The organism is Ruegeria sp. HKCCA5491 (genome assembly GCF_013034565.1).
GTDB lineage: Bacteria > Pseudomonadota > Alphaproteobacteria > Rhodobacterales > Rhodobacteraceae > Ruegeria.
In genome coordinates this window covers 57,672-112,141 of sequence record NZ_WQGG01000005.1, presented here as the reverse complement: position 1 = coordinate 112,141, position 54,470 = coordinate 57,672, and the positions used below count along the sequence as shown (strand labels likewise).

Annotated in this window: 62 protein-coding genes (2 of these 62 cut by a window edge); 24 read left to right on the top strand and 38 right to left on the bottom strand. The window is 58.4% G+C overall.

The window, feature by feature from the left end; all coding sequences use genetic code 11:
• Both GOV88_RS08805 and GOV88_RS08800 read right to left on the bottom strand, forming a co-directional pair.
• On the bottom strand, positions 1-482 hold the 5' portion of the coding sequence (locus GOV88_RS08805; RefSeq protein ID WP_171240176.1) for an enoyl-CoA hydratase/isomerase family protein. It extends 127 nt beyond the left edge of the window; only the first 482 of its 609 coding nucleotides appear in the window; its start codon is at positions 480-482; its stop codon lies off the left edge, out of view.
• A complete protein-coding gene (locus GOV88_RS08800; RefSeq protein ID WP_171240175.1) occupies positions 479-1,210 on the bottom strand; it encodes an SDR family oxidoreductase in 732 nt (243 codons plus the stop codon). Before GOV88_RS08800 ends, GOV88_RS08805 begins: the two co-directional genes overlap by 4 nt.
• 139 nt (positions 1,211-1,349) lie before the next feature.
• Here GOV88_RS08800 and GOV88_RS08795 point away from each other — a divergent pair, with 139 nt between their 5' ends.
• The 5 genes from GOV88_RS08795 (at position 1,350) to lpxK (ending at position 7,499) form a co-directional block, all read left to right on the top strand.
• The gene (locus GOV88_RS08795; protein ID WP_171240174.1) at positions 1,350-2,873 is read left to right on the top strand and encodes a DUF2125 domain-containing protein; all 1,524 of its coding nucleotides are present in this window, start codon (positions 1,350-1,352) and stop codon (positions 2,871-2,873) included.
• A gap of 275 nt (positions 2,874-3,148) precedes the next feature.
• The gene (locus tag GOV88_RS08790; RefSeq protein WP_171240173.1) at positions 3,149-4,495 is read left to right on the top strand and encodes a TldD/PmbA family protein; all 1,347 of its coding nucleotides are present in this window, start codon (positions 3,149-3,151) and stop codon (positions 4,493-4,495) included.
• Positions 4,482-5,282: a 3'(2'),5'-bisphosphate nucleotidase CysQ gene (locus GOV88_RS08785; protein ID WP_171240172.1), complete on the top strand. Its 801-nt coding sequence runs from the start codon at positions 4,482-4,484 to the stop codon at positions 5,280-5,282. Before GOV88_RS08790 ends, GOV88_RS08785 begins: the two co-directional genes overlap by 14 nt.
• Entirely contained in the window at positions 5,279-6,496 is a 1,218-nt protein-coding gene (locus tag GOV88_RS08780) for a 3-deoxy-D-manno-octulosonic acid transferase (protein WP_171240171.1), read from the top strand. The genes GOV88_RS08785 and GOV88_RS08780 overlap by 4 nt, the downstream gene beginning before the upstream one ends.
• Before the next feature lie 4 nt (positions 6,497-6,500).
• A complete protein-coding gene (gene lpxK / locus GOV88_RS08775; RefSeq protein WP_171240170.1) occupies positions 6,501-7,499 on the top strand; it encodes a tetraacyldisaccharide 4'-kinase in 999 nt (332 codons plus the stop codon).
• 35 nt (positions 7,500-7,534) lie between these two features.
• On the opposite strand, the gene GOV88_RS08770 is transcribed toward lpxK, so the two are convergent.
• Complete coding sequence (locus GOV88_RS08770; protein ID WP_171124488.1) at positions 7,535-8,197, bottom strand: DsbA family protein; 663 nt, start codon at positions 8,195-8,197, stop codon at positions 7,535-7,537.
• A gap of 14 nt (positions 8,198-8,211) precedes the next feature.
• Complete coding sequence (locus GOV88_RS08765; protein ID WP_171124490.1) at positions 8,212-8,718, bottom strand: DUF721 domain-containing protein; 507 nt, start codon at positions 8,716-8,718, stop codon at positions 8,212-8,214.
• An 81-nt stretch (positions 8,719-8,799) separates the two neighbouring features.
• On the opposite strand from GOV88_RS08765, the gene mutY reads away from it, so the two are divergent.
• On the top strand, positions 8,800-9,855 hold the full coding sequence (gene mutY / locus GOV88_RS08760; RefSeq protein ID WP_171124492.1) for an A/G-specific adenine glycosylase: 1,056 nt from the start codon (positions 8,800-8,802) through the stop codon (positions 9,853-9,855).
• Positions 9,856-9,914: 59 nt separating this feature from the next.
• Positions 9,915-11,051 carry an alkane 1-monooxygenase gene (locus tag GOV88_RS08755; RefSeq protein WP_171124494.1) on the top strand — a complete coding sequence of 379 codons (1,137 nt, stop codon included), beginning with the start codon at positions 9,915-9,917 and terminating at the stop codon, positions 11,049-11,051.
• An 82-nt stretch (positions 11,052-11,133) separates the two neighbouring features.
• Here GOV88_RS08755 and GOV88_RS08750 read toward each other — a convergent pair whose 3' ends face one another.
• The 4 genes from GOV88_RS08750 to GOV88_RS08735 form a co-directional block, all read right to left on the bottom strand.
• Entirely contained in the window at positions 11,134-12,516 is a 1,383-nt protein-coding gene (locus GOV88_RS08750; RefSeq protein WP_171240169.1) for an adenylate/guanylate cyclase domain-containing protein, read from the bottom strand.
• Positions 12,517-12,659: 143 nt separating this feature from the next.
• Positions 12,660-13,763, bottom strand: a complete 1,104-nt coding sequence (locus GOV88_RS08745) for a site-specific DNA-methyltransferase (protein ID WP_171124496.1) — start codon at positions 13,761-13,763, stop codon at positions 12,660-12,662.
• Between the two features lie 107 nt (positions 13,764-13,870).
• A complete protein-coding gene (locus GOV88_RS08740; RefSeq protein WP_171240168.1) occupies positions 13,871-14,488 on the bottom strand; it encodes a ribonuclease HII in 618 nt (205 codons plus the stop codon).
• A gap of 110 nt (positions 14,489-14,598) precedes the next feature.
• Positions 14,599-15,066 carry a hypothetical protein gene (locus GOV88_RS08735; protein WP_171126379.1) on the bottom strand — a complete coding sequence of 156 codons (468 nt, stop codon included), beginning with the start codon at positions 15,064-15,066 and terminating at the stop codon, positions 14,599-14,601.
• Positions 15,067-15,243: 177 nt separating this feature from the next.
• Between GOV88_RS08735 and GOV88_RS08730 the strand changes: the two genes are divergently transcribed.
• From GOV88_RS08730 to GOV88_RS08720, 3 genes are all read left to right on the top strand, one after another.
• Positions 15,244-15,531 (top strand): hypothetical protein, encoded by a 288-nt coding sequence (locus GOV88_RS08730; protein WP_171126380.1) that lies wholly within the window; start codon positions 15,244-15,246, stop codon positions 15,529-15,531.
• Positions 15,503-16,204, top strand: coding sequence for a helix-turn-helix domain-containing protein (locus GOV88_RS08725; RefSeq protein WP_171126381.1), 702 nt, complete (start codon positions 15,503-15,505; stop codon positions 16,202-16,204). The genes GOV88_RS08730 and GOV88_RS08725 overlap by 29 nt, the downstream gene beginning before the upstream one ends.
• A 105-nt stretch (positions 16,205-16,309) precedes the next feature.
• Positions 16,310-17,881, top strand: a complete 1,572-nt coding sequence (locus GOV88_RS08720) for a DUF427 domain-containing protein (RefSeq protein ID WP_171240167.1) — start codon at positions 16,310-16,312, stop codon at positions 17,879-17,881.
• An 88-nt stretch (positions 17,882-17,969) separates the two neighbouring features.
• On the opposite strand, the gene GOV88_RS08715 is transcribed toward GOV88_RS08720, so the two are convergent.
• The 6 genes from GOV88_RS08715 to GOV88_RS08690 form a co-directional block, all read right to left on the bottom strand.
• Entirely contained in the window at positions 17,970-18,761 is a 792-nt protein-coding gene (locus tag GOV88_RS08715; RefSeq protein ID WP_171240166.1) for a DUF1217 domain-containing protein, read from the bottom strand.
• Positions 18,758-19,159, bottom strand: coding sequence for a flagellar biosynthesis repressor FlbT (gene flbT, locus GOV88_RS08710; RefSeq protein ID WP_171240165.1), 402 nt, complete (start codon positions 19,157-19,159; stop codon positions 18,758-18,760). The genes GOV88_RS08715 and flbT overlap by 4 nt, the downstream gene beginning before the upstream one ends.
• Positions 19,159-19,533 carry a flagellar biosynthesis regulator FlaF gene (gene flaF / locus GOV88_RS08705; RefSeq protein WP_171240164.1) on the bottom strand — a complete coding sequence of 125 codons (375 nt, stop codon included), beginning with the start codon at positions 19,531-19,533 and terminating at the stop codon, positions 19,159-19,161. The genes flbT and flaF overlap by 1 nt, the downstream gene beginning before the upstream one ends.
• Positions 19,534-19,611: 78 nt before the next feature.
• Positions 19,612-20,820 carry a flagellin gene (locus tag GOV88_RS08700; protein ID WP_254449197.1) on the bottom strand — a complete coding sequence of 403 codons (1,209 nt, stop codon included), beginning with the start codon at positions 20,818-20,820 and terminating at the stop codon, positions 19,612-19,614.
• Positions 20,821-21,029: 209 nt separating this feature from the next.
• Positions 21,030-21,389 carry a flagellar export chaperone FlgN gene (locus GOV88_RS08695; RefSeq protein ID WP_171240162.1) on the bottom strand — a complete coding sequence of 120 codons (360 nt, stop codon included), beginning with the start codon at positions 21,387-21,389 and terminating at the stop codon, positions 21,030-21,032.
• Positions 21,379-21,654 carry a rod-binding protein gene (locus GOV88_RS08690; RefSeq protein WP_171240161.1) on the bottom strand — a complete coding sequence of 92 codons (276 nt, stop codon included), beginning with the start codon at positions 21,652-21,654 and terminating at the stop codon, positions 21,379-21,381. The genes GOV88_RS08695 and GOV88_RS08690 overlap by 11 nt, the downstream gene beginning before the upstream one ends.
• A gap of 111 nt (positions 21,655-21,765) precedes the next feature.
• Between GOV88_RS08690 and GOV88_RS08685 the strand changes: the two genes are divergently transcribed.
• The 3 genes from GOV88_RS08685 to GOV88_RS08675 are packed head-to-tail and all read left to right on the top strand — an operon-like array spanning position 21,766 to position 24,560.
• On the top strand, positions 21,766-22,971 hold the full coding sequence (locus GOV88_RS08685) for a flagellar hook-length control protein FliK (protein ID WP_171240160.1): 1,206 nt from the start codon (positions 21,766-21,768) through the stop codon (positions 22,969-22,971).
• 1 nt (position 22,972) lies between these two features.
• A complete protein-coding gene (locus GOV88_RS08680; protein WP_171240159.1) occupies positions 22,973-23,635 on the top strand; it encodes a flagellar hook capping FlgD N-terminal domain-containing protein in 663 nt (220 codons plus the stop codon).
• 55 nt (positions 23,636-23,690) lie between these two features.
• Positions 23,691-24,560 carry a phosphotransferase family protein gene (locus GOV88_RS08675; RefSeq protein WP_371808225.1) on the top strand — a complete coding sequence of 290 codons (870 nt, stop codon included), beginning with the start codon at positions 23,691-23,693 and terminating at the stop codon, positions 24,558-24,560.
• 2 nt (positions 24,561-24,562) lie between these two features.
• Here the strand turns inward: GOV88_RS08675 and GOV88_RS08670 are convergent, their stop codons facing one another.
• The 5 genes from GOV88_RS08670 to GOV88_RS08650 form a co-directional block, all read right to left on the bottom strand.
• Positions 24,563-25,864 (bottom strand): FAD-binding oxidoreductase, encoded by a 1,302-nt coding sequence (locus GOV88_RS08670; protein WP_171240158.1) that lies wholly within the window; start codon positions 25,862-25,864, stop codon positions 24,563-24,565.
• Positions 25,861-26,679 (bottom strand): ABC transporter permease, encoded by an 819-nt coding sequence (locus GOV88_RS08665; RefSeq protein WP_171124520.1) that lies wholly within the window; start codon positions 26,677-26,679, stop codon positions 25,861-25,863. The genes GOV88_RS08670 and GOV88_RS08665 overlap by 4 nt, the downstream gene beginning before the upstream one ends.
• On the bottom strand, positions 26,676-27,566 hold the full coding sequence (locus GOV88_RS08660; protein WP_171124522.1) for an ABC transporter permease subunit: 891 nt from the start codon (positions 27,564-27,566) through the stop codon (positions 26,676-26,678). The genes GOV88_RS08665 and GOV88_RS08660 overlap by 4 nt, the downstream gene beginning before the upstream one ends.
• The gene (locus tag GOV88_RS08655) at positions 27,566-28,693 is read right to left on the bottom strand and encodes an ABC transporter ATP-binding protein (RefSeq protein ID WP_171240157.1); all 1,128 of its coding nucleotides are present in this window, start codon (positions 28,691-28,693) and stop codon (positions 27,566-27,568) included. The genes GOV88_RS08660 and GOV88_RS08655 overlap by 1 nt, the downstream gene beginning before the upstream one ends.
• Before the next feature lie 68 nt (positions 28,694-28,761).
• Entirely contained in the window at positions 28,762-29,847 is a 1,086-nt protein-coding gene (locus GOV88_RS08650) for a polyamine ABC transporter substrate-binding protein (protein ID WP_171124526.1), read from the bottom strand.
• A gap of 140 nt (positions 29,848-29,987) precedes the next feature.
• On the opposite strand from GOV88_RS08650, the gene GOV88_RS08645 reads away from it, so the two are divergent.
• Both GOV88_RS08645 and GOV88_RS08640 read left to right on the top strand, forming a co-directional pair.
• Complete coding sequence (locus GOV88_RS08645) at positions 29,988-30,671, top strand: GntR family transcriptional regulator (protein ID WP_171124528.1); 684 nt, start codon at positions 29,988-29,990, stop codon at positions 30,669-30,671.
• Positions 30,672-30,746: 75 nt separating this feature from the next.
• Complete coding sequence (locus GOV88_RS08640) at positions 30,747-32,144, top strand: aspartate aminotransferase family protein (RefSeq protein WP_171240156.1); 1,398 nt, start codon at positions 30,747-30,749, stop codon at positions 32,142-32,144.
• A 57-nt stretch (positions 32,145-32,201) separates the two neighbouring features.
• On the opposite strand, the gene GOV88_RS08635 is transcribed toward GOV88_RS08640, so the two are convergent.
• Together GOV88_RS08635 and GOV88_RS08630 are read right to left on the bottom strand one after the other, a co-directional pair.
• A complete protein-coding gene (locus GOV88_RS08635; protein ID WP_254449196.1) occupies positions 32,202-33,476 on the bottom strand; it encodes a lytic murein transglycosylase in 1,275 nt (424 codons plus the stop codon).
• A gap of 87 nt (positions 33,477-33,563) precedes the next feature.
• Positions 33,564-34,277 (bottom strand): YafY family protein, encoded by a 714-nt coding sequence (locus GOV88_RS08630; RefSeq protein ID WP_171240154.1) that lies wholly within the window; start codon positions 34,275-34,277, stop codon positions 33,564-33,566.
• An 82-nt stretch (positions 34,278-34,359) separates the two neighbouring features.
• Here GOV88_RS08630 and GOV88_RS08625 point away from each other — a divergent pair, with 82 nt between their 5' ends.
• Together GOV88_RS08625 and GOV88_RS08620 are read left to right on the top strand one after the other, a co-directional pair.
• Positions 34,360-35,055: a glutathione S-transferase family protein gene (locus GOV88_RS08625; protein WP_171240153.1), complete on the top strand. Its 696-nt coding sequence runs from the start codon at positions 34,360-34,362 to the stop codon at positions 35,053-35,055.
• Positions 35,052-35,453, top strand: a complete 402-nt coding sequence (locus GOV88_RS08620) for a DUF1801 domain-containing protein (protein ID WP_171240152.1) — start codon at positions 35,052-35,054, stop codon at positions 35,451-35,453. Before GOV88_RS08625 ends, GOV88_RS08620 begins: the two co-directional genes overlap by 4 nt.
• A 77-nt stretch (positions 35,454-35,530) precedes the next feature.
• Here GOV88_RS08620 and rnr read toward each other — a convergent pair whose 3' ends face one another.
• From rnr to dapE, 3 genes are read right to left on the bottom strand one after another with little or no spacing between them, the layout of a single operon-like run.
• Positions 35,531-37,789, bottom strand: coding sequence for a ribonuclease R (rnr, locus tag GOV88_RS08615; protein ID WP_171240151.1), 2,259 nt, complete (start codon positions 37,787-37,789; stop codon positions 35,531-35,533).
• 48 nt (positions 37,790-37,837) lie between these two features.
• Positions 37,838-38,413, bottom strand: coding sequence for a DUF2064 domain-containing protein (locus GOV88_RS08610; protein WP_171240150.1), 576 nt, complete (start codon positions 38,411-38,413; stop codon positions 37,838-37,840).
• A gap of 1 nt (position 38,414) precedes the next feature.
• Positions 38,415-39,554, bottom strand: a complete 1,140-nt coding sequence (dapE, locus tag GOV88_RS08605) for a succinyl-diaminopimelate desuccinylase (RefSeq protein ID WP_171240149.1) — start codon at positions 39,552-39,554, stop codon at positions 38,415-38,417.
• A gap of 208 nt (positions 39,555-39,762) precedes the next feature.
• Here dapE and GOV88_RS08600 point away from each other — a divergent pair, with 208 nt between their 5' ends.
• Positions 39,763-40,821 (top strand): transporter substrate-binding domain-containing protein, encoded by a 1,059-nt coding sequence (locus GOV88_RS08600; protein WP_171124546.1) that lies wholly within the window; start codon positions 39,763-39,765, stop codon positions 40,819-40,821.
• A gap of 6 nt (positions 40,822-40,827) precedes the next feature.
• Here the strand turns inward: GOV88_RS08600 and GOV88_RS08595 are convergent, their stop codons facing one another.
• Complete coding sequence (locus GOV88_RS08595; protein WP_170388822.1) at positions 40,828-41,172, bottom strand: hypothetical protein; 345 nt, start codon at positions 41,170-41,172, stop codon at positions 40,828-40,830.
• A 97-nt stretch (positions 41,173-41,269) separates the two neighbouring features.
• On the opposite strand from GOV88_RS08595, the gene GOV88_RS08590 reads away from it, so the two are divergent.
• Entirely contained in the window at positions 41,270-41,605 is a 336-nt protein-coding gene (locus GOV88_RS08590; protein ID WP_171124548.1) for a cupin domain-containing protein, read from the top strand.
• Between the two features lie 50 nt (positions 41,606-41,655).
• Here the strand turns inward: GOV88_RS08590 and dapD are convergent, their stop codons facing one another.
• Both dapD and GOV88_RS08580 read right to left on the bottom strand, forming a co-directional pair.
• Entirely contained in the window at positions 41,656-42,483 is an 828-nt protein-coding gene (dapD, locus tag GOV88_RS08585) for a 2,3,4,5-tetrahydropyridine-2,6-dicarboxylate N-succinyltransferase (protein WP_171240148.1), read from the bottom strand.
• Between the two features lie 107 nt (positions 42,484-42,590).
• Positions 42,591-43,508: a threonine/serine dehydratase gene (locus tag GOV88_RS08580; protein WP_171240147.1), complete on the bottom strand. Its 918-nt coding sequence runs from the start codon at positions 43,506-43,508 to the stop codon at positions 42,591-42,593.
• Positions 43,509-43,587: 79 nt separating this feature from the next.
• On the opposite strand from GOV88_RS08580, the gene GOV88_RS08575 reads away from it, so the two are divergent.
• Together GOV88_RS08575 and GOV88_RS08570 are read left to right on the top strand one after the other, a co-directional pair.
• Positions 43,588-44,430, top strand: a complete 843-nt coding sequence (locus GOV88_RS08575; protein WP_171240146.1) for a TIGR00730 family Rossman fold protein — start codon at positions 43,588-43,590, stop codon at positions 44,428-44,430.
• Positions 44,431-45,531, top strand: a complete 1,101-nt coding sequence (locus GOV88_RS08570; protein ID WP_171124556.1) for a cystathionine gamma-lyase — start codon at positions 44,431-44,433, stop codon at positions 45,529-45,531. It abuts the gene before it with no gap.
• On the opposite strand, the gene GOV88_RS08565 is transcribed toward GOV88_RS08570, so the two are convergent.
• On the bottom strand, positions 45,532-45,918 hold the full coding sequence (locus GOV88_RS08565; RefSeq protein WP_171124558.1) for a hypothetical protein: 387 nt from the start codon (positions 45,916-45,918) through the stop codon (positions 45,532-45,534).
• Positions 45,919-46,072: 154 nt separating this feature from the next.
• Here GOV88_RS08565 and GOV88_RS08560 point away from each other — a divergent pair, with 154 nt between their 5' ends.
• Positions 46,073-46,990 (top strand): DnaJ C-terminal domain-containing protein, encoded by a 918-nt coding sequence (locus GOV88_RS08560; RefSeq protein ID WP_171240145.1) that lies wholly within the window; start codon positions 46,073-46,075, stop codon positions 46,988-46,990.
• A complete protein-coding gene (locus tag GOV88_RS08555) occupies positions 46,987-47,331 on the top strand; it encodes a hypothetical protein (protein ID WP_171126403.1) in 345 nt (114 codons plus the stop codon). The genes GOV88_RS08560 and GOV88_RS08555 overlap by 4 nt, the downstream gene beginning before the upstream one ends.
• A 4-nt stretch (positions 47,332-47,335) precedes the next feature.
• On the opposite strand, the gene GOV88_RS08550 is transcribed toward GOV88_RS08555, so the two are convergent.
• From GOV88_RS08550 to GOV88_RS08530, 5 genes are all read right to left on the bottom strand, one after another.
• Positions 47,336-47,962: a cytochrome P460 family protein gene (locus GOV88_RS08550; RefSeq protein WP_171240144.1), complete on the bottom strand. Its 627-nt coding sequence runs from the start codon at positions 47,960-47,962 to the stop codon at positions 47,336-47,338.
• Between the two features lie 228 nt (positions 47,963-48,190).
• On the bottom strand, positions 48,191-49,381 hold the full coding sequence (gene rlmN, locus GOV88_RS08545) for a 23S rRNA (adenine(2503)-C(2))-methyltransferase RlmN (protein ID WP_171126405.1): 1,191 nt from the start codon (positions 49,379-49,381) through the stop codon (positions 48,191-48,193).
• Between the two features lie 78 nt (positions 49,382-49,459).
• On the bottom strand, positions 49,460-49,837 hold the full coding sequence (locus GOV88_RS08540) for a lysozyme inhibitor LprI family protein (protein ID WP_171126406.1): 378 nt from the start codon (positions 49,835-49,837) through the stop codon (positions 49,460-49,462).
• 148 nt (positions 49,838-49,985) lie between these two features.
• On the bottom strand, positions 49,986-50,153 hold the full coding sequence (locus GOV88_RS08535) for a hypothetical protein (RefSeq protein ID WP_171124569.1): 168 nt from the start codon (positions 50,151-50,153) through the stop codon (positions 49,986-49,988).
• A gap of 135 nt (positions 50,154-50,288) precedes the next feature.
• Positions 50,289-50,825 (bottom strand): invasion associated locus B family protein, encoded by a 537-nt coding sequence (locus tag GOV88_RS08530; protein WP_171124571.1) that lies wholly within the window; start codon positions 50,823-50,825, stop codon positions 50,289-50,291.
• A gap of 178 nt (positions 50,826-51,003) precedes the next feature.
• Here GOV88_RS08530 and GOV88_RS08525 point away from each other — a divergent pair, with 178 nt between their 5' ends.
• Positions 51,004-52,002 carry an asparaginase gene (locus GOV88_RS08525; protein WP_171240143.1) on the top strand — a complete coding sequence of 333 codons (999 nt, stop codon included), beginning with the start codon at positions 51,004-51,006 and terminating at the stop codon, positions 52,000-52,002.
• Positions 52,003-52,005: 3 nt separating this feature from the next.
• Here the strand turns inward: GOV88_RS08525 and GOV88_RS08520 are convergent, their stop codons facing one another.
• The 5 genes from GOV88_RS08520 to hutU all read right to left on the bottom strand — a co-directional run.
• The gene (locus GOV88_RS08520) at positions 52,006-52,326 is read right to left on the bottom strand and encodes a YciI family protein (RefSeq protein ID WP_170388837.1); all 321 of its coding nucleotides are present in this window, start codon (positions 52,324-52,326) and stop codon (positions 52,006-52,008) included.
• A 20-nt stretch (positions 52,327-52,346) separates the two neighbouring features.
• Positions 52,347-52,775, bottom strand: coding sequence for an SRPBCC domain-containing protein (locus GOV88_RS08515; protein ID WP_171124575.1), 429 nt, complete (start codon positions 52,773-52,775; stop codon positions 52,347-52,349).
• Complete coding sequence (locus GOV88_RS08510; protein WP_171240142.1) at positions 52,763-53,092, bottom strand: helix-turn-helix transcriptional regulator; 330 nt, start codon at positions 53,090-53,092, stop codon at positions 52,763-52,765. Before GOV88_RS08510 ends, GOV88_RS08515 begins: the two co-directional genes overlap by 13 nt.
• Before the next feature lie 44 nt (positions 53,093-53,136).
• Positions 53,137-54,015 (bottom strand): phosphoserine phosphatase SerB, encoded by an 879-nt coding sequence (gene serB / locus GOV88_RS08505; protein ID WP_171240141.1) that lies wholly within the window; start codon positions 54,013-54,015, stop codon positions 53,137-53,139.
• 72 nt (positions 54,016-54,087) lie between these two features.
• A protein-coding gene (hutU, locus tag GOV88_RS08500) for a urocanate hydratase (protein ID WP_171240140.1) crosses the window boundary here: on the bottom strand, positions 54,088-54,470 show its 3' end. Its footprint extends 1,300 nt past the window's final position; only the last 383 of its 1,683 coding nucleotides appear in the window; its start codon lies off the right edge, out of view; it ends in the stop codon at positions 54,088-54,090.

Below are 54,470 nucleotides of genomic sequence, written 5' to 3'. Positions count from 1 at the left end.
TACGCCTCATCCGCAGTTATCTTTTGTCCCGCCATCAAAATCATCTTGGTGCGTGCCGGGCCGATCAATGCTGCCATACGCTTTGGGTCCGAAGGTTGTGGCAGAAAACCAAGCTTCATCACCGGGTAAAAGAACTGGGCCGATGGCACCGCAATGCGCAGATCGCAAGCCAGAACCATACCATTGGCACCACCGGCCAAAGTGCCGTTCAGCGCAGCGACCGTCAGGCATGGCAAGGCGGCGATGGCACCTGACAAACGCTCCCACAGGTCCGAGGTCGCAAGGCCCGCGCGGGCTTCGTCCAGATCGGCACCGGCGCTGAAAACCTTTCCTGCACCGGTCAGGATCAGGGCGCGAGCCTCAGTCGCATTTTCTGCGATTTCACACAGTTCGGCTAGCATCGCCCCGGTCAATGCATTGGCCTTGCCCGGGTTGTTCAGAGTGACGGTCCACAACCCGTCAGTCTTGGTCAGTTGGATCACGTCAGCCCCACCCTTTGCCGAATGTCTTCGCGCCTAAGCGAAATTTCAGTGCCCAGAAACTCATCCGCATCCTCGGAACACATCCAAAGCAACGCACGGGCAGGCCAATCAGCCGGGATATGATCGCTCCAATCAAGTTGGCTTACCGCGTTGATGCCGCTGGCCTTGATGACGCGCTGCATATCGGTGGCGACGGTTCCGGGCGACAACCCCATCGCGCGGATGCCGTGAATAGCTTCTTCAAGATGCAAGCACTCAGTCAGCATCTTCGCCCCCGCTTTCGAGGCGCAATAATGGCTCCACGCCTCGATAGGGTTTGATGCCGCGCCTGAGGATACGGTCAGCACAGTGCCGCCACCGGCCGCACGCATCACGGGCAGTGCCGCGCGCATTCCGTAAAAGACCCCCTTCAGGTTGATGTCGATCGCACTGCTCCACGCCGCGACATCGGCGCTGGACATGTGAAAGATCGGGTCAATAACACCTGCATTCCCGATTAAAACGTCCAATCCACCAAACCTGTCCACGCAATCGGCAACGGCTTGTTCCACCTGAGCAAAATCGCTCACGTCGCATTGCAGTGCCAGTGCGTTTTCGGCCAGGGTTGCAATTTGTTCGCGGCTGCGCGCGACCAGAGCGACGTTTGCCCCGGCTGCGGCAAAAACACGCCCAGCCTCGGCCCCGATGCCGCGGCTTGCCCCTGTGATCAGTACGGTTTTTCCTTGCATATGAACCCTGTACCTCCGTTGTTTTTAAATTGTGTGAACCTCTACCGTGCGAAGGGGGAAAGGGTCCACCCCTTGCCCCTTGACGCCCGCCGCCACAGACACGACGATGCGCGCAAGATTTATCAAGAAGGGTTCTGTAATGTCCGTTTTTCTTCGCCGTAGCTGCGGCGCAGTATTTGCCTATGCCATTGTGACTCAGGGCGCGCTGGCCGATTTGACCGCGCAGGATGTCTGGAACGACTGGCAGTCCTATCTTACCCAGATGGGATATACCGTGTCCCGCGAACAATCCGTAGACGGAAACGTGACGAGCGTCAGCGACATGAGCATCGCAATGGCTCTGCCAGAGGAAGACGCCACATTCCAGATGCTGGTTCCGCAGATGACCCTTACCGAAAACGGGGACGGGACTGTCAGCATCGGTTTCCCCGAAAGCTTCCCCATGACCGTTTCAGGCGAGGGTGAGGGCGAGACTTTCTCGGCCAATATTCTCTACACCCATAACAGTCTTGAATTGGTTGTATCCGGGGCGCCCGAAGATATGACCTATGACTATTCCGCAGCCTCGCTTGGCATCAAGCTGGATGGTGTAGAGGTCAACGGTGAAGAAATGCCCGGCGATATCCTTGGCGCCAATATGGAAATGAACGACCTGACCGGCAGTTCGCGGATGAAGGTTGGCGAAAACCGCAGTGTTGATCAGACGTTCAAGGCCGCTGGACTGACCTATGGTCTGGTATTCGAAGATCCCGAAAGCGACGAAACCGCAAAGATCGACGGCAACCTCAGCCAGCTTGATTTTGAAGGCACCAGCGTGATCCCGTCCGATTTTGACACGTCGGACCCGCAAGCCTTTTACGAAGCCGGGTTCGAGTTTTCGGGCCTGTTCACATACGGCTCTGGCACGACCGTGATGGCGGGCACCAGCGATGGCGAGGCGTTCTCGATGGGCAGCGAGTCCGAGGGCGGCCGCTTTGCCGCCAGCTTTGACGCACAGCGGCTGGCCTATGACGTAGAGCAAAACAGCGCAAAACTGGCTGTGACAACCGCCGATCTTCCTTTCCCGATCGAAATAGCAATGGCCAATGCCGGGCTGAAGTTCGAGTTTCCCATTCAGCAGTCCGAAGAAATCCAGCCCTTTGGATTTGCCATCAACATGACCGATTTCACCATGTCCGACGTCCTGTGGAGCATGTTTGATCCGGCGGGCGCACTTCCGCGCGATCCGGCCACAATTTCGATTGATACTTCGGGCACAGCCAAGGTCCTGACCAACTTCTTCGATCCCGAAGCCGTAGAATCGCTGGAATTTGCCGAAGACGCGCCGGGCGAACTGCACTCTCTCAAGATCAACGAATTGCTGATCTCGCTTGTCGGGGCAAAGTTGACGGGTACCGGTGACTTTACCTTCGACAACAGCAACACCGAGGAACTAGGCGGATTGCCTAACCCGACAGGGGCTGCAAACCTGACGCTGACTGGCGCGAATACACTGATCGACAAACTGATCGGCATGGGCCTGATTTCGGACAGCGACGCACTGGGCGCGAGGATGATGATGGGTTTGATGGCTGTTCCCGGCGAAGAACCCGATACGCTGAACTCGAAAATCGAGTTTACCGAAGACGGGCATATCGTGGCCAACGGTCAACGCCTCAAGTAACCATTTGCGAGAGAAGGCCAACCGGCCTTCTCTCGACGCTGCTGCCAGGCTGTCAGATCAGATTGACGGACGAAGGCACAGGCCCGATCCGGCAAGCTGATTTCCATAGTTTCAGGCAATGTGCCGTGATCAGCGACCCTTGGAGCTGCGTCGAAAACCTCACCAGGGTCCAATTTGCACCATAGTTTGAATTCCGGATTCGCCCTTGCCCGGCTTCAGGTCTTGCGAGCGGCGCGGTGCAACGCTAGGTCCAATATATACAGACCGGAGACCTCATGACCCGAACACCTGAAGACATCAGCCAAGTCCTGTTGGAAACGGCCATAAAAGCCGGAGCCGAAGCAGCAGATACCATCGTGCTTGACGGATCATCGGTCTCGGTCGAGGTCCGTGGCGGGGCGCTGGAACATGCGGAACGGTCGGAAGGTACCGATTTGGGGCTGCGCGTTTTTCTCGGGAAACGCCAAGCTATTGTTTCCAGCTCGGACAGCCGCCCGGAAACCCTGAAGGCTATGGCCGAACGCGCTGTTGCCATGGCGCGTGAAGCACCCGAAGACCCCTATACAGGCCTTGCCCAATCTGACCAGCTTGCAACGGATTGGGACATTGAGGCACTGGAACTCTTTGACCCTACAGCTGAACCTTCTGCCGAAGATCTGATGCAGGACGCGCTGGCGGCCGAGGCAGCGGCGCTTTCCGTTCAGGGCGTTACTCAAGTTTCTGACGCGGCCGCCTCATACGGGACGCATCGCGTCCATCTGGCCGCCACGAACGGGTTTTCCGGCGGCTATGTGCGCAGCAGCCGATCCACATCCTGCGTTGCGATCTCGGGTGAAGGCACCGGGATGGAGCGTGATTACGACGGCGACAGCCGCACGTTCCAGTCAGACCTGCGCAGCCCGGCTGATATCGGCCAAAGTGCCGGAGAACGCGCCGTGCAACAGGTCGGCGCCCGCCAACCCGCAACAGGGACGTATCCGGTTCTGTTTGATGAGCGCATTTCGTCATCGCTGATTGGTCATCTTCTGGGGGCCAGCAACGGCGCGGCCATCGCGCGTGGCGCATCCTGGCTGTCCGATCGTCTGGGTGAACAGGTTCTGCCTGACCACCTGTCGCTGATCGAAGACCCGCACCGCCCGCGTATTTCGGGTTCGCGCCCCTTCGATGCCGAAGGTCTGCCCACCCGACGCAGGGCCATCGTTGAAGGCGGCACCCTGACCGGCTGGACCCTTGACCTGTCCAGTGCGCGCAAGCTTGATATGGCATCAACCGGGAACGCCGCGCGGGGCGTGTCCGGCCCACCATCGCCCAGCAACTGGAACCTGAGCCTGACACAAGGGGATCAAAGCCGAGCGGAATTGCTGCGCGACATGGGCACAGGGTTGCTTGTAACTTCAATGATCGGATCGACGATCAACCCGAACACGGGCGACTATTCGCGCGGTGCATCCGGTTTCTGGGTCGAAAACGGCGAGATTGCCTATCCGGTCAACGAATGCACCATCGCAGGCAACTTACGCGATATGCTCGAACGGATCATTCCGGCAAACGACGCGCGGACATACCTGTCCCGTGTGGTTCCGTCCTTGCTGATCGAAGGAATGACACTTGCCGGCAACTGACCTGCCTCTGCTGATTGATGCCGCACTGGAGGCCGGAAAGATCGCCACGCGCTACACGGGCAGTTCTGCGCGGCGCTGGGACAAACCGGATGGCGCAGGACCGGTCACCGAGGCTGATCTGGCCGTCAACGCGATGCTTGAACGGGATCTTCCTGCCGCCCGGCCCGGTTACGGTTGGCTCAGCGAAGAGACCGAGGATTCGCAGGACCGGTTGAGCAAATCCCGCGTGTTCATCATCGACCCGATTGATGGCACACGCAGTTTTGCCGAAGGGTCGCGCACATGGGCGCATTCTCTGGCCATTGCCGAAGATGGCGAGGTGACGGCGGCGGTGATCTACCTGCCGCGTCGCGATTTGCTGTATGCGGCCGCCAAGGGACAAGGCGCGACGCTGAACAGCGCGCCGATCCGGGTATCTGGCGTCACTGATTTGAAGTCCGCCGAAATACTGGCTGCAAAACCCAATCTGGACGCACGCCATTGGCTGCACGGTCACCCGCCCGAGTTCCTTCGCAATTATCGACCTTCGCTGGCCTATCGTCTGGCGCTTGTGGCTCAGGGCCGGTTCGACGGAATGCTGACGCTTCGCCCCAGTTGGGAATGGGATATCGCCGCCGGGGACCTGATCATTCGTGAGGCGGGTGGGGTATGCTCGGACCGTGCTGGACAGCCGTTGCGGTTCAACAACCCCCATCCCCGACTGACCGGAGTTATTGCGGCTGGCACTGCCGTTCACGATCTGCTTTTCGAACAGCTTGACCCGCGGGGCTCGGGGATTATCCCATGAGCAAGCCGCGCTCACTCAGCCTTGCAGCGTATCGCATCCTGTCCTGGGGCGTGCCCAACGCGACAGACGATCCCTATATTCCCAGACCTGATGGTGAGGTGATCTGGATCCACGTCGGAGCACAGGACCGGCAACGCGCGGCCGTCGACTTTTGCCAGCGGTTGCGGCAATCCCGCCCTACACTTTCGATCATCATGTCTGCACCGCCCGAGGCGGATCTTTCCAGATGGGATGCCTGCCCGCATCCGTTGGTTAATCTGCCTGCGGAACAAACCGGTGCGGCCCGCGCTTTTCTGGACCATTGGCGCCCGGATATCGGGCTTTGGATCGGCGGCGGGCTTATGCCCAACCTGATCACCCGCGCATCCGAGCGGGATATTCCCCTGATCCTGATCGAGGCTAAAGTCGACATCAAAGTCGCACGCGGTGGGCGCTGGCTGCCGGACATTACCCGATATACGTTTGACTGTTTCCACACGATCCTTGCGACCACGCCGGACGTCGTGCGCCATATTCGCCGGTTGGGTGTCTCCTCGTCCAAGGCCGAGGTCTCTCCGCCCCTGCATGTCAGCCCCAACCCACGCCCCTGGCCGGAAGACGAGTTGATCGAGATGACGCATGCCTTTTCGGGCCGACCGGTCTGGCTGGCGGCATGGGTTCAGGACAAAGAGTTCATCTCGGTCCTCAGCGCGCATCGTCAGGCCATGCGGATGCTGCCCCGACTGGCGCTTATCCTTCACGTCGCCGACATTTCCGAAGCCGGTCCGTTGCACAGACGCCTGGAATCCATGGACCTGCGCTGTATTAACTGGGACGATGGCGGAACCATCGAAGACAACACTCAGGTCATCCTGTCGGCAGAGCCTGAAGATCTGGGTCTTTGGCAACGTGTCTCACCTGTGACCTTCATGGCCAGTTCTCTGGAACGCGGCGCGGGCGGACAGGAACCGCTGATCGCGACCGCGCTTGGCTCTGCGGTCATTCACGGCCCATTTGTGCATCGCCATCAGCAACTGTACGATCAATTGGACCGGGCAAATGCGGCACGAACCGTAAAATCCGCGACTGAGCTTGGTGATGCCGTTGTCTCTCTTCTGGCCCCGGATTGCGCAGCGGACATGGCCTTGGCCGGATGGCAGATCGTGACCGAGGGCGCACCCCAGGCAGATCACCTGATCGACATCGTGCAGGATTGTCTGGATCAGCGGAGTTGAGTTGATGCGAGCACCTGACTTCTGGAACACCACTCCCGACAGATTGACCCTGCAAGCGCGGGTTCTGTCACCGCTGGGGCGTATTTACGCAGCCGCCACCGCGCGCCGGGTAGCCTCGGGGCCGGGTCTGAACCCCGGTGTGCCCGTCATTTGCGTCGGTAACCTGAACGCGGGTGGAACGGGCAAAACCCCAACCGTGATCTGGATCATCGAACAATTGCGCGACGCATGGCACACAACGCATGTGGTTACTCGTGGACATGGGGGGTCGCTGGAAGGCCCTGTTCGGGTTGATCCCGCCAAACATTCCGCCGCCGAAGTTGGTGACGAACCGCTGCTCCTTGCAGCATTTGCAGATGTTTGGGTCGCCAAGGACCGCGCGGCAGGTGCGCGCGCTGCCGCAGCCGAAGGCGCCACGGTCATCGTCCTTGATGACGGGTTTCAAAACCCGTCTGTTGCCAAAGATTTCTCGATCATCGTTGTGGACGCGGAGCGGGGTTTTGGAAACGGCCAGTGTCTTCCTGCTGGCCCCCTTCGGGAACCCGTCGACATTGGCCTGAAACGCGCCGATCTTGTGCTTTCGTTGGGACAGCAAAACGCGCAGAACCAGTTCGCGGATACTTGGGGAAACGCCCTGACCGTACCCCATGCGACCGGCGCGGTTGCCCCTTTGCAAACAGGAATGGACTGGGCCGATACGCCTGTGCTGGCCTTTGCTGGTATTGGCCATCCCGAGAAATTCTTTGCAACCCTTCGCCAGCAGGGTGCCACCCTTTTGCGTGCCGAAGCGTTGGATGATCACCAGCCCTTGACGCCAGCACTAATGACGCGGCTCGAGACTGAGGCGCGCGCGCTTGGGGCGCAGATGGTTACGACAGAGAAGGATGCCGTGCGCCTGCCTGTCGCGTTTCGCAGCAAAGTCATAACCCTGCCGGTGCGCCTGAACGTGAACGAGGGCGACAAAGTCAAGCAATTGCTTCTGCAAGCCGCCCCTTCACCTTGATCTGTGGCCGGTCCAAAGACCGGCCATCCCAAGACTTAGCTTCCCAGCTCGTCTTCGATCAGCTTTTTGAAGTCATCGTAAGACTGGTTGTCGACCTTCTTGCCATTCACAAGGAACGACGGGGTTGCCTGGATGCCATCGCGTTCGGCATTTTCCTGATACCAGGCCACCAGCGTCTGCGCGCGTGTTCCGTCCTGAAGGCAGGCTTCCAACTGGTCATTGTCTATACCGGCCAGACGACCGATCTTGCGCAGCTCATCCACGATTTCAGCCGGGCCGCCAGCGCGGGTCCATTCGGGCTGGCCATCATAAATCAGATCGGAAATAGCAAAGAACTTCTCGGGCCCGCCGCAGCGCGCCACCATTGAAGCCCAAAGGCCGTAGCGGTCAAAATACACTTCGCGATAGATGAACTTGACCTTACCGGTGTCGATAAAGTCTTTCTTCAGTTGCTTGTACGGCCCAGCATGAAAATTTGCACAATGCGGGCAGGTATAGGATGCGTATTCTATGATCTCTACCGGGGCATCCTCGGCGCCCAGTGTCATTTCCACGATGGTCGATGTGTCCAGATCAGCCTCTTGCGCTTCGGCGCTGCTGATCAGCGGATAGGCAGAGTTTGAATTGGACAGCGACAGCCAATAGCCGCCAGCGGCTATGGCGACAGCCGCGCAGATTCCGGTTGCAATACGGCTCATGTCATGGCCCTTTCTCAGCGTTTTTGTTTGGTTAATACGTTACGGCCCAGACGTTCAAGGGCTGCGCGCAGATCACCGTCGTGAACATCCCGCGCGGCGCGGTCCGCCTCGGCCGCAATCTCTGGTTCGATCTTGGGTTTTGGCGCTTTCGGCTTGTGGTCGAAACTGGCCTGCCCCTCGGCAAATCCGGTCGGAGCTGTCTGCGTGATACGTACCCGACTGATCGCGTTATAGCCGTAGACAGCGTTCACTTTACCGCGCAATTGTTCCTTTTGCATTTCCAGCATCGGAGCCTGCGGCCCGGTGGTCAGCACAGTCAGCGTGGCCCCCATCCCGCCTTTTCCATAGCCAACCTTCACAGGTCGCGCGATCGCGGCCATGTCCTGACCCACAATTTCGGCCCAATGAGTCAAAAGGCGTGTTACGGCGAACCCCCGGCTTTCACCGGCGTGCCTGATCTGGTCGTTCAGCAATGTCGCGGTGCGTTTGAACCCGCGGGTCGAAGAACGTCTGCGCTGCATCTGGTTTCCAACTCCTGCGCCGCTATTGTAAAGGGCAGGACACTGGGCGCCAGCGAAACCCGACACGGAGATACATAAAACTTGCGTGACTCTGCCGATTTGAACGTAAGCAAGGAATTGCTGGCCTGGTATGACCGCCATGCGCGGGAAATGCCGTGGCGGGTCGGGCCTGCGGACAGGGCTGCGGGGGTGCAGCCCGATCCCTATCGCGTCTGGCTGTCCGAAGTGATGTTGCAGCAAACCACGGTTGCTGCCGTGCGGGACTATTTCCTGCGCTTCACGACCCGCTGGCCATCCGTTCAGGCTCTGGCATCAGCGCCCGACGATCAAGTCATGGCAGAGTGGGCCGGGCTGGGCTATTACGCCCGCGCCCGCAATCTGTTGAAATGCGCGCGCGTGGTGACAGATGATTACGGTGGAACGTTCCCCGACACCTATGACGCCCTGCTGAAACTGCCCGGTATCGGCCCATATACGGCTGCCGCAATCTCGGCGATTGCGTTTGACCGGCCCGAAACTGTGCTCGACGGGAATGTCGAACGCGTCATGTCCCGCCTTTACGATATTCACGATCCCCTGCCGGGTTCAAAACCGGTATTGAAGGAACATGCCACCGTGTTGACGCCCGACAGCAGACCCGGCGACTATGCGCAGGCGGTGATGGATCTGGGGGCAACAATCTGCACGCCAAAGTCCCCGGCTTGCGGCATCTGCCCTTTGCGCGACCCCTGCCAGGCGCGCAGCGCCGGAACTCAGGCTGACCTGCCTCGGAAAATCCCCAAGAAACCGAAACCAACGCGATTCGGGCATATCTATATTGCTCAGGCCGAAAATGGCGACATGCTGATGGAACGGCGTCCGGACAAAGGCCTGTTAGGTGGCATGTTGGGCTGGCCGGGCTCGGACTGGTCCGACGCGCCCGAGAATTCCCCTCCGTTTCCAGCAGAATGGCAGCGGCTTTCGGGTGAGGTGCGCCACACGTTCACCCATTTCCACCTGATCCTGCAAATTTGGACCACCCAGCTTCCCCGAGGTTTGCGTCCCGAAGACCTGATTGTCGTGGAAAAACATAGGTTTCAACCCAGCGATCTGCCGACCGTCATGCGCAAAGCGCATGACCTTTGGCGCGCACGGTAACCCATTGTGCGGAATACCAGACTAGGACTAATCTTGGCGCAATCGTTCGGAGCCACTCGATGATCGCAGCAGAAACCCTCAGTCGCTGGCAATCTGCCCTCCCGTTCTGGGTATCTTTCCTGCTGATCCCGCTGATTTGGATCACCGCATTTGCGGGCGGATGGTGGGTCTTGCTGGTGCCGCTGTCGACCTGGTGGGCCTTTGCACTATTGGACCGGCTGACGGGGCTTGAGCTGGGGAACGCAGATCCCGACACCTCTGACGCAACCTTGCGATGGTATATCCTGTTGACCAAAGCGTGGGTTCCGGCGCAGTTTCTGACTCTCTATGGCCTGATCTGGTACGCATCGCATACGGATCACCTGTCATCACTGTCGAAAATCGGCCTGTTTTTTGGAATGGGTGTTCTTTCAGGCACGATCGGCATCAACTACAGCCACGAATTGATGCACCAAAAGGGCCGATTGGAACGCTGGCTGAGCGACATCCTTTTGGCGATGGTCCTGTATTCTCATTTCCGGTCCGAACACCTGCTGGTCCATCACCGTTATGTCGGCACCCCGCGGGACCCCGTAACCGCGCGCTATAACGAGGGGTTTCACCGGTTCTACCCCCGCGTTTTGTGGCAATGCCTGATGTCGGCGTTTCGCGCCGAAAAGGACAAGCTGGCGCGCAAGAACCGCCCCTGGACCGACCTCGCCAACCCCTTCTGGCGGTATTGGGCATTACAGGGTGGGATGCTGTTGCTGGCATTTCTGATTGGTGGCTGGTCGGGCTTGGCCCTATTCCTGCTTCAGGCAGGCGTCGCTATCTGGCAGCTTGAGCTGGTCAACTATGTCGAACACTATGGCTTGACGCGCAAACACCTGGGTGATGGAAAATACGAACACGTTCTACCGCGCCATTCTTGGAACGCATCGCAAAAGGCGTCCAACTGGCTGCTGATCAACCTGCAAAGGCACTCGGATCACCATTACAAACCCAACCGCCGGTTTCCGCTGTTGCAACATCACTCGGAAGACACCGCGCCGCAACTTCCATTTGGCTATCCGGTGATGACGGTCGCCGCGATGGTCCCACCACTTTGGCGCCGGGTCATGAACCCGCGTGTTCGGGCCTGGCGACGGCAATATTATCCAGAAATCACCGATTGGGCGCCCTACAACGCGTCGCGAAATCCTTTGCCAAGGGCCTGACCGCAGCGCGCATCAGCGCGCTGCCCGGCCCAACGAATTTGTTCGCACCTTTAATGTACATGAAATCGGCGGGAGACCGCCCCTATAGCACCCAGACGTCCATCCGCTCCTCGACACCGCGTACTGTCTGGTTTTCGTACTTGGCAAAACCTTCCATCACTTCCGGTAGGTTTTGGCCTTCTTGTTGCAATTGCACGTTTATTGCATCACTCAGAACGGCACGCGCGCCGAAATCGCGGGTCAATGCTTCCAGCTTGGCCGCAACGTTGACCGCATCGCCAATGACGGCGAACTCCAGCCTGTTTGCCCCGATGTCACCCAGTACGACCGAACCATAGTGGACACCAATGCCCACTTGAATTTCGGGCTCACCCTGACGTTTTCGTTCGACGTTCCAACGGTCGACTACACGCACCATGTCGCGGGCGCAGGCCACAGCGTTCGTGGCATCCAGCGGGGTTGGGACCGGAGTTCCAAACGTGGCCATCAACCCGTCGCCCAGATACTTGTCCAATGTCCCATGATGCCGAAAGACCTCGGTCTCCATGCGGGCGTGAAAACCGCGTAGAACCTCGATCACCTCATAAGGGTCGCGCCCGGCGGCGTATTTGGTAAATCCGACAATATCAATGAACAGAACCGCAATATTTTCCTTACGCACCTGTTTGAGGGGTTCGTCATTCTGGCTTAACTGATCGACGACATTTGGCGAGAAATACCGGGACAGGTTTGCACGCTCACGCTCCAGCCCGGCATTGGTCAACAGCAGTTGATTGAGACGCCGCATCGAGATGCCAAGCGTTACAGCAACCATCATAAACACGATCACCTGCTGAACCCGCTGCGACGGCATAAAGCTGTTGGGGTCAAGCAGTTCAGCCACATCCGGGTAACCTGACAAAGCCTGCGCGACACGTTCACTAATGCCCGGTATCGGGGTCGAGACCCACCACGCAATCAGCCAGCCCGCTGTCCACATCAACGCAGTCCACGAACCGATTGCAACAACCGTGCGCCATGAATAGGCCAGCGTACCTGCGGCCAAAATAATGAAGAAATACTGAAAGTTGTCGAACCGGTACTGCATGGCCAATGGCCGCACGTCATCGCTGAACGGGTTGGGCACGATCATGCCCAAGGTCATGATCACTAGGTCCACGAAGATCAGCAGAAGTTCGGTGCGCGATTGCCCAACCTGACCAGCCCTGCGGATCAACCAGCCGTTTGCGCAAATCAATAGCAGAATGAAATGATACCACATCACTTCCCAATGCGGGTTCAGGAAGATCAACAATATTCCCGTCAGACCCATGGCGATCCAACGCGCCCTGACCGCCAGCTCCAGCCCTTCGCGCTTGTGCCGTTCTAACGCGGCTTCGGTATATTTGTTATCCAGATCGTACTGATCCGGGCGCGTCACAAAAAATCGACTGAACCGAGTTTCGTTTGCTGCGGTGTCCGACATGACTGAAGCTCCTTCGGTGCATTGCACATCCTAGAAGTCTCACATCGAAAGGGGAATGCGAAAAACAAAAGACCCCGCCGAGATCGGCGGGGCAAGGCTTAGTGCCTTGTGTCAGGCCACAGGCACCGGCGGTGTTCGTGAAATCAGTTATGCATCTCTGATCGGATCTGCTGACGCAGCACGTCGATCGGTACGGTCTTTCCGTCGCGCTTGAAGCACCAATAGGTCCAGCCGTTGCAGGACGGCGCGTTTTCCAGATGCGCCCCAACCTGATGGATCGAGCCTTTGACGTTGTCGCCCACCAACGTGCCATCGGCGCGGACCTTGGCCTTGTGGCGCTGGTTCATAGAGTACAATTCCTCACCCGGGCGTAGCATCCCGCGCTCGACCAACTGGCCGAACGGTACGCGCGGCTCGGCGCGTTTGCTGGTGCTGACCTCCAACGCCTCGCGGTCAAATTTACGGACCTTGGCGATGCGTTTCTCGGCCACCTTGCGATAGCTTTCCTCGCGTTCGATGCCGATAAACTCACGGCCCAACATCTTGGCGACGGCACCCGTTGTCCCCGTGCCGAAGAACGGATCCAGCACCACATCACCGGGATTGGTCGAGCCAATCAGTACCCGATGCAACAGCGATTCCGGCTTTTGCGTCGGATGTGCCTTGTCGCCGTTTTCATCTTTCAGACGTTCATGCCCTGTGCAGATCGGCAGCACCCAGTCGCTGCGCATCTGCACACCTTCGTTCAGGGCCTTCAGCGCCTCATAATTGAACGTGTATTTCGCGCCCTCGCGCTTGGACGCCCAGATCATCGTCTCATGCGCGTTGGTGAACCGCTTGCCACGGAAATTCGGCATCGGGTTCGACTTGCGCCACACCACGTCGTTCAAAATCCAGTATCCCGCGTCCTGCAGGGCCGAGCCCACACGGAAGATGTTGTGATACGAGCCGATCACCCAGATTGCGCCGTTAGGCTTTAGCAGCCGATGCGCTGCCTTCAGCCAATCGCGTGTGAATTGGTCATAGACCGCAAAGCTGGAAAACTGATCCCAGTGGTCATCAACCGCATCCACCTGACTGTTATCAGGCCGGTGTAACTGACCTTTCAACTGCAAATTATAGGGTGGGTCCGCAAAGATCAGGTCAACCGATGCCTCGGGCAGACTGTTCATCACGTCGATGCAGTCACCGGATAGAATCGTGTTTAAAGGGAGCGCTTTTGCGCCCTTTTTGGTGGTTGTCGTCATTATACTGCCTCAAGTATCCACGGCGCTTTTGCGCTCATTTGGTTGATACAAGGATGAGTCAAAGACGATTCGCCGTCAATTTCTTTTTTGAATCAGCGACTTACGATTTACTCTTGATACAAGATATTGTGTACAGGTTTAAACGAACGTCTATGGTGTGGGGTCACACCAAGATTTTGCAGCGCCTCCCTGTGTTGTTTTGACGGGTAACCGGCGTTTGTCTCCCATCCATAGCCGGGATGCTGTTGCGCCAAATCCACCATCACCTGATCGCGCCAGTTTTTTGCAATGATAGATGCGGCTGCAATCGACACCGAGTGCGCATCGCCTTTAACCACGGCCTGAGAAGGGATCGTCAGCCCGTGCGGAATCAGGTTTCCATCAATCAAAAGATAGTCTGGCGGCGGGTCCAGCGCGGCCACAGCCCGTTCCATCGCAAGATGCGAGGCACGCAAGATGTTGTGTTCGTCGATCTCAGCAACACTTGCTTCGGCTATTGCGAACTCAGCCCGCGCGCGTATTTCGGCATCCAGACCGGCACGGCGCTTGGCAGTCAGCTTCTTTGAATCGTTCAGCCCCTCGGGGATGTCATCGGCGTTCAGGATCACCGCCGCAGCAACCACCGGGCCTGCCAACGGACCACGGCCAACCTCATCCACACCCGCGATCCGTTTATAGCCCTGCGCAATGGCGGCTTTTTCCAATTCATAATCAGGTTTCGTCATGCCTTGGAAAGACCGTGTTTCAAGACCGATCGCAAGCAAAAAGGAGGGGGCAGACTGCGCTGCCCCCTTCCCCGCGGCGCTTCTGTGACGCCGCTCCTGCTCGAACGCGATTACTGGTAAACCACGCGGTATCCTTTTTGGCGTAGGCAGGTAGGCTCATAAGCGCGCTTGACTTTTTTGCCGTTCCAGAAACCGACCTTGCACTCTGGCGGCAGGCTTTTGACATGCTTGTAATGCTTCTTCAGACACCCAGGCCCCAGCAGCGGACGCTTTGCCGAATATCTATCGAATGTGCGCAGGCATTTTTGTGGCAAGTCGTATTTGGCAACACGGCCCGGTAGCGGACGCACAGGATAATAAGAGGGGTCGGGCTTGGCCTTGTAGACAGGTGCCCGGTTTCGGCTGGCGCGCTCTTTGTCTTTCTCTTTGTTGTAGTAGTGGACACCAGCGCCGATCAGCGCGATGGCGGCCAACCCTCCGAGTATATCCCTGGCATCTGCGGCCCGCGCCTGAGACACAGAAACGCCGGTGATGGCAATTGCCGTGGCCACGATCAGAGCAATGAATTTCCGGTGCATGGTATTTGTCCTTTTCCAAGTGCTAGGGCGATCCGGCGCGGTGGCCGTTTTCCTTACCTCAACACTGGTCGCAGCCCTGAAAGACACGCAATAACGGGCGGGTGTTATCAAATATCAGCGCCGCGAAACCCCTTGAGTTATTGAATATCGCGCCGAGCCATGCGCAGGATGCAGCCTATGAAACAGATCTTCTCTTCTCTGGCTGTCTGCGCCCTGATATCGGTCGGTACTGCCGCATCCGCGGCGGGATGCTATGCCGATTACAAGGCCAAACAGGACAATCCTTTGCGCCTGCACTACGGCGTCATGCAGGTATCCGCCTGCGACAAGGGCAAGGCAAAAAAAGAGATCTCGCAACGCCTGCGCGGCTCAGGATGGACCTTGCTGAACGTGATGTCGGTGTTTGGGCCGGATGGGTTGGACAAAAGGAAGGCCAATGCCGGAAAATTCTATCTCCGTTACTGAAGCGCGGCGATCCGGGACACGGCTGGTCGGCGTCGGCATTGCGGCGATCGTTCTGATTCTGATAACCGCCGCCATTTTTCTGTTCTGGACCTTGCCCGACGCCAACGCCTTTAACGCGCGCGTTGAGCGGCTGTTTGTCGAAAGCGACCTGACCTCGCCGGCCGAGATCCGCCTGCTGGAAATTCTCGCACAATCGGGAACAGCCTTTGCGGATACTCTGTCCAGCTACAGGATGGTCATTTTTGTTCTTTTGGTCTTCGCCAGCACCATGCTCGTCACGGCGCTGGTGTTTCTGGTGATGCTCGTGCTGCTGAACCGACGGATGGCGCAGATCGAAAGGACGGGCATTCAGGTGACCTCGTTGCTGATCAGCCGCGAAGAAAACACGGTTTATCTGAACAATATGGACTTCAAACTGACACCTGCCGCGATGGAAACGCTGGCGGTTCTGGCCGAGTCCAGACTGGACGACGAAATGCTGTCCGGCGCCCAGATTGAGGCCGTCATTTCCGGCAAAGACGCCTCGGATTGCGAAGAAGCCGCTGGTGCGACGCGGATCAAGCGGCTGCGTGATGCCTTAGGAAACCAGATGGTCAGTGAGTTGCTGGTCAAGAATATCGCTAAGAAAGGCTATATGTTGTCGATCGACAAAGATGTAATTCAGATGGTCTGACCAAACGGTTCCGCACACTGGTTATCCGGGAAACCGTCATCTCTGCCCCTTGGAAATTCGGGAAAAATGCCCATCATTAGGGAACCCGCGCCTCGGAGGTTGATCATGAACGTCCACGCCACACCGCAATCCACAGGGTATCGAATTTCGGTCGAATCGTTGAACGGATCGGTCGCGATCTACCGCGGCGATGTGCTTTTGGCCAAAAGCGATAATGCCAAGGTCATGTATGAAACCCGGCTGTCCCCAACAATCTACATCCCCCGCGAGGACGTATGTGCGGATCTTGGCGAAGAGACCGAGTTGCAGACCTTTTGCCCATTCAAAGGAACCGCGACCTATCACGACGTCGTTTTGAACGGTCAACGCCTGCAAAACAGTGTCTGGGCCTATGAAGAAGCTTTGCCGGAAAGCAAAGCGATTCAGGGTCATATCGGTTTCCTGTCGTCAGCCTATGACCGGATCGACCTAGGCGAAAATCGGCTTCGGGAACCCGATGATGGCAGTATCAGCGGTCCTTTGATTGACTGGCTGATGCGCGGCGCGTCCGAGCTTACGACCTCTGAAGACTTCACCAAGGCGCTGGCCGAGAAGATGCTGGAACACGGGATAGCGATTCAGCGCCTCAGCATTCTGGTCTGGTCGCTACACCCCCTGATCGCAGGTAAACACTATATCTGGGAAAAGGGTGAGGCCGAAATCTCGACCAACGTACCGACATACGAAATTCACGATCACCCGGCCTATATCAACAGCCCGCTTCGGCATGTGTCGAACGGGCTGGGTGGTGTGCGCCAAAGGCTGAATGACGACAACCCTCACAATAGCTTTCCAATCATGGAGGATTTGCGCGCCAAGGGGGCAACCGACTATGTCGCAATGCCGCTTCCCTTTTCGGACGGCCGCACCAATGTACTGACGTTGACCTGCGATCATCCCGATGGCTTCACCACGGAAAATCTGGGGTTGGTGTTTGAATGCTCATCGGTCATTGCACGGTTCTACGAAGTCTTCATGCAGCGTGAAAACGCGCAGGTTCTGCTAGAGACCTATGTTGGCAAGCGATCGGGCGCACGCGTTCTGGGGGGCGAAATCCGGCGTGGCGATGGTGACGAAATCGACGCGGCCATCATGTTTTGTGATCTTCGCAACTCGACCATCCTGGAAGAGCGGCTTGGGCGAACGGACTATATTGTCCTGCTGAATGACTTTTTCGACACTGTGTCGGATATTGTGCACGACAATGGCGGCGAGGTTCTGAAATTCATCGGCGACGCGGTTTTGGCCGTTTTTCCGGAAGGTGACGATGCGATGACCGCCCGCAGCAACGCGCAGCGTACGGCCGTTGAAATCGTCGAGAAGCTGGGCGATCTGCGTCAGGCGGGCTCTGACCTGCATTGTGACTGTTCTATTGGCGTTGCTTACGGACGTGTGACATACGGCAATGTCGGCTCACGCGAACGGCTGGACTTTACCGTTATTGGGCAGGCCGCAAACATCGCGGCGCGGTTAGGTGAATACGGCAAGACGGTGGATCACCGGATCGTCGTGTCGGCTGACATAGCACCCGCCTGCGCCGACGCCGTGCCATTGGGGGACGTTAAGCTTCACAATGTTTCACGGCCTGTGTCGTCCTTCGCGCTCAGAACTTCGGCGGATGCTGTGCTGAATTCCTGAGCCAGTCGCAGTCCTGCAGCATGGTGGTGTCTGGCCAAAGCGAAAACAACTGAACGGCCCGGCCCTTAAGACGAGCGCGTTGATGAATTCAGCCCCCAAGAAGAATTAACGCAGTTTGTGCGGGTGATATCGTGCTTTGGAGCTGTGCGACCTGGCTTCGCGCCAGAAATTGGTCCGTCAGCCGATTGATCGCCGCCTTATCCGAAAACTGCGCCAGATCATCTGAACCAGTGAGACCTTTTAACCTGTCCTTGAACTCAACAAGCTGTTTGTCGATATCCAACTGAGCAAAGCTTGAAGGAAGGCCAAGCGCTGTTTCCATCATGTTGCGCAATGGCGGCAGGCCCATCAAGTCGAACCATTTGGTGTCAGCCCCACTTTCCTGAACTGCCAATTCCGCCAGAGCATGTTGCGCATACAGTGATATGCGCATTGTCTCATCACGCTCACCCACGGCAGCCTCAAACCGTGAGACCAAGTTGTCCTGCGCGATATCTTCCATAAAACTCTGAAGACCGGTTCGGCGAATTTCACCCGGACCCAGGCCGAAAGCCTCGGAAAACTCGCGATACCTTTTGTCCGACAACCGATTGGGCAGCGCGTCATCGGCAAAAGTGCCGTCGGACAGCACTTTTTGAATGAAATAACGGTTATTCAGATCACCTTCCAATCCGAATGCCCCTAGCGCAACCTGCAGTAAACGGCGATCCGACACCAAATCTTCGGCTGTCTGAACCTTGCCGATGTTTTCCAGAAAGTACCGGGTTTCTCGTTCGTTAACCGCCGACGAAGAAAAGCTTTCTAGCTGAGTGTCGTAGCTACGTTGAAGAAAGCGCCACCCCACGATGCCCCCGACCGGTACAACAGGTTGAAACGTCATTGCCGGTAAGCCATCAACCGCTCTTCCCTCGGCAGCAGCGCGCGAAGAGCCTTGAGACACTTGTAGTATTGCTCAGCTAGCAGCGCATCAGTGGCTTCCGCGAGGACCTTGCGACTGTCAGCATCCGTGAACACCTGGCTTAGCTCTTCAACGCGGCGCAGCAATTGCTGCCTTGCGTCTTCAGGCTCCATGTCTCCTGACAAAACTAGCTGCGCGGCATAGCACACGCGGCGCACAGGCGTATTGACCTCGTCCGGGTGATTAGCATCGCGCAGGCGCAAGACATTCGCTTGCGGCGTCATAATCGAAAACCGACTGCGCCGATCCCCGTTTTCCAAGACGACTCCGTTGATCAACACCCGCTCTTTTGGGGCGAGTTTCAAAACCAGCCCGCCCATTAAGTTGCCCTCATCTGTCGCAAACCGCGCAGGACGGCCATGTTGATTTCAAGCAACGGATCGACACTTGCCTTCTTTCCCAACACCTGACTGCTGTGCTGCTCGGTGAACTCGGCCAGATAGAAAATCCGCGCGCGCAGTTCGTTTGGAAGAGCATTTTCTGAATCCGCAACGCCGCTAGCCAGAACTGACCACAAACGACGATTTTCATGCAATGCCTGAACAAATCCGCCAAAGTCGGATTTCTGTCGGGCGGCAGCGGCTTTGAGGCGATGTGTGATTTTCGAAATGGCCTCGTATTCGGTATCCCGTGGCGTACGTGTCGGAGCCGCGGTTTGGGCATAGGCGCGGTGTGCCATGTTTTGCGGTGTCACTTGAAATCCTTCCAATAGTCCGTCTTTTGGCAATCAGAGTCGGGGCGCCTTTCTAACGCCCCGACCAGGGTTTTAAGATTAACGGAACAACGACAGGACCGACTGCGGAGCCTGGTTCGCGATCGACAGAGACTGCGTGGCCAACTGCTGTTGAACCTGCAAGGCCTGTAGACGGGCCGAGGTCTCTTCCATGTCGGCGTCCACCAGCGAGCCGATACCGGACTTAAATGAATCTGCCAGATTCGAGATGAACTCTTTCTGGGTTTCAATCCGGCCCTGCGACGAGCCAAAGGCCGCCGAGGCGTCAATAGCGGTGTCGATCAGACCTTCGATGGTGCCCAGAGCAGCGGTTGCGCCCGCTGCGGTGGATACATCGATGCCAGCCAGCGCACCCAGACCGCCGGAACCGGCATTGGCAAACTGGCCACTGACAGTCAGGTCATTGCCACCAGCGTTAGTGAAATCAAGGGTGCCCGGCGTGCCGCTGTCATAGTCCACGGTCAAACCGGTGATGCCCAGATCATCAATCTTGCCTTTCAGGGCAACGGCAACGATATCAGCCGTGGTTGTTGCCGCCGCATCGTCTGCAGTCACGGTGTAAGACACAGTCTGATCGCCAACGGTCAGGCTGACACTGTCCCCGGCAGCAAAAGCCGTGGCGTTTTCTGCAATTTCAATCTGCTCGTTGCCGCCACCATTATCCAGCGCGATAGCTACGGTATCACCGTTTGCAGACGCCCCCGCCGAACTGCCCGAGAAGATGTCATTGGCTGTGTAACCACCAACCGACAGATCCTGTCCAGCTACGGTGATCGACGAGGCGGTCACGGCACCAGTCGAATCGCGGTCCAGCGAGGACAAGATCGAGGCCGAGGCCGCCGATCCGTTGACAAGGTTGAGCCCGTTGAACTGGGCTGCCCCAACAACGGCAGTGATCTGATCGCGCAGGGCGGTCACGTCCGCATTGATTTTGCCGCGATCCACGTTGTCTTCCTGCGCCGCGACGATCTTGCCCTTCATCTGGTTCAGAAGGTCGGTCACAGTTTCCGAGGCATTCCGCGCCACCGCAACGGTCGATTCACCCAGCGCCAGACTGTCCTTGATCGCGTTAAAACCCTTCACATCGGATTCCATGACTTTCGAGATGGCCCAGACTGCCGAATTGTCCTTGGCCGTCGCCACATCTTTACCGGTCGAAATCGCATTCTGGGTCGTGGCCAGGTTCTTGTTGACCGATTTCAGGGTTTGCAGCGCAACCATAGCGCCGTTGTTGGTCAGAATGGACATAACGTCTTCCTTTTTTCGTATGGGCCCTTTGTGCCCGTGCCAACCCCGCACCATCTGCGGGCTTTAACGTCTTTCTGATCACTGCGATCGGCCGTCCGGCTGTTCGCGCCACCTGCCGTTTCAGGTGCGTCGCCACCATTGCCGCCGATCCCCTAACGGAGTGCTAAGACCCGCAATCCGGAAAATTCGGATTTGAATCAAACCCGACGCTAGGCGCGTTTCTCCAACGTGGCGTTGCTGCGAACCGCAAAACCCTTGCGTTGCCCGTCGGCGCTGTAGGTGCTGAGCTCGTTTCGAACGCGGCGAAGTTCGGCCATACGATCGGCAACGGCCCGAATCCCGTCGGCCGCACTGTTAAGAAGCGCCTGATTCCTTTCGACCTTCCTCTGAAGCCGAACAAGTTCATCGCTTTCCCGAACCCGAAACTGGTTGAGCGCGCCAATCAACTTTTCCTTTTCGGGCATCATTTGACCCAACCGATCCAGATCGCCCTGCACAAGCGCGTTCCGCTCAAGATCCAGAACCTCTTCAAGTGAGGTGATCACGTCAGACTCGGATTTACTCGGCATGGGCCTTCTCCATCAGGGACTGGAACAAAACGTCTTGCAGGCCGACCCCACCGGCCTTGGCCAACTGATGCGCCTGCTGCTGAACCAATAAAGTCGAAAACTGGTCCTCACCGGCCCCACCGCCAAAAGACTGGCGACCCTCGCCCAGCCCCGCGGATTTCAGCATCTCGGTCAGAAAAGTTGCCTCAAGCTCAACCGCTGCGGTTTTTAGTCTTTCGACCGAGGACGGGGGCATTGGTTGGGAAACGGGGACAGATACTTTCATCACTTTCTCCGAAATTTGCATCGAACTTTGTCGAACAAAGATGAAAGCGGTTAAAATAAACGTAACTTCCTGCGGTCAGATTTCGGTTCACACAACCGGAGTCGGAGCAAAATGCCCAACCCTCTTTTGACAGCGATCGCCCCGTCCAACGCCAATGCCAAATCCGGCGGATCGTCCACTGATATGCCTGAGCAAAAGGCGGAAAGATCGTTTGAAGCCGTTCTGGAAGAACAGATCATACAACAGGCTGAAGACGCCCATCCTACTGAAGATCCGGTTCCGGAAACCGGGGGGGACCCGTCGGAAACGGTCGAAAACGGCGAGCCGATGGACGCAACACCTAACATCGTGGCCATTCCAGATGTCGCGTCGCGACAGGTTTCATTGTCCGAACCAAAGGGCGAGGTTCAGGGCAAAAGCCTTGCCGTTTGGGCAGCCGACGACCATTCAAACGATTCTGTTTCGGACCAGAAAAACGGGGTGGAAATTCCGTCAGGTGGCCTTTCCAAAGACAGCCCTAAAGTTTCTGCAGATGATCCTGTGACAGAGGTTCAGCCTGTCCGAACGGAAAGCCTAGCGCGTAACGCTCCAACGTCTGCTGAGGGTAGACTCTTGCACAGCGCAAGGTTTGGTATCCCGCCCACCCCGGACCAAGCCGGGTCCGCACCCGCTGAACTGTCGAAAACGGATGCTGTTCCCAGCCGCGAGACCGCAGATGGTACACCGCAGATAAAGGCCCCTTCCGCGCCGGACAAGGCGCAGCAATTCGTCCAAATGCAATTGATGGCAAAGCAGGACACCCAAGCTGAGGTTGAGGTTCCGGACATGGAGGCACCTCAACAGCTAAGGGACAATTCCCCTTTGCAGACTACCCGGGAACCCACCTCAGCCGTGCATGCACTTGGGGCAAACGTTCGCGCTGAAGTGGCGCGCGCCATTGCCGGGCAGATGGCCGCCGTCATACATACGCGACCTCAGGCCGGGGCGATAGAAATAGCATTGAACCCCGAAGAGCTGGGGCGCGTTTCTATCGTACTGAATGGCCGCGACGATGGCGTCCACCTGACAATCGCGGCCGAGCGCCCGGAAACACTGGACATCATGCGCCGCCATATTTCCGTTCTTGAGGCAGAGTTCAGGGCCCTTGGTTTCAGCGATCTGTCTTTCGACTTGGGATATTCATCTGATGCCCAACAGAATGGTCAGGACGACTTGGCCCAATCGCCATTTGAACCAGAGCGGGAGGCCCCCTCCCCTTCAAATACACAGGTCCCATCGCGCGTTGGTGCGTCTGGGCGCATCGACATAAGGCTTTGACATGATCAATCCGACCACCTCCACCATACAAACCGGCGCTCAGACACCGGCCTCTCAGCCTCAGACAACGGGGTTAAAATCAGATTTTGAGACATTCCTTTTGATGCTGACCGCTCAGGCGAAAAACCAGGACCCACTGGAGCCTTTGGATTCATCAGAATACGCGTCGCAACTGGCTCAATTTTCAATGGTCGAGCAGCAGGCACAAACCAACGCGTTGCTGTCCGGCCTGTCCGTGTCGATGGGCAATGTCGGGTTGGAACAACTTGCGGGCTGGGTTGGAATGGATGTGCGATCGGCCTCGGCCTTTCAATTTGACGGTGCGCCGGTCAAACTGTTCGCGCAACCCGACGTCGCCGCAAGCTCAGCATCTATCGTGGTTCGGGACGCCAATGGAACGGTCGTCGACCGCGTCCCGGCATCCCCCAGCAATTCCGAGTTCGTGTGGACCGGGACAGACAGCGCTGACAATTCAGTTCCTGCAGGGACCTATTCCGCCACGTTGGAAAGCTATGATGGAGAGGATCTGCTGTCCGACCAGACAGCATCAGCGTATAACCGCGTCGTCGAAGCACAGGCCGTGGATGACGCGCTGTTGCTAACGCTGGAAAGCGGGCAAGTTATACCCGTCAGCATGGTAAGTGCCGTACGATCTGGAACTTGATCTGACGGCCAAGGCAGGCCAAAGCTTTGCCTGATTCGACTCGCTTACAGAACTGGTGAACCTTCTGCCCGACCAAACCGCCCCACCACGTGATCTTGTTGACCACCTCCGCAGCACGGGCATTGTCGACGCCAGTGCCCGGTTTCAGACATTGTATGGGGGCCGCACCAATCAGGTCTGGAAGGTTCTGGGCGGTGACGGGGACAAAGTGCTGAAACTCTATCGGTCCAAGCTGCGCAACCCGCTGTTTCGCAACGACGCCGAACTGGAAGCCCGATGCCTGAATGCGCTGGAACCGATGGGCTTTGCGCCACGCCTGCGGGCAACGGGCAAACACGACAACGGCCTTTGGGTGTTTTATGATCACGCGCCCGGGTCACCATGGCAGTCAGAAACAACCTGCGTTGCCGCTTTGCTGCGCAAACTGCACATGCTGAACATCTCGATAGACGTGCCCTCAGGGCGCAACGGCAGCGCCGATCTTGCGCATCAGACGCAACAAATTCTGGACATGTGCCGTTCGGATCAAAAGGCACAACTTGCGCGATTGCGCCCTGTCAGCCCGGTGCCTGCAACAAACCACACCTGTTTGGTTCACGGTGACCCGGTTGCCGGAAACATACTGGTGGATGCAACGGGGCTGACGCTCATTGATTGGCAGTGTCCGGCCCGTGGCGATCCCTGCGAGGATATCGCACTGTTCCTGTCGCCCGGGATGCAACAGCTTTATCGCGGTGCCCCGTTGCGCGCAGCCGAAGAGGCGCAGTTCCTGTCTGCCTATGACCAACCTGAGATAACGCACAGATACCGCGAACTACAAAAGTGGTTTGCGTGGCGGATGGCGGCATATTGTCTGTGGCGCATAGAAAATGGTGCGACCGATTACTCAGCCGCATTGGATTTGGAAATCGCAGCCCTTGGGTAATATCAAAGATCGGCAAGCGACATCATTGCATATGCCGGTGGAAGCAAAGCACGCCGCCAGAACCCAAGAGGGAAACGGCCGGGAATTTGGCCAATCACCTCTGGCAGCCCCGCATCCTGCCCCAAGACCAGTCGGGACAGGGCACGCCCGCAATAGGTGCCCATCGCGACACCATTTCCGTGATACGCAAACCCGGCAAATAACCCTGATTGCCCCGGCACCGCCCCGGCAAACGGAGTCAGATCGCGGGACAAACACACCATGCCGGACCACATATGCGTGACGTCGACATGCGCCCATTCGGGGAACATCTTCCGAAAGTCCGATTGAACCTTTTGACGAATTGCAGCTTCGGCCCTGGCCGATGACCGCAAACCACCGCGCATACCGAACAGGAACCTCCGGTCCGGCATAAGACGGAAGTAATGCAACAGGTTGCGCGTATCGTATGACATCTGATCCGTGGTCCAGCCCTGAGCTTGCAACTCACCCTCGGACATTGGGCGCGTCACAAGAACCGTTGACTGGGTGGGCATGTAGCGGCCTGCCATCCAGTTTGGGATATCTTCGCTTGAATATCCGTTGGTGCAGATCAGAACATTTTCAGCGCGCACCCGGCCTGCCGCTGTACGAAGGTCAAAACCGCGCGCGGATTTCTGTAGGGCGTGCACACCAGTTTTCTGAAACAGCTTCGCACCGGACTTAGCTGCCGCTTTCGCAAGTCCGAACAGGTATTTTCTGGGGTTCAGGCCGAAACCGACCGGATTGGTGTATCCGCCATAAAACGCCCCCCCGATGCCAAGCCCGGGAAGGTCCTGAGCCTCGTGCAGCACTCCGGATGCGTCTGCGTTTCGGCGAAGTTTTTCCATTGCACGCGCGGTGTGGGCCAGTTGGGTTTCCCCTTTTGAATGGGTTTCCGCGTTGATCCCGTGGGCGTCCAACAACTCGGCAACAAGGTGAACCGCCTCTGCTTCTGCCGCGTCATAGCGTTCAGCAGCCGGGGCTCCGTAAATCCGCGCCATCGCTTTGTGGCTGAGTTTCGAGCCACCGAGACAGCAAAACCCACCATTCCGGCCTGACGCGCCCCAACCGGGTGTTTCAGCCTCGAGCACGGCAACAGAAACCCCGGCGTTAGCCAGATGCAGGGCCGCAGACAGACCCGTGAACCCTGCCCCGACGATGGCTATGTCAACACTCAGATCGCCCTGCAGGTCCGGCCAATCCGGGGCGGCGATTGTCTCGTCCCACCAACAGCCCTCACGCGGGCCGGAGCCATAGGTGTAATCCGGGAACAGCCGTTTCATTCGGTACGGGCCGCCGCCATCTCATCCTGTTTCTGCCGCATCATGGCGCGTTTTGTGACCAAAGACGCGGTGATGACGCCCACGGTCACAACAGCAATCATCAACGTCGACAGCGCGTTGATCTCGGGGCTGACCCCCAGACGCACGGCCGAGAATATCTTGATCGGCAAGGTTGTCGCCGACGGCCCCGAGGTGAAGGACGCAATCACCAGATCGTCCAGCGACAGGGTAAAGGCCAGCAACCAGCCCGAGATCACGGCAGGCGCAATGATCGGCAACGTCACCAGGCGAAACGCTTGCGCGGGCGAACAACCAAGGTCCAGAGCGGCCTCTTCAAGCGACTGATCGAACGTCACCAAACGCGACGAGACAACGACCGAGACGAAACACATCGAAAATGTCGTATGCGCCAGCACGATGGTCAGGATACCGCGATCCAGTCCGATGCCGATGAACAACAGCAACAGCGATAGGCCCGTGATCACCTCGGGCATGACCAGCGGGGCGTAAATCATGCCGGAAAACAGCGTGCGCCCAAAGAACCGCCCGCCGCGCACCAACACATAGGCCGCGGCGGTACCCAAAACAGTCGCCAGCGTTGACGAAAAGACGGCCACCCGGATCGTGACCCAGGCGGCATCCAGAAATGCCTCGTTCTGGACCAGCTCACCATACCATTTGGTCGAGAATCCGGCCCAGACGGTGACCAGTTTGCTTTCGTTGAAGGAAAAGATGATCAGGATGATCATCGGGATGTAGAGGAACGCAAATCCCAGCGTCAGCGAGACCGCGTTGAACCAGCTTAGCCTGTTCATTGCTCGGCCTCCGTCTGTTTCTGCTGGTTGCGCTGGAACAGCACGATCGGGATCACGAGGATCAGCAACAGCACAACGGCCACGGCGCTGGCAACGGGCCAGTCGCGGTTCGAGAAGAACTCCTCCCACAGCACCTTACCGATCATCAGCGTACCCGAACCGCCCAGAAGCGAGGGGATCACGAACTCACCGATCACCGGGATCATGACCAGGAAACAGCCCGCGATGATACCGGGGCGCGACAGTGGGATCGTCACCAGCCAGAATGCCTGCACGCGCGAACAGCCCAAATCTTCAGCGGCCTCGATCAGAGATTCATCCATCCGCTCCAGCGCCGAATAGATCGGCAGGATCATAAACGGCAGATAGGTGTAGACGATCCCGATATAGACCGCAGTCTGCGTGTTCAAAATGGTCAGCGGGGTCGAAATGATGCCCGTCCAAAGCAGAAGCTGGTTCAAGTAACCTTCATTCGACAGGATGCCCATCCACGCGTAAACGCGGATCAGGAATGAGGTCCAGAAGGGCAGGATCACCAGCATCATCAGCGTCGGTCGCCATTCGACCGGCGCGCGGGCCATGCCATAGGCGATGGGATAGCCCACCAGCAGCGTGAAAAACGTGGAAATCACAGCGATCTTGACGCTGGACAGGTACGCCTTCCAATACAGGTCGTCCTCGGTCAGCCAGATGAAGTTCTCAAAGTCCAACTGGCTGAAGAAATCCTTTATCCCCGCCCAGCCCTGCGAAAAGTCCAGAGTCGGTGTATAAGGCGGAATCGCCAACGCGATATCCGACAGCGAGATTTTCAGGACGATGAAGAACGGCACCAGAAACAGCGCTAGCAGCCAGACATAAGGAATGGCGATCAGGAACGCGCGGCGCATCAGTCGGCCAGCAGAACCGCAGCCGTTGCTGTCCAAGACAGCCAGACCGGGTCTTCCCAAGTGAATGAACGGCGTGAGATGCGGCGGGTATTGGCCGTCTGCGCCTTGATGATCGTGCCGTTGGGCAGCTCAACGTGATAGGTGGACAGGTTGCCCAGATAGGCGATGTCATGCACCTTGCCCTGCACAGCGTTGATCGCATCTGCCGGACGGTCGGCGGAAATCGTTACCTTTTCGGGTCGGATCGCCAGATGGCAAGCCTGCCCCTGCAAAAGCCCGTTGGCCGAGGTCGCTGTCAGCGGGGCCTGCCCTTCGGCCCAGTCGATCTGATAGGTATCCTCGCCATTGGCGGAGGCACGGCCCTCGATGATATTCACGTCTCCGATAAAGTCGGCGACATAGACCGAGTTCGGGTTCTCATAAATCCGATCCGGGGTAGCGACCTGCATCAGTTTGCCCTGATCCATAACGGCCACGCGGCTGGCCACGGTCATGGCCTCTTCCTGGTCGTGGGTCACGATGACAAAGGTGGTGCCGGTCTTTTCCTGAATATCCATCAGTTCAAACTGCGTGTCCTGCCGCAGTTTCTTATCCAACGCACCCAGCGGTTCGTCCAACAGCAGCAGCTTGGGCGCCTTGGCCAGAGACCGGGCCAGCGCCACCCGCTGCCGCTGCCCGCCCGAGATCTGGTGCGGTTTGCGGCGCGCAAATTGCGTTAGCCGGGTCAGGCGCAGCATTTCCTCGACCCGATCTTCAAGATCGTGCTTGGGCATGTTGTCCCGGCGCAGGCCGAAAGCGATGTTTTCCCAGATGCTGAGGTGTGGAAACAGCGCATAGGACTGGAACATCATGTTCACCGCCCGTTTGTTCGGCGGGATCGGGTCGATATCCTGACCACCCAGCATGATGTGGCCTTCGGTGGGCGTTTCGAACCCCGCCAGCATCCGCATCATCGTGGTCTTGCCGCAGCCTGATGGCCCCAGCAGAGCGAAGAATTCTTTCTCGAAAATATCCAGAGACAGGTTGTCGATCGCCGTAAAGTCGCCAAATCGTTTGGTGACATTCTGGAACTGGATCAAGGGTTTCGCCTGCGGGTCCTCCCACGGCGCAAATACTTCAGAGTTCACTACGGCCCCCGTTCGGCAATCTGGAAAAAGGGCAAGGCGGACATGCCGCCCTGCCTTGGTAAATCGGATCAGGTGCCCGATTTGATCTTGGTCCACAGACGGGTCACGACCCGCTGCGTTTTCGCCGGATAAGGCGTGGTGATGTAGAGGTTCTGCATCGTCGCATCATCCGGATAGATCGCCGGATCACCGATCACGTCTTCCTCAAGGAACTCTTGCGACGCCTGGTTGCCGTTGGCGTAGTACACATAGTTCGACGCGGCAGCCATGTTGTTGGCATCCAGAATAAAGTTCAGGAACTTGTGTGCGCCCTCAGGGTTCGGAGCATCCGCCGGAATCGCCATCTGGTCGAACCACATCAGCGAGCCTTCGGCAAACGGGTGGTATTCGATCTCGACCCCGTTATCGGCCTCGGCCGCACGGTCACGCGCCTGCAGAATGTCACCAGACCAACCCACGGCCACGCAGATATCGCCATTCGCCAACGCATTGATGTATTCCGAGCTGTGGAACTTTTGGATATGCGGGCGGACACTGGTCAGAACTTCTTCGACCTTTTTGATGACGTCCGGATCATGGCTGTCCGGGTCTTCACCCAGATACTGCAAAGTCATCGGGATCATTTCCGCTGGTGCGTCCAGGAAATGCACACCGCACGCAGCCAGCTTTTCCATGTTTTCTGGCTTCAGCACCAGATCCATGCTGTTCAGGGCAACATCGTCGCCCAGCGCCTCTTTGACCTTGGCGACATTCACACCGATACCGGTGGTGCCCCACATGTAGTTGATCGAATAGGCGTTGTTCGGGTCGTATCCGGCGGTGCGTTCCTGAATGACGTCCCAAAGATTGCCCGAGTTGGACAGTTGTGACGCGTCCAGTTCCTGAAACGCTCCGGCCTGAATCTGACGCTGAAGGAACGTGCCGGACGGGACAACCACGTCATAGCCCGACCCACCAGCCAGCATTTTGGTCTCCAGCACTTCGTTGCTGTCAAACACGTCGTAGATGAGTGTCAGACCGGTTTCTTCCTCGAATTTCGTCAGAAGCTCTTCGTCGATATAGTCGGACCAGTTGTAGACGCGCACTTCTTCGGCGAAGGCTGCCGAAGTCCCCAGTGCGATGGCCGCTGTCATGGTCAGCGTTTTGATTGACATATTATTCTCCCTGCAAGTGTCCGGGTATTTTCCCGTTTTTTTGGATTTGATCAAGTTTTGCGTTTTCCCCCGATCCCGCGTATGGTTTCACGAGGTCAGGCACCTGGCAAGTCAGCATCATTGGAAACAGGGCAAACCAATTGGATTTGATCAAAAATAAGGCGGTCGGGTCGTCCGGCAGTGGGCCAAAGCGGCCTGCACACGAACAGGTTTATCATTCACTCAGATCGCAGATCATGTATGGCGATCTGGTTCCCGGGCAGCCCGTCACCATTCAGGGACTGACTGATTCGCTAAACGCCGGAATGACCCCCGTGCGTGAGGCTATCCGGCGGTTGATTTCCGACGGAGCACTGGTGTTCCAAGGAAATCGACGGGTCAGCGTACCCATGCTGTCAACGCGTGACGTCAAGCAGATGATTTATGCAAGAATATCAATAGAATCAGAGCTTTCACGGCAGGCAACGGCCAATCTAACACCTGCGGACGTCGATCATTTGGAACGCATTGATCAACAGTTGGATCAAACAATCGCCGATGGGGATGTCAGCGGCTACCTGCGTTTGAATCATCTGTTTCACGAAACGCTCTATGCTCATGCCGACGCGCCGATTCTCAATGATCTGGCGGAACGCCTGTGGCTCCGGTTCGGGCCGTCCCTGCGTGTGGTCTGTGGCCGATTCGGAACCCAGAGCCTTCCTGACCGCCACAAGGATATTATCCGGGCGCTTCGTGATCAAAACGCCGATCTTGTTGCAAAAGCAACCGCTCAGGACATCGAACAGGGGATGGAGCTCATGGCGGACTCACTTGCGAACGTCTAGATCAACGCGATTCGATTGACAGGGAAAAATTTGATCATATTGTGATCACCAACCGCTCTTGCAGGAGATTCCCTGATGTCGACCATCACCAATCACATGCCAACCGCCGAATTGCAGGCGCTTGACGCAGCCCATCACATGCATCCGTTTTCAGCCAATGGCGCGCTGGGGAAAGAAGGCGCGCGCGTCATCACCCGTGCCAGGGGCGTCTATCTGACTGACAGTGAAGGCGAAGAAATTCTGGATGCCATGGCGGGCCTGTGGTGCGTAAATATCGGCTATGGCCGCGACGAACTGGCCGAGGTCGCCGCCCGCCAGATGCGAGAGCTGCCCTATTACAACACCTTCTTCAAAACCACACATGTTCCCGCCATTGCGCTGGCCAATAAGCTGGCCGAACTTGCGCCCGGCGACCTGAACCATGTCTTCTTCGCCGCTGGCGGGTCCGAGGCCAACGACACCAATATCCGTCTGGTGCGCACCTATTGGGCCGAAAAAGGCCAACCCGACAAGAACATCATCATCAGCCGCCACAACGCCTATCATGGTTCGTCCGTCGGTTCGGCCTCGCTTGGGGGCATGGCCGGAATGCACGCGCAGGGCGGCATTCCGATCCCGAACATCCACCACATCAACCAGCCGAACTGGTGGGCCGAAGGCGGCGACATGTCGCCCGAAGACTTTGGCCTGGCCCGTGCGCGCGAGTTGGAAGAGGCGATTCTTGAACTGGGTGAAAACCGTGTCGCGGCCTTCATCGCCGAACCCGTGCAGGGCGCGGGCGGTGTAATCGTGGCACCTGACACCTACTGGCCCGAAATCCAGCGTATCTGCGACAAGTACGACATCTTGCTGATCGCGGATGAGGTGATCTGCGGGTTCGGCCGCACCGGCAACTGGTTCGGGTCACAAACCGTGGGTATCCGCCCGCATATCATGACCATCGCCAAGGGCCTCAGTTCGGGCTACGCGCCCATCGGTGGCTCAATCGTCAACGATGAGATTGCCGAAGTCATCGGCGGAACCGAGTTCAATCACGGCTACACCTATTCCGGCCATCCGGTTGCGGCTGCCGTTGCGCTGGAGAACCTGCGTATCCTTGAAGAGGAAAAGATCGTCGAGCACGTCCGCGACGTCGCCGCGCCATACCTCAAGGAAAAGTGGGAGGCGTTGACCGATCATCCGCTGGTGGGTGAGGCAAAGATCGTTGGCATGATGGCCTCGATTGCCCTGACCCCGGACAAGGCCAGCCGCGCCAGGTTCGCCTCGGCCCCCGGCACAGTAGGCTATATCTGCCGCGATCGTTGTTTTGCCAACAATCTGATCATGCGCCACGTTGGCGACCGTATGATCATTTCGCCGCCGCTGATCCTGACTCCGTCAGAGATCGACGAGATGTTCGTGCGTATCCACAAATCGCTGGATGAGGCACAAACCGACATCATCGAACAGGGTTTGATGAAAGCCGCATCATAAGTGGCATTTGAACTTGTTTGGAAACTGAAACGGGCGGCTCTTTGGAGCCGCCCTTTTTTAACGCATACGTTCCAGAAGTGTCAGGCTGGGATACCCATCGGGCAAAAGCCCTTGTGCCAGTTGATAAGCGCGAACGGCGTTGATCGTATTGGGGCCGGTCCGTCCGTCGATGCCCTGCGTATCGAAACCTGCTTGGGTCAGCCGCGCCTGCAGTTCCTTTTTTTCGGTGAAACTCAGCACGCGGTCGCCGCGTGGCCAACCGGCCTGAAACGGGGCACGACCGGACAGGCGGTCTGAAAGGTGACCGATACCAATCACGTAAGCATCTGCACCATTATACGCCTCGATCACGCTGAAATTATCAAAAATCATAAGCGCAACGCCCTGCCCGCCCGCAGGTAGCAGGATCGCGGCCTGCCCATGATCCGCCACGGCTTCGCCATTCATTGCAGTTACACCCCGCGCCGCCCATTCAGATGGCAACAGAGTGTAATCGCGCTTGGCAGTAGAAAAATCGAAATCACGGGGCAGGCGCACCTCAACGCCCCACGGCTGCCCCTTCGTCCAACCATGGCGCGCCAGATAAGACGCGGCAGAGGCCAGCGCATCCGTCGGGTCATCCGACCAGATGTCGCGTCGGCCATCCCTGTCAAAATCCACGGCGTGATCCAGATACGAGGTCGGCATGAACTGCGTATGCCCCATCGCCCCGGCCCAGCTTCCGACCATGTTGTGCGGGCTGACATCCCCGGCCTCAATGATCTGCAACGCGGCAATCAACTGGGTTTCAAAGAACCGCGCGCGACGCGCATCAAACGCAAGCGTGGCCAAAGATCGGATGGTGTGGTCACTTCCCCTGAAGGATCCAAAGGATGTCTCAAGCCCCCAGATCGCGGTCACAACCTCTTTTTCAACGCCATACTGCGCCTCAATCCGGGTCAGCGTATCGCTATGGCGCTGCAATCCGACGCGGCCATCCGAAACGCGCCGATCCGAGACCGCCGCGTCCAGGTATTCCCAAATGGGCTTTGAGAATTCCGCCTGATTGCGGTCCCGTTTGATGACGTCCTTGTCATATGTCAGACCTTCCAGAGACCGGTCCAAAGTCGCAGCGGAAATGCCCTGTTCAAGGGCGCGCTCACGAAAGGCACCCAGCCACGCCTGAAACCGCGCGTTTCCTTCGGTAGACACCCGATACTCCTTGGCTGGTGGTCGAACGACCGGTCGGATCGAGACCGTTACATCAGCCGAAGCCAACTGCAAGATCTGCAACCCATCTGACTTTTCCTGCGATTCCGCCTGCACTATGGATGCCCATAATGCAGCGGTCATGACGCCGCCTATGCATTTACGCATTCCGATTTTTCCTGATTACTGCTCATCCACAGAATAGCGCAAAACCGCGCTTCGACAAAGCGGTCATGTGTTCTGTTCGCGATCTTTTGCTTCCCGCTCGGCCCGTATCTGGGCCAGCGCTTGCCGCAACATAGGAACGCGATTTGGCCTAAAGCTATCGTCTGTTACGAACATTTCGCGCATGCGATCCAAACGAAAGACCCTGAAATCCTGTCTCAGATGGCACCACGACAGCAGAACGCTGGCGCGATCCATATAGACAATACTAAGCGGGTCCACCCTTCGGCGCGTTTCCTCGCCTTTGCCGTCCGTATAGGCAAAATCAATGGTGCGCTCGGCCCATGTGGCCCGCCGCAGATCGGCCACTTCGATTGTCGGCTTGGCCGGGCGTGCAAACCGGGCGGCGGCGAGTACTGCGTGACTTAACCGATGAGATTGGCGCGACGGCAAACGGCCCTGCAGTTTTCGAAGCGCGTCACCGGCGGCTTCGGCCAACCCCGGATCACCGATCGACTGCACCTCGCGCAGGCCAAGAACCAAGGCTTCCAATTCATCATCGGTAAAGCCCAATGGCGGTAAAGTCGCGTCTTCGATCAGGGTAAACCCGAACCCCGCCTCTCCGTCAATCACTGCGCCCAAACCACGCAGCGCGCCTATGTCACGATGAACGGTACGGGCTGAAACACCCAAATCCTGCGCCAATTGCACCGATGTTTTCGGCGTTGGGCCAGAGCGTAAGGCTTGCATCAACTGGAACAGACGGGCGGTGCGGGACATAGCGCAAGTTACCGTAGTCCTAATGACAGTTTTTGTCATCAGCTCAACGTAACCAAGTGGCGTCCAACCAAGGGAGTTACCAATGTTGACCTTACTGACCTTTCCAGCCGCTTTTGGATCTTTCAGCGCCAGCCCATTCTGCGTCAAGACGGCCCTGATGCTGCGATACTCAGGCCAACGCTGGCAGCGATCCGACCTGCTGAACCCCAGCAAAATGCCCCACCAAAAGCTGCCCGTCCTGCGCACACCGGACCGTCTTTTGCCCGACAGCGACCTGATCCGGGATTGGCTGGAATCGCAGGGCACCGAATTCGACAAGGGGCTGACTGAAGCGCAAAAAGCGCAGTCCCGCGCCCTGATCCGCATGGCCGAAGAGCATATCTATCACCACATTGTACTGGATCGTTGGGGCAACGATGAGGCATGGCCGATTCTGCGCGACACGTTCTTTACCGAAATCCCAGCGTTGATCCGCAAGCCTGTGACCAATGCAATTCGCCGGTCGGTGCTCAGGCGTCTGGACGGGGTTGGTGTATCGAGATTCTCAGAGTCCGAACGCCGTGGACGTCTGGAACGCGATCTCGAGTCGATTTCCGCGTTGCTTTGGCAATCTCCCTTCCTGATGGGGGACACCCCCACGGCAGCAGATATGAGCGTGGGCCCAATTCTGGCAGCGATGCGCGCAACACCGGTAGAAACGCCGCTGACCCGGCGGATCAAACAAGATACGCTGCTCAGCAGCTATATCGACCGCATAGAACAGGCGATTCCCGTATGATGCCCTTCAAAGACCCTGCCGTCGAAGCCGTGTTCGACGCCTTCCCCCAGAGCACCCGCAAAGGTGCGCTGGCGCTGCGGGATCTGATCTTTGAAACCGCCCAGACGCTGCCCGACACGCACCCCATGCAAGAGGCTCTGCGTTGGGGTCAACCAGCCTATCTTGCGCCCAAAGGGTCAACACTCAGGCTGGGAGGGCACAAGTCTGCCAAATTCGCTTTTTTTGTGCATTGCCAGACACGGCTGATCGGCGACTATAACTCGGTCTTTCCCGGCGAAGACCGGCTGGACGGCAATCGCGCGGTCCTGTTCAATCACCCCGGGCAGATCGACGCAAACCGCCATGGCTGGCTGATTGCCAGGGCGCTGACTTATCACGTAACAGAGAAAACCAGATAAATTTGGATCGCTTTTCGCATTCAGGACAAAGCCAAGAGGCAACTAAAAACGATACGACATATTTCTGAAACGCGTTTTCACCTCTGACGGCGTTTGCGTTCGACCTTGCGCTTGATCTTGTCTTTTTTGCGCTTGTTGCTGGCTGCCTTACGGCGAGTACCACGTTTCGCAAGGCCCCGACCACGCGGCAGGGCCTGATCGTCGATTGAGAGCAGTTCCAGTTCCAACCCGCCAGTCACCGGCGTCGCCTGTGTCAGCCGTACAGTGACTCGTTGGCCAATGGCGATGATCAGCCCGGTGTCTGATCCCATCAGCGTCCCGGCCTCGCGGTCAAAATGGAAAAATTCACTCCCCAACGAGCGCACCGGCACCAGACCGTCAGCCCCGGTTTCGTCCATCTTCACAAAAGCGCCGAACCGGGCAATACCGCTGATGCGGCCCGAGAACTCATTGCCCACCCGCTCGCTGAGATAGGCAGCCAGATAGCGGTCGGTCGTATCACGCTCGGCCATCATTGAGCGGCGTTCGGTGTCCGAGATATGGGTGGCGGTTTCGTCCAGCCGCGCGATTTCATCCTCGGTCAGCCCGTCCTTGCCCCAGTCATGCGCCGAGATCAGCGCCCGATGCACGATCAGATCGGCGTAACGGCGAATGGGCGAGGTGAAATGCGCATAGTTGCGCAGCGCCAGCCCGAAATGGCCGAAATTTTCAGGGTTGTAATACGCCTGCGCCATAGACCGCAGCGTCGACAGGTTAATCAGTTCGGCATCCTCGGTCCCGGCGGCGGCATTCAGCAGCGCGTTCAGATGCCGGGTTTGCAACACCTGCCCTTTGGCGAGGTTCAACCCCGCCGCCTGCGCCGTTTCCCGCAGGCTTTCCAGCTTTTCGGGCGCAGGTTCTTCGTGGACCCGGAACAGCAGCGGGCGGCGTTTGGCGATCAACGTTTCAGCCGCGGCAACATTGGCGAGGATCATGAATTCCTCGATCAGCTTATGGGCATCCAGCCGGTCGCGGAAGGCCACGCTGGTCACTTCGCCCGTGTCGCTGAGAACGATCTGTCGTTCCGGCAGATCCAGCTCCAGCGGTTGCCGTTCCGCCCGCGCGGTTTTCAGCGCGGCATAAGCGGCATAGAGCGGCTTCAAGACCGTATCCAGCAAAGGCCCGGTGCGGTCGTTTGGGGTACCATCAATGGCCTCTTGCACCTCGGCATAATGCAGCGACGCGGCGGATCGCATCAGCCCCCGCACAAAGCGATGGCCAATCTTGTTTCCCTCGGCGTCAATCTGCATCCGCACCGCGATACAGGCGCGCGGGACGCCTTCGTGCAGCGAGCACAGGTCGCCCGACAGCCGGTCCGGCAGCATCGGCACCACGCGATCTGGGAAATAGCTGGAATTGCCGCGCTTGCGCGCCTCGCGGTCCAGCGCGGTACCGGGCTGCACATAGGCAGCCACATCAGCGATGGCGACCCAGATCACATGGCCGTCGGGGTTTTTCGGGTCGTCATCGGCATGGGCATAGCAAGCGTCATCATGGTCCCGCGCATCCGAAGGGTCGATGGTTAGCAGCGGCATATCCCGCAGGTCTTCGCGGCCCTTCAGGCCAACCGGTTTGGCCTTGTCCGCCTCGGCGATCACTTTGTCGGGGAAGTCGTCCGGGATGCCGTGCTGGTGGATTGCGATCAGCGACACCGCCTTGGGCGCGGTTGGGTCGCCCAGCCGTTCGACAATGCGCGCACGGGGCAGGCCCATGCGGTTCTTTGGTCCGGCCTGTTCCGCCTCGACCAGTTCGCCATCCTTGGCTCCCAGAACTGCACCATCTGCAACCAGCCATTCGGTCGAGCCTGCTTTGTCGATGGGCACGATCCGCCCGCCCTCGGCCCCTTTGCGGAAAATGCCGACGATCTTGCGTGGATTGGTGCCGATGCGACGGATCAGGCGGGCCTCGTAGTTGTGGTCTTCCTCATGCACCACGGTCAGGCGGGCCAAAATCCGGTCGCCCTCGCCCAAGGCAGGGTCGCTGGCGCGGGTTATCAGCAAGACGATGGGCTCGACCCCCTCGCCATGCCATTCCAGCGGACGAGCGAATAGATCGCCATCTGCGTTCGGAGCCTTCACCTGCAACACGCTGACAGGCGGCAGACGATCCGGGTCGCCATAGCTGCGTTTGCGTTTTTCCAAATGGCCCTCGGCCTCAAGCTCGCGCAGGATGCGTTTTAAGTCGATCCGCGCCGCGCCCTTGATCCCAAAGGCTTTGGCGATATCGCGTTTCGAGGTCAGGGTGGGGTTCGCCGAGATCCAGTCAAGGACCTCCTGCTTGGTGGGGATACGACTCATGTATTTGGCGTAACACGGGCGTGCGACGGCGTCATGACCAAAAACGGATCAGGGTTTCAGATCGGCCACCGTGTCAACGTCTCGCAACGGGTTCAGCAGCGCCACGCGCTGACCGGGGACAGAGGACAGCGTGTCCGCCAGTGCATATTCGGTGGACCAGCGCACATTGCGGAACAGGCCGCTGGGCAGCGCGCCGTATCGCTGCGCGCCCACCAGCCAATAGCCACCGTCGTGCGCAGGGCCAAATGCCATCTGCGCCGACCCCAGCGCCTTGAAGGCCCCTGCAATATGAGTACGCGAAATGCCCGGAATATCTGCGCCGATCAGGCAGACCGGCCCCGGCGGCATCCCGCGCAGCATCCAGCCCATCCGATCGCCCAGATCTCCGCGCCCCTGCGCGGCGCGTGGCAGATCAGCAGGCCAGATGGGGCTGATCAGCCCCTCGCGGTCGGGCGCGACTGCCAGCACGATCTGCCAACGCGGGTCGCGCAGGCGTCGGATCAGCGAACGGGTCTGATGGCGAAACCACCACGCTGCCCCGACCATGCCGATATCGCGGCCCAGCCGGGTTTTTACCCGCCCCGGGCGCGGCTCTTTCACCATGATGACCAAACTACGCTGCATGTCAGGCGAAATAGTCCCGCAGGATGCGCGTATAGATCGCCTTGAGCTGTTCGATCTGCGCTACCTCAACGCATTCGTCCACCTGATGCATCGTGCGCCCGACCAGACCGAATTCCACCACCGGGCAGTGGTTCTTCACAAATCGCGCGTCCGAGGTGCCACCAGTGGTCGACAACTCAGGTTTCACGCCCGTTTCCGCCTCAACCGACTTGGCAACCAGATCAGACAAAGGGCCGGGGGGTGTCAGGAAGCTTTCGCCTGAAATCTTGATCCGCAGGTCGATCTCAACCCCGAACGCCTCCGCCACCGCAGCGGCCTCGGCCCGCAGCCAATCGCTGAGGCTGGCCCCGGAATGCAGGTCGTTGAACCGGATATTCACCGCGCCGGTACATTGCGCGGGGATCACGTTGGTTGCCGGATTACCCGTGTCAATCGTGACCACGGCCAGCGTCGAGGCGTCGAAGTGATCCGTCCCCTGATCCAGTTTGTGACTGGACAGACGATCCATCAACCGCGCCATTGCGGGCATCGGATTCTTGGCCCGGTGCGGATAGGCCGCGTGCCCCTGCACGCCAGTCACGGTGAACCAGATATTCATGGACCCACGGCGGCCGATCTTCATCATCTCGCCCATCGTATTGGGACAGGTCGGTTCACCCACCAGACAAACCGACATCTTCTCGTCCGCGCGGTCCATATAGTCCAGCAACGCGGTCGTCCCGTCCACGGCGTCACCTTCTTCGTCGCCCGTAATCGTCAGGATCACCGCCCCGTCCGGAGGTGTGTCCCGCACGAAATCAACGGCAGCCGCGGCAAAGGCCGCAACACCGGACTTCATGTCCGTCGTTCCGCGGCCATACATGACACCATCTTTGATCTCGGCCCCGAAGGGCGGCATAGTCCATGCGGCCTCATCCCCAACCGGAACAACGTCGGTGTGACCGTTAAACCCAAAGCTGCGCGCATGTCCTTTCGCGCCCCAACGGGCAAACAGATTGCTGACGCCGCCCCGGTCTACGCGCGTGCACTCGAACCCGGCGTCGGACAGGGTGCGCTCAAGCAAGACAATGGCACCGCCTTCTTCGGGTGTGACCGAAGGGCAACGGATCAGGTCTGCCGTGAGTTCTACCGGATCTGTCATTTCTCGCCCTTTCTGATTGTGGCTTCGCAGGATCGCGCACAGATTCAACGAATTGGGTGAATTGCCAACCCCTACACCCCCATTTCCCGCGGCTTTTTTGCATAGGCCTCAGTTTGATATCTCAATAAAACATGCCCGTTTACCCCAAGACCATCTTGCCGCCTTGTTCAAAACTGAGTTACAGGGCGGCGAAACAGGTAAATTGACGATGAAACGAGTCCTTTTCGCTTTGATCTGCCTGACTTTCGCCGTTCTCGCACAGCAAAGCCAGGCCCAGACGCTGTCGGTCGCAACCGTGACCCGTACCCCATTTTCCTATGTAGAGGATGGGGCACAGACCGGTTTTTCGATGGATCTGCTTGCGGCGCTGTCCGAGTCCCTGAACTGGGACTACGAGATCAACCGAGTCGAGGCTTTTGGCGAAATGCTGGGGTCGGTTCAGGACGGGTCTGCTGATCTGGCCATCGCAAATATTTCGATCACCGCCTCACGCGAAACCCAGATGGATTTCAGCCAACCCATTTTCGAGGCGGGTTTGCAGATCATGGTCCCGTCTGACGCTGTGCGGCGACCGTCACTGCTGCAGGCATTGCTATCGGTCGAGTTGTTTATCGCCATCGGGCTTGCCTTTGCGATCCTTCTGGGTGGCGGCATGCTGATGTGGATATTCGAACGCCGCTCGCAACCCTATTTCGACCGCAAGTTGGACGAAGCATGGTTCCCGTCCTTCTGGTGGGCGCTGAACCTTGTGGTCAATGGCGGGTTCGAGGAACGGATGCCGCGCACCCCGTTTGGTCGGCTGTTGGGTGTTGTTCTGGTCGTATCTTCGCTGTTTATCGTATCCGTTTTCACCGCGCGGATTACCTCTGTGATGACCGTCGACGCCATCAGCGGCAATGTGAATTCGGTCAATGATCTTTACGGAAAGCAGGTTGGCACGATTTCCAATTCAACCGCAGCCAATTTCCTGAACAGGCGCGAGATCGAGTTTGTCGGCTACGACGGGTTGGACCCATTGCTTGACGCCTTCAAGAATGAAGAGCTCGATGCGGTCGTGTTCGATGCCCCGATCCTGGCCTACTTTGCCTCACATGAAGGGCGGCGGATCGCATCGGTCACCGGTGGTGTTTTCCTGCGCGAAAATTACGGGATCGCTTTCCCGACGGGCTCGCCTTTGGTCGAGGACGTCAATCAGGCGCTGCTGTCTCTGCGTGAGGACGGCACCTATGACGAGATTTATCGCAAGTGGTTCGGGGTGCGGAACTAAGGCGGCCTAAGCCGGTTCCTCATCTCCGAAAAACGGTGTCATCTGCGCGACGATAACCGCGTTCTCGTCCAGCGCGCGCTGCATCAGGGCCCGCTCATCAGGATCAATGTCGTGGCCTTGCGCCTCACGCTCGGCCAGAGTGCCATAGCCGGTCACATCCAGAGGCGCCGTGTCCGCCTGCTTCAGGATCGCGACGGTCTCGCGCACCGCCTCGGCCTCATCCACACCACTGGCGAAACACATCAACGCCGCCCCGGTCGCGCCTTCGGGCAGGCCGTCGCCATCCTTGCGACCGATCTGCACAAGCAGGGTGTAAACTTGCTGACGGGACGGTTTCTTTTGCTTTTCCATGCGGGGGCCATAGCCCCGTGCACCTTCCCGGTCAAGCGATTGCGTTGACGCATGCGCGTCGTCATAGTGGCCCCGCCGTTAGTCAAAAAGGTGCTTCATGACATATCCAGATTTCATCACCGATTTTCCCAGCCTCGACGTGCCCTTCCCCGAGGACGTCGTGCAAACCGCCGTGATCCGGTCCGATGCCGGACTGGTGGCGTTTTTCACTTTCCTGAAGGATTTTGAACTGCCCCCGCATTCGCACAAGGCCCAATGGGGAACGGTAATCGAAGGTGAGGTTGAACTGACCATCGGGGATGAAACGCGAACCTACCGCCCCGGCGACAGCTATACGATCCCCACAGGCGTCGAACATGGCGGCAAAATCAAAGCCGGGTCTCGGGTGATCGACGTGTTCGAAGAACCCGACCGCTATCCGGTGAAAGGCTAACAAAAAGGCCGCAGCGCGATGCTGCGGCCCTTTTCCGGCTGGAGCGAGTTTTAATCGCGCAGCAATTCGTTGATCCCTGTTTTCGAGCGGGTCTTTTCATCCACCCGCTTCACGATCACCGCGCAGTACAGGCTGACATTGTTCTTGGACGGCATCGAACCGGCGACAACTACCGAATAGGGCGGCACTTCGCCATACATGACCTCACCGGTTTCGCGGTCGACGATCTTGGTCGACTTGCCGATGAACACGCCCATGCCCAGAACCGAGCCTTCGCGAACGATGCAGCCCTCGACCACTTCCGACCGTGCACCGATAAAGCAGTTGTCTTCGATGATGGTTGGGCCGGCCTGCATCGGTTCCAGCACGCCGCCGATACCCACACCGCCCGACAGATGGACGTTCTTGCCGATCTGCGCGCAGGAACCCACTGTGGCCCAGGTATCAACCATGGTGCCCTCGTCCACATATGCGCCCAGGTTCACGAAAGACGGCATTAGCACCACGCCCGGCGCGATATAGGCCGACTTGCGGACCACGCAGTTCGGAACGGCGCGGAACCCAGCATCCTTCCACTGGTCCTCGCCCCAACCGGTGAACTTGCTGTCCACCTTGTCCCACCAGCCGCCGTCCTGCGGGCCCCCGGTCTGGATTTCCATATCCTTGATGCGGAAGCCCAGCAAAACCGCTTTCTTTGCCCATTGGTTCACATGCCAATCACCGCTCTCCAGCTTTTCCGCCACGCGCAATGCGCCGCTGTCCAGTGCGTTCAGCGTATCCTCGATCGCCTCACGCTGCTCGCCCGTGGTGGCGGGGGTAGTTGAGTCGCGCGCGTCCCAGGCGGCTTCGATGGCGGCTTCGAGTTGAGCGTTGGACATGGAGGGCTCCCTGCAGAATCTGTTCACGTTGGTCTTGCCTATACGCAAGCAAAGGACTGGCCGCAATGCGACGCAGCAGGCACAGTTTGCGTCCGGTCGGGTCGGTTTCAGCCGCCTAGCGGGTCAGGAGAGATGTTGCCACCGCAGATAAGCACCGCCACCCGCTCTTGCGGATCGGGTTTGTAAGCGCCCGACAGCAGCGCGGCCAAAGCTGTTGCGCCTGCAGGTTCGACAAGAATCCGATGGGCGCGCCACAACACCCTCTGCGCTTCGGCGATAGTCTCGTCCGACACCAGAACCGATGTCTTGCCCTCCGCCAGTCCGAAGCAGATCGACCCGATCCGCCGCGCGCCCAGCGCATTGGCCGCTATCCCCGAAACGGTGACATCCACAGGTTCCCCGGCCCTTAACGCGGCATTCAGCGCGCAGGATGTCTCGGGCTCGACCGCCACAACCTTGCGCGCCCCTTGTAGCCATGCCAGCGCACCGGCGATCAGACCGCCGCCTCCGACCGCGACCAGAACAGTGTCCGCCTGCAACCCCTGCGCGTCCCATTCGGCGAAACAGGTGCCCTGACCAGCCACCGTCGTAGGCGCGTCATAAGCATGTATCTGCATCGCGCCGGTCGCGTCCTCATGCGCCTGAGCCGCCGTCAACGCGTTGGCGTATTCGCCCGACACCACGCTCAAATCCGCGCCCGTTTGCCGGATCAACGCGATCTTGGACGGTCCGGCCAGTTCGGGCACGAAAATCTTGGCCGGATACCCCAATGTCTGAGCCGCATAAGCCGCCGCAGCGCCATGATTACCACCCGACGCGGCCACAACACCGGCCTCGGGGACATCCATGCTGAGCAGCGTGTTAAACGCCCCCCGCGCCTTGAAGCTGCCGGTGTGCTGCATATGCTCCAGCTTCATCTCAACCGGATAGTCCAACCCCAGGGCACGGCTTTCCATCACCGGCGTGACCTGTGCGTATCCGGCAATCCGGTCGGCGGCTGCTGAAATTTCGCTCTTCCAATTCATTCTTGTTCTTCCGTGACTGGCACTCTGACCGCGAACCCTATAGCTGTTTTGGAAACACGCAAGCAGGGAAACTTCACCTATGAGAGAAGACCGCCACAGCCCGTTCCGCGACGCGCAGACCGACCGCTCGACCGCGAGCGAGGTGCCGGATACGCCGCAGACCCGCTCGCCCGCCTATCGCCTTGCCTTTGCCGATGATGAATTCCTGTGCCGCGATGAACTGCGCCCGGTTCGCCTGCAACTGGAACTGCTCAAGCCCGAGATGATCATGTCCGAACGCCAGATCACCTCAACCATCGTCATGTTCGGCGGTGCGCGCATTCCCGAACCATCGCAGAAACACACCGCGCGTACACAAACGCTGGCCGGTCTGTCGCAATATTATGACGAGGCACGCGAGTTTGCCCGGCTGATGACCGAGAAATCGAACCAGACCGGTTGCCGCGAGAATGTGATCGTCACCGGCGGCGGCCCCGGTGTGATGGAGGCTGGCAATCGCGGCGCGCTGGATGCGGGCGGCTGTTCAATCGGTCTGAACATCGTACTGCCGCACGAACAGGCGCCGAATGAATACGTGACACCCGAACTCAGCTTCAACTTCCACTATTTCGCCATCCGTAAAATGCACTTCCTGATGCGCGCCCGCGCCATCACGATCTTTCCTGGCGGGTTCGGCACAATGGATGAGCTGTTTGAATCCCTGACCCTGATTCAAACCGGCCGGATGGATCGCGTGCCCTTCCTGCTGTTTGGCCGTGAATTCTGGGAAAAGGTCATCAACTGGGAGGCGCTGGCGGATGCAGGCACCATATCGGACGAAGATCTTGACCTGTTCCGCTTTGTCGACACCGCGCAAGAGGCGGTCGAGATCATCGAGAACTGGGAACCCGCCCCGCCCCGTGACGACATTCCGGGGCGCTGAATGATGGCCCCAAAACCCGGAGAGATGCTGCACCTGCGCGGCAATGCCCTGAATGCAGGCGACCCTGTGGCGCTGCCCCTCACGCAAAGCAGCATGTACCACCTGCCCGGCGCGCCGGATAGTCTGCCCACCTATGGGCGGGTCGATAACCCAACTTGGGTGCATCTGGAACATGTTCTGGCCCATCTGGAGGACGCGCCGTGCCTTGTGTTCCCATCAGGCATGGCCGCGATCTCGGCGGCGTTCTTTGCCACCATCAAGGCCGGGTCGCGCATCCTGATCCCGTCCGACGGCTATTACGTCACCCGCGTTCTGGCGGATCGGTTCCTGTCGGGTCTGGACGTGTCCGTTACTGAACGGTCCACTACCAGTTTCACCGAGGGCGGGTTTGACGGGTTCGATGTAGTTTTTGTCGAAAGCCCCTCAAACCCTGGTCTGGATATGATGGACCTGCCCGCGATTGCCCAAGCCGTGCGCGCGGTCGGAGGGATCACGATTGCCGACAACACCACCATGACCCCTCTGGGTCAGCGGCCGCTAGATCTGGGCGTGGATGTGGTTGTCGCGTCGGATACCAAAGCGATGGGTGGGCATTCCGACCTGCTGATGGGCCATGTCGCCAGCCGCAACGCGCAGATTATGGAGCGGGTTGAGGAGTGGCGCAAAGTTTCAGGCGCAATCCCCGGCCCGCATGAGGCATGGCTGCTGCATCGCGGGTTGGAAACGCTGGATGTGCGGTTCGACCGGATGTGTGCCTCGGCGCAGGTGCTGGCAGAACGGTTGGCGGATCACCCGGCGGTAAAGTCCATTCGTTATCCCGGCCTGCCCTCTGATCCTGCGCACGCGCTGGCCAAGGCGCAAGTGGCGCGGTTCGGATTCCTGCTGTCGATCACGCTGGACAGCGAAGACAAGGCCGAAACCTTTATCAACGCCTGCCCGATGCTGCGCCCCGCCACATCCTTCGGCGGTGTCCACAGTTCAGCCGAACGCCGCGCGCGGTGGGGCGACGATGTGGACCCGGCCTTCATCCGCCTTTCAGTTGGTTGCGAACCCGTCGAAGAACTTTGGCAGGCGATCAATACCAGCCTGACTGCGCTGTGATTACTTTTTCTTCTGCTCGCGCAGCTCAGTGAACACATAGATCGGCAGCACGATGCTGGCGATCAACGCCCCCAGCCAGACCAGCAAGGTCGCCGCCAGCAGGTTCGAAATTCCACCCACGGTCAGACCGTTGGTAATCAGGTCGGTCAGCAACAGCCCCACGAATGTCACGATCAGTGCGATACCGCCCTTGATCGCGGGGGCGCGCTTTTCACCCAGCTTCAGGATCAGCGGCTCCGCGATCCACTGAACCAGCGTAAAGACGATCACCACAACGATGAACGAAATCGGCCGGATCGCGAATTCGGGCAGCAAAATCGCGGCAAGCAACAACCCGATGGCGTTACCGACCAGCAGGGCCAGAATGGACTTGAGTCTGCGCGTCATTGAGGTCTCCGTCAGCAATCAATTAGAAACATGAAGATATTAGCAGGATTAAGCAATTTAGCGAGGCGTTTCAAAAGCCCCTTCCTTTTGGCCTGTTGAAATCGCATGATAAAACGGAACTATCAAGATCAGACCCCCACCGATGAGAGGTGAGATGAGCGACGATCCTTACTCCGTCCTTGGTGTTGCGAAAGACGCCACCGCTGCCGAAATCAAGAAAGCCTATCGGCGTATCGCCAAGGAATGTCACCCAGACCTGAAACCCGGCGACGCCGAGGCAGAGGCCAAGTTCAAAGCTGCCGCAGCGGCCTATGACCTGCTGAAAGATCCCGACACACGCGCGCGATACGACAATGGCGAGATTGACGCCTCGGGTCAGGAACGCGCCCAGCAGCAATATTACCGCGACTATGCCGAGGCCGCAGGAAACCCCTATCGCGGGCGGGCTGCGGACCCGGACGATATGTCCGACATCTTTGCCGAGTTCATGCGAGGGCGCGGCGGCTTTGGCCAGCGCACTCAGGACTTTCACGCGCCCGGCCACAATCGCGGCTACAGCCTGCAAATCAGTTTCCTGGATGCTGTGTTCGGGGCAAGTCAGAAGCTGACGCTGCCCGATGGCGACCGGATCGAGGTCAAAATTCCGGCGGGCATCACCGATGGCCAGACAATCCGTCTGCGGGGCAAAGGCGATCCCGGCTTTGGAGAAGGGCCGCCGGGTGATGCTCTGGTCACGGTTTCGGTCGCGCCGCATCCGGTCTTTGACCGTCAAGGGGATGATATCCACATCACTCTGCCCATCTCGATTGATGAGGCCATATTGGGCGGCAAAGTCCCCGCCCCGACGATTGATGGTGGCGTCAATGTCAGCGTCCCTGCAGGAACCAGCAGCGGCAAGACGCTGCGGTTGCGTGGCAAGGGGGTCAAGAAACGCGGGACTTCGGAACGGGGCGACCAATTGATCGAGCTGACTGTTGCCCTGCCAGACGAGATAGATGCAGACCTGAAAACTTTCTTCGAAACATGGCGCGAAGCCCACAGCTATGACCCGCGCAAAGGAATGCCGTCATGACACGCACCCTGACCGAAGAGGAACTGATCACAACCGTTGCCCGGCTGACGTCGACCCGGCTGTCCGAATATCTCGCCGCCGAAATCGTCATCCCGGAGCAGACAAACCGGGGATTGGTATATCACACGCTGGATGTGGCGCGGCTGGAACTGGCCTGTGAATTGCACGAGCAATACGACATGGAGGCTGACGCGCTGGCCATGATGATCTCGTTGATTGACCAGATGCACGGGTTGCGTGCTGAACTGCGCGAGGTTCTGAGCGCGGTCCAAGCCCAGCCCGACCCCGTGCGGCAAACCCTGATCGAAGTAATCGGCGCGGCGCGGTTCGGCCCCAGGTGACTGGTCAGTTACCTACCACGTATTCCTCGGGCACGAAAAAGGTATAGTCACGATCCGCGACGGCCTCGTGACAATCGTGGCAATAGGCGACGTTGTCCGCGCGATCCCCCATGGTGTCGCCAAACAGGGACCCGTCCGGCATGACCATGATATAGCGCCAGTCAGCCATTTCCGGACTGGTGCCTTCGGCCAGTTTTTCCATGACGAACAACGCACCGGGATGGGTGTTTCCTTCGTCCGTCACGGTCATGCTGTCCTTGGCCAGCACCGAGCCGATCGGCAGTTTTTCACCTTCCTGCAAAGTCCCATAATTGTGCGCCATACGGTTTGCATAGCTGTTCACGAACCGCTGCCCATGCGTTGCTGATATATAGGGCGCGTCATTGAACAGAGGCCAGTTCTGGTAATTTCTCAACTGTTCAAACTGCGCTGCCGCATATCCTTGCGCCATTCGCCTTTGCAATGATGCGTAGATTTGCAGCGCTTCTTCCTTTGACAACTCTGCCGGGTTTTCAATCGCCAGATGCGCATCCTCCCCCCCGGACTGAGCCAGCGCCTGACCTGCATCAACAATTGCAAACGAAAGTGCGCAAATTAAACAAAGTCTTAGTGCTATCAAACGAGAAAACATACTGATCGCCCAAATGGTCAATTCGTTCAGTTGAAAGCCGCGTGCCGTGCAAGAGTAACAATAGCGCTCTTGAACAATCGCGCCATGTCCGGGTGCCTACCTTCACCGCTTTGTGTGCTTGAGTGAAGGCAAATGCCGAGTCTAGATCAGACAAATATATCAAACTACGCATGCAATAGACAGCGTTTGACGCAGAAAATCTGGCAGAGGATGGCGTAAAATTAGGGCTTAGTTCCCGTCCAGGCCCGCTTCTGCTGCGATCTGCTTGCGGGATTTTCTGGCGCGTTCGGTGGCCGATTTCAACTGGCCGCAGGCCGCCATGATGTCTTCACCGCGCGTTTTCCGTATCGGCGACGCGTATCCCGCCTGATAGATGATGTTCGCAAAGGCCCGGATGCGGTTGTTCGAGCTGCGTTTGTAGGGCGCACCGGGCCATTCGTTAAAGGGGATCAGATTGATCTTGGCCGGGATTTTGTGGCGCTTGATATGGTCGATCAGACGATGCGCGTCATCATCACTGTCATTCACGCCATCCAGCATCACGTATTCGAACGTGATCCGTTCAGAATTCGACGCATTGGGATAGCTGGCCAAAGCGCCCAGCAATTCCTCAATGTTCCAGCGTTTGTTGATGGGCACCAGTACGTCGCGCGTCTCGTCCGTGGTGGCGTGGAACGAGATCGCCAGCAGGCATCCGATTTCTTCGGCAGTGCGCGCAATCTCAGGCACAACGCCCGAGGTCGACAATGTGATCCGGCGACGTGACAGAGAAATGCCTTCGGGGTCCATGGCGATCTTCATCGCGTCGCGGACATTTTCGAAATTGTAGAGCGGTTCACCCATGCCCATCAGAACGATGTTCGACAGCAGGCGTGTTTCATCCTTGGGCGCGCCGGGGGTGGGCCATTCGTCCAGATCGTCGCGCGCCATCATAACCTGACCGACGATTTCCGCAGCGGTCAGGTTGCGCACCAGTTTCTGCGTGCCAGTGTGGCAGAAGGAACAGGTCAGCGTGCATCCGACCTGAGACGAGATGCACAGCGTGCCGCGATCCTCTTCGGGGATATAGACTACCTCGACCTCGTGCCCGCCTGCGATGCGGCACAGATATTTGCGCGTGCCATCTTCCGACACCTGACGCGTCACGACTTCGGGAATTTCGATGACGAAATGCTCGGCCAGTTGGGCGCGATACGCTTTGGCAAGGTTTGTCATCTCGGCGAAATCGCGCTTGCCCCACTGGTAAATCCACTGCCAGATCTGACCGGTGCGCATCTTGGCCTGCTTTTCCGGCGTGCCATGGTCGATCAGCGCCGCGCGCAACTGGTCACGGGTCAGCCCGACAAGGTTCACTTTCCCCTCGGGCAATTTGCGGGGGATCGTCATGACGTCTTGAGTGATCGGCGCTTTGGGCGACATGGGCTATCTCGGCAGATTCTGGCTTGGGATGCGCCTCTATATAGGACCCAGCGCAAAGATCAAAAGGAATCGTACAGATCAATTTGCAAGACGCAGCAGTTCGTCCACGCGCACCCGGCCAAGCTCAACACGGCAAGAGGTGATGCCGATGCCTGTCCCCGACCCGCCCCCATACGATGCACCCACTGCTTCGCACTGCGCGTCCCTGTATCTTATCCACGCATCTTGCGACGCTTCCAAGGCAGGCTGGACGACAACGCGTTGCGTCACGTCGTCGAGTTCTTTCGCGGACTGCATCGCAATCGCATAACTTGTCTCCAGTGCCAGTTCGACGCGCTGTTCCATGTCGCCGACACATGTTCCGATTTCGACCTGGGAACTTGCGTCCCCACACTCCAAAGCAGGATCCGCCGCTGCGGAGGACGAAAGCAACAAGACGAAAAAAGCAAAACGCATGACCAACCCCCTGAAATCACTGGTGCGGCTATTGCTATAATAGCACGCAATCGGCAGCGACCCCAAACGCGTGTTGGCCGCATCAGCTGGGCTTATGCGGCCGATGCCCTAAGGTTTGTTCGGACTGAGTTGTGCCGCCGAAAGACGCTCAGACCCCGGCAGGCAGGATATCACAGTCCGAGGCGTCCAATGTTTTCACCGGATCATCTGGGCCGCATTGGTCCCCGGTTACTGGGTAGGTATCTGCTTCTTTTTCACACGCACCAAGAAACACGGTGGCTGCCATCAACAACGCAGAAAGGGATTTGTTCAGCATCTGCAGGTTCCTTCATCATTACTGAACCGATGAGTTCAGAAAATGAGGCCCCTCGCTTTGATACGGATCAAATTGACGGTCAACACCCGGCAAAAGAGAACCCAGCTAAATGACGGGGCGATCTGGCGAACAAACCTATTGGTTGGTGCAGCGCTTTTCTGCGTCTTCGATCGCAGCCGTGAACCCCAGCAACGAGAACGTGTCCTTGGTCTGCGTGCCACGCTCGGACCGGGCCGTCAGGACAGCTTCGGTACCGCGCTTCATAGCTGCAACCACTTTGAGGTCTTCGCCTTCAGTTGCGGGCCATGCCCATTCGCCTTCGGTGATCAGCTCGAACTTGGTGCCGTCAACGTCCAGGTTAACAGTTGAACCGGCTGCAAAGGGATAGCCGCCGGTGAACGTGACTTGACCCTTCACTTCGGCGTTGGGGCGGTAAAAGACGAACAACAGGATGTCGCTGCGGCGGACCGACACAACACGCCCACCGCGCGTGTTTACCGTTTCTTTCGGGGCGGATACGCTCCAGCATTCCGTGGGATCATCCTCGACGAAAACGCTCCAGTCAGTTTTGGCTGCAACGCGATTTGTGCTGGTCGCCTGCTGAGCGGTTGCTGTTGTAGCCATCCCTGCCACGCAAAGACCCGCGATCACGCGGACAAGCTTTGATCCCATTGTCCAGCCTCCTAGCTCGACCTAATACCTCATACCCACCGAACATGCCTGCGAACCCTGCCTGGTTCGTCTGTGAGTTGCGTAATCCGGTGATTGCCGACATACACACACTAACGCAGGTTTCGCCACAGGCGAAAGGGCGATTGGCAGAATTTTGCGCATGTTACGGAGGGTCCAGATGACGCAGCCGGTACCAATGACAGAACTGTGGCGCGGCCCCTTGCTGGAGAGCCTGCACTTGGGCCACGCGGTGATCTGCAATGACAGCGGCCAGATCGTGCAAAGCTGGGGCGATCCCGACGCGGTGATCTATCCGAGATCCTCGGCCAAGATGATCCAGGGGCTGCCGCTGATTACATCCGGGGCGGCGGCGAAATACGGGCTGAATTCGGAACATCTGGCACTGGCCTGCGCGTCCCACAGCGGCGCGCACATCCACACGGATCGGGTGTCGGCCTGGCTGGATCATCTGGGCCTGACGGAACACGATCTGCGCTGCGGCCCGCAAGAACCGCAAGACATGGCGGCGCGCGACGGCTTGATACTGGCGGATGACACACCCTGCCAGATTCACAACAACTGCTCTGGCAAGCATTGCGGTTTCCTGACCGTGGCCCAGCATATGGGGGCCGGGCCAGAATACCTTGAGATCGACCACCCCGTGCAACAAGCCTGCCTGTCAGCCATCGAAGAAACAACCGGCGAGACCAGCCCGGCCTATGGGATCGACGGTTGCTCGGCCCCCAACTTTGCAACCTCGCTGGCTGGGTTGGCGCGGTCGATGGCATGGTTTGCCAGCGCCGCCGACCGGTCCGATCGCGCCAGCGATGCGGCGGCGCAACTGACGGCTGCGATGATCAAACATCCTGAACTGGTTGCCGGGGAAAGCCGCGCCTGCACCGAATTAATGCGCGCCATGGGTGGTCGTGCAGCTATCAAAACCGGGGCTGAGGCCGTTTTTGTTGCAATACTCCCGGAGAAACGCATGGGGGTCGCGCTGAAGATCACCGACGGCACCACGCGGGCAAGCGAATGTGCCATTGCCGCCATTCTGGTCAGCCTTGGTGTGCTGGAGGCCGATCACCCGGCCACCCGTAAGTTCATGAACGCCATACAATACAGCCGTCGTGGTCTGGAATGCGGGCTAATACGCCCAGCACCGGGTTTCCCCGGCTAGGCGTTACATCTCGATCTCGTGTACCTCGGCCACCTCGACCGAGCCTGAACCGTTTACCACCATCGGGCAGCCCTTGGCCATCTCGGTTGCGGCATCCATGCTATCGGCCTTGATGACAGTAAAGCCCGAGGCCGGGTTTGCGCCGCCATTGTCAACCACACCACTGGAGCTGACCGTATAGGACTGACCAACCGGGTTTCCGGGGATTTCAAGCGCCGCGCCCATATTCTGGAACCAAGCGCCCCAGGCGGCCATGGTCGCTTCGATCTCGGCCGGGTCGGTCGGAGTATGACCACCGTGATAAACAAAAAGAAATTGCGGCATTCTTTCCTCCCTACTGAAATCTAATTCAACTGCGCAGCAAGCTTGTTGAGCGTCGAGGTCCAGCCTTTTTCATGGTTGGCTGCGATATCGTCGTCACCCAGTTCGCGGTGATCAATGATCAACCGTGCGCCTTGGCCAGCGGCTTCAACGAATAGCGTCACGTGACTTTCCGCGCCGCGCCGATCCTGATCGTCATGCCAGCCCCACGTAAACCCAACGGATTTGGGCGGATCAACGTGTGTGACCTGCCCCGATACCTTGAACCGCTGGCCCTCTGCGTTCTGCATCACCGAATACCACGGGCCAAGGCGTGAAAAATCCAGATTGTGTTCGGGCACATGCACGCCTTCCGGCCCCCACCACAGCAACAGCTTTTCTGCATTGCTGATCCAGGCAAACAGGTCCTTGGGGTCTATCGGGAACTCTCGCTCCAGTTTCAGGTCGGCCATGACTGCTGCTTTTCGATAGCGTCGCCCAGACGATCAAGGCTGCTTTCCCAGAATTGCCGTTTCGAGATGGTCCATTCAGCAACGGCCCGCAGCCCTTCGGCCCGGATGGAATACATGCGCTGCGTCCCATGCACACGCTGCTGAACCAGACCCGCCTCACGCAGCACCTTCAAATGCCGCGAGATCGCAGCACCGGACATGCCGCGCCCTTCGATCAGGTCACCGGCAGGCAGTTCTCCGTTTTGCATTAACTGTTCGACGATCGAAAACCGGGTGGCATCGGACAATGCGGAAAAAGCGGTCAGAAGTGTGTTCATAACCGATTATTAACGTTTTTGTTAAATTTAGAAAAGCCCAGATATCACGCACAGACAAAATCGGACCGAGCGTATCCTTGCACGTATAGCAGAGCAGTCAAATCACCGTGGTTGACCCGAACATCGCATTTCTCGGCGACTGAGGGCTTGGCATGCAGCGCGACACCCGTTCCAGCGCGGCCCAGCATCCCAAGATCATTTGCACCGTCGCCCACGGCAATCACGTCCTCCTCAGACAAACCCAGCCGCGCCGTGATCTGCTCTAGGGCGTCTACCTTGGCCTGCCGTCCCAGAATTGGATGCTGAACGTCGCCTGTCAGTTTGCCGTTCTCGGCCAGCAGGGAGTTGGCCCGGTTTTCATCGAAGCCCAAAACCTCTCCGACTTTTGCTGTGAAGGCCGTAAACCCGCCTGAAACAAGCGCTGCGTATCCGCCGGTTGCACGCATGGTCGCGACCAGTTCCTGACCGCCGGGCATCAGGGTAATCCGTTCGGCCAGCACTTTGGCGATCACGGCCTCGTCCAGACCTTTCAAAAGACCGACGCGTTCAGTCAGCGCGCCTTCGAAATCCAGATCACCGTTCATCGCGCGGGCGGTGATATCCTTGACACGGTCGCCGACGCCCGCTTCGTCCGCCAATTCGTCGATACACTCCTGCTGGATCATGGTGCTGTCCATATCGGCCAGCAGCATCTTTTTTCGCCGTCCTTCGGTGGGCTGCAGGACGAGATCAACACCCATCTTCTGCAAATCCGCCCAGACGTCCCATTGATTGTCCGGCGTCCGAGTAACCGAAAACTCGGCCGCCTCGTCCGGGCTGAGCCAAACGATGTCGCCCCCGCCCCACGCATTGCGCAACGAGTCCACCAGTGTCTGGTTCAGCGTCGGCGCGTCGGGGTTGGTGATCAGTGTGGCAACGTACATCTTCGGTCTCCTGCAAGCTGCCCTGCGCATATCGCAGGTGCAGCATTTTCGCCAGAGACAGATTGATGCGGCCTAGCCCAGAATTCCCGGCAACCGCAAACCATGGTCGCGTGCGCAATCCTTTGCGATGTCATAGCCCGCATCCGCATGTCGCCACACACCCGAGGCCGGGTCGTTCCACAACACACGCTCCAACCGCCGTGCTGCATCCTCGGTTCCGTCGGCGCAGATCACCACGCCAGCGTGCTGACTGAAGCCCATGCCAACACCGCCGCCATGGTGCAGCGATACCCATGTCGCGCCACTGGCCGTGTTGATCAACGCATTCAGCAAAGGCCAGTCACTTACCGCGTCGGATCCATCTAGCATCGCTTCGGTTTCGCGGTTGGGACTGGCGACCGAGCCGCTGTCCAGGTGGTCGCGTCCGATCACGACAGGTGCTTTCAACTCACCAT

Excerpts from the sequence above, each read along its gene's own strand:
- GOV88_RS08800 (WP_171240175.1), bottom strand. The coding sequence starts at position 1,210 with ATGCAAGGAAAAACCGTACTGATCACAGGGGCAAGCCGCGGCATCGGG.
- GOV88_RS08795 (WP_171240174.1), top strand. The coding sequence starts at position 1,350 with ATGTCCGTTTTTCTTCGCCGTAGCTGCGGCGCAGTATTTGCCTATGCC.
- GOV88_RS08790 (WP_171240173.1), top strand. The coding sequence starts at position 3,149 with ATGACCCGAACACCTGAAGACATCAGCCAAGTCCTGTTGGAAACGGCC.
- GOV88_RS08780 (WP_171240171.1), top strand. The coding sequence starts at position 5,279 with ATGAGCAAGCCGCGCTCACTCAGCCTTGCAGCGTATCGCATCCTGTCC.
- lpxK (WP_171240170.1), top strand. The coding sequence starts at position 6,501 with ATGCGAGCACCTGACTTCTGGAACACCACTCCCGACAGATTGACCCTG.
- GOV88_RS08770 (WP_171124488.1), bottom strand. The coding sequence starts at position 8,197 with ATGAGCCGTATTGCAACCGGAATCTGCGCGGCTGTCGCCATAGCCGCT.
- GOV88_RS08765 (WP_171124490.1), bottom strand. The coding sequence starts at position 8,718 with ATGCAGCGCAGACGTTCTTCGACCCGCGGGTTCAAACGCACCGCGACA.
- GOV88_RS08755 (WP_171124494.1), top strand. The coding sequence starts at position 9,915 with ATGATCGCAGCAGAAACCCTCAGTCGCTGGCAATCTGCCCTCCCGTTC.
- GOV88_RS08750 (WP_171240169.1), bottom strand. The coding sequence starts at position 12,516 with ATGTCGGACACCGCAGCAAACGAAACTCGGTTCAGTCGATTTTTTGTG.
- GOV88_RS08745 (WP_171124496.1), bottom strand. The coding sequence starts at position 13,763 with ATGACGACAACCACCAAAAAGGGCGCAAAAGCGCTCCCTTTAAACACG.
- GOV88_RS08740 (WP_171240168.1), bottom strand. The coding sequence starts at position 14,488 with ATGACGAAACCTGATTATGAATTGGAAAAAGCCGCCATTGCGCAGGGC.
- GOV88_RS08735 (WP_171126379.1), bottom strand. The coding sequence starts at position 15,066 with ATGCACCGGAAATTCATTGCTCTGATCGTGGCCACGGCAATTGCCATC.
- GOV88_RS08730 (WP_171126380.1), top strand. The coding sequence starts at position 15,244 with ATGAAACAGATCTTCTCTTCTCTGGCTGTCTGCGCCCTGATATCGGTC.
- GOV88_RS08725 (WP_171126381.1), top strand. The coding sequence starts at position 15,503 with ATGCCGGAAAATTCTATCTCCGTTACTGAAGCGCGGCGATCCGGGACA.
- GOV88_RS08720 (WP_171240167.1), top strand. The coding sequence starts at position 16,310 with ATGAACGTCCACGCCACACCGCAATCCACAGGGTATCGAATTTCGGTC.
- GOV88_RS08715 (WP_171240166.1), bottom strand. The coding sequence starts at position 18,761 with ATGACGTTTCAACCTGTTGTACCGGTCGGGGGCATCGTGGGGTGGCGC.
- flbT (WP_171240165.1), bottom strand. The coding sequence starts at position 19,159 with ATGGGCGGGCTGGTTTTGAAACTCGCCCCAAAAGAGCGGGTGTTGATC.
- GOV88_RS08700 (WP_254449197.1), bottom strand. The coding sequence starts at position 20,820 with ATGTCCATTCTGACCAACAACGGCGCTATGGTTGCGCTGCAAACCCTG.
- GOV88_RS08695 (WP_171240162.1), bottom strand. The coding sequence starts at position 21,389 with ATGCCGAGTAAATCCGAGTCTGACGTGATCACCTCACTTGAAGAGGTT.
- GOV88_RS08690 (WP_171240161.1), bottom strand. The coding sequence starts at position 21,654 with ATGAAAGTATCTGTCCCCGTTTCCCAACCAATGCCCCCGTCCTCGGTC.
- GOV88_RS08685 (WP_171240160.1), top strand. The coding sequence starts at position 21,766 with ATGCCCAACCCTCTTTTGACAGCGATCGCCCCGTCCAACGCCAATGCC.
- GOV88_RS08680 (WP_171240159.1), top strand. The coding sequence starts at position 22,973 with ATGATCAATCCGACCACCTCCACCATACAAACCGGCGCTCAGACACCG.
- GOV88_RS08670 (WP_171240158.1), bottom strand. The coding sequence starts at position 25,864 with ATGAAACGGCTGTTCCCGGATTACACCTATGGCTCCGGCCCGCGTGAG.
- GOV88_RS08665 (WP_171124520.1), bottom strand. The coding sequence starts at position 26,679 with ATGAACAGGCTAAGCTGGTTCAACGCGGTCTCGCTGACGCTGGGATTT.
- GOV88_RS08660 (WP_171124522.1), bottom strand. The coding sequence starts at position 27,566 with ATGCGCCGCGCGTTCCTGATCGCCATTCCTTATGTCTGGCTGCTAGCG.
- GOV88_RS08650 (WP_171124526.1), bottom strand. The coding sequence starts at position 29,847 with ATGTCAATCAAAACGCTGACCATGACAGCGGCCATCGCACTGGGGACT.
- GOV88_RS08640 (WP_171240156.1), top strand. The coding sequence starts at position 30,747 with ATGTCGACCATCACCAATCACATGCCAACCGCCGAATTGCAGGCGCTT.
- GOV88_RS08635 (WP_254449196.1), bottom strand. The coding sequence starts at position 33,476 with ATGACCGCTGCATTATGGGCATCCATAGTGCAGGCGGAATCGCAGGAA.
- GOV88_RS08630 (WP_171240154.1), bottom strand. The coding sequence starts at position 34,277 with ATGTCCCGCACCGCCCGTCTGTTCCAGTTGATGCAAGCCTTACGCTCT.
- GOV88_RS08625 (WP_171240153.1), top strand. The coding sequence starts at position 34,360 with ATGTTGACCTTACTGACCTTTCCAGCCGCTTTTGGATCTTTCAGCGCC.
- GOV88_RS08620 (WP_171240152.1), top strand. The coding sequence starts at position 35,052 with ATGATGCCCTTCAAAGACCCTGCCGTCGAAGCCGTGTTCGACGCCTTC.
- rnr (WP_171240151.1), bottom strand. The coding sequence starts at position 37,789 with ATGAGTCGTATCCCCACCAAGCAGGAGGTCCTTGACTGGATCTCGGCG.
- GOV88_RS08610 (WP_171240150.1), bottom strand. The coding sequence starts at position 38,413 with ATGCAGCGTAGTTTGGTCATCATGGTGAAAGAGCCGCGCCCGGGGCGG.
- dapE (WP_171240149.1), bottom strand. The coding sequence starts at position 39,554 with ATGACAGATCCGGTAGAACTCACGGCAGACCTGATCCGTTGCCCTTCG.
- GOV88_RS08600 (WP_171124546.1), top strand. The coding sequence starts at position 39,763 with ATGAAACGAGTCCTTTTCGCTTTGATCTGCCTGACTTTCGCCGTTCTC.
- GOV88_RS08595 (WP_170388822.1), bottom strand. The coding sequence starts at position 41,172 with ATGGAAAAGCAAAAGAAACCGTCCCGTCAGCAAGTTTACACCCTGCTT.
- GOV88_RS08590 (WP_171124548.1), top strand. The coding sequence starts at position 41,270 with ATGACATATCCAGATTTCATCACCGATTTTCCCAGCCTCGACGTGCCC.
- dapD (WP_171240148.1), bottom strand. The coding sequence starts at position 42,483 with ATGTCCAACGCTCAACTCGAAGCCGCCATCGAAGCCGCCTGGGACGCG.
- GOV88_RS08580 (WP_171240147.1), bottom strand. The coding sequence starts at position 43,508 with ATGAATTGGAAGAGCGAAATTTCAGCAGCCGCCGACCGGATTGCCGGA.
- GOV88_RS08575 (WP_171240146.1), top strand. The coding sequence starts at position 43,588 with ATGAGAGAAGACCGCCACAGCCCGTTCCGCGACGCGCAGACCGACCGC.
- GOV88_RS08570 (WP_171124556.1), top strand. The coding sequence starts at position 44,431 with ATGATGGCCCCAAAACCCGGAGAGATGCTGCACCTGCGCGGCAATGCC.
- GOV88_RS08565 (WP_171124558.1), bottom strand. The coding sequence starts at position 45,918 with ATGACGCGCAGACTCAAGTCCATTCTGGCCCTGCTGGTCGGTAACGCC.
- GOV88_RS08560 (WP_171240145.1), top strand. The coding sequence starts at position 46,073 with ATGAGCGACGATCCTTACTCCGTCCTTGGTGTTGCGAAAGACGCCACC.
- GOV88_RS08555 (WP_171126403.1), top strand. The coding sequence starts at position 46,987 with ATGACACGCACCCTGACCGAAGAGGAACTGATCACAACCGTTGCCCGG.
- GOV88_RS08550 (WP_171240144.1), bottom strand. The coding sequence starts at position 47,962 with ATGTTTTCTCGTTTGATAGCACTAAGACTTTGTTTAATTTGCGCACTT.
- rlmN (WP_171126405.1), bottom strand. The coding sequence starts at position 49,381 with ATGTCGCCCAAAGCGCCGATCACTCAAGACGTCATGACGATCCCCCGC.
- GOV88_RS08540 (WP_171126406.1), bottom strand. The coding sequence starts at position 49,837 with ATGCGTTTTGCTTTTTTCGTCTTGTTGCTTTCGTCCTCCGCAGCGGCG.
- GOV88_RS08535 (WP_171124569.1), bottom strand. The coding sequence starts at position 50,153 with ATGCTGAACAAATCCCTTTCTGCGTTGTTGATGGCAGCCACCGTGTTT.
- GOV88_RS08530 (WP_171124571.1), bottom strand. The coding sequence starts at position 50,825 with ATGGGATCAAAGCTTGTCCGCGTGATCGCGGGTCTTTGCGTGGCAGGG.
- GOV88_RS08525 (WP_171240143.1), top strand. The coding sequence starts at position 51,004 with ATGACGCAGCCGGTACCAATGACAGAACTGTGGCGCGGCCCCTTGCTG.
- GOV88_RS08520 (WP_170388837.1), bottom strand. The coding sequence starts at position 52,326 with ATGCCGCAATTTCTTTTTGTTTATCACGGTGGTCATACTCCGACCGAC.
- GOV88_RS08515 (WP_171124575.1), bottom strand. The coding sequence starts at position 52,775 with ATGGCCGACCTGAAACTGGAGCGAGAGTTCCCGATAGACCCCAAGGAC.
- GOV88_RS08510 (WP_171240142.1), bottom strand. The coding sequence starts at position 53,092 with ATGAACACACTTCTGACCGCTTTTTCCGCATTGTCCGATGCCACCCGG.
- serB (WP_171240141.1), bottom strand. The coding sequence starts at position 54,015 with ATGTACGTTGCCACACTGATCACCAACCCCGACGCGCCGACGCTGAAC.